This window comes from Pikeienuella piscinae, assembly GCF_011044155.1.
In the GTDB taxonomy this organism is placed as follows: domain Bacteria; phylum Pseudomonadota; class Alphaproteobacteria; order Rhodobacterales; family Rhodobacteraceae; genus Pikeienuella; species Pikeienuella piscinae.
In genome coordinates, this window is record NZ_CP049056.1 from 282404 (window position 1) to 339337 (window position 56934).

At 63.3% G+C, this 56934-nt stretch carries 55 protein-coding genes and 3 tRNA genes (2 of these 58 only partly in view); 46 read left to right on the top strand and 12 right to left on the bottom strand.

Annotated features, from left to right (window positions below; all coding sequences use genetic code 11):
• The 4 genes from G5B40_RS01325 to G5B40_RS01340 all read right to left on the bottom strand — a co-directional run.
• On the bottom strand, positions 1-9 hold the start of the coding sequence (locus G5B40_RS01325; protein ID WP_165094079.1) for a universal stress protein. It extends 402 nt beyond the left edge of the window; only the first 9 of its 411 coding nucleotides appear in the window; its start codon is at positions 7-9; its stop codon lies off the left edge, out of view.
• A 24-nt stretch (positions 10-33) separates the two neighbouring features.
• A complete protein-coding gene (locus G5B40_RS01330) occupies positions 34-873 on the bottom strand; it encodes a universal stress protein (protein WP_165094082.1) in 840 nt (279 codons plus the stop codon).
• A gap of 484 nt (positions 874-1357) precedes the next feature.
• The gene (locus tag G5B40_RS01335) at positions 1358-2008 is read right to left on the bottom strand and encodes a Crp/Fnr family transcriptional regulator (RefSeq protein ID WP_165094085.1); all 651 of its coding nucleotides are present in this window, start codon (positions 2006-2008) and stop codon (positions 1358-1360) included.
• 198 nt (positions 2009-2206) lie between these two features.
• A complete protein-coding gene (locus G5B40_RS01340) occupies positions 2207-2473 on the bottom strand; it encodes a response regulator transcription factor (protein WP_165094088.1) in 267 nt (88 codons plus the stop codon).
• Between the two features lie 439 nt (positions 2474-2912).
• On the opposite strand from G5B40_RS01340, the gene G5B40_RS01345 reads away from it, so the two are divergent.
• The 11 genes from G5B40_RS01345 to G5B40_RS01395 all read left to right on the top strand — a co-directional run bounded on the left by G5B40_RS01345 (position 2913) and on the right by G5B40_RS01395 (position 10450).
• Positions 2913-3530, top strand: coding sequence for an HdeD family acid-resistance protein (locus G5B40_RS01345; protein ID WP_165094090.1), 618 nt, complete (start codon positions 2913-2915; stop codon positions 3528-3530).
• A 101-nt stretch (positions 3531-3631) separates the two neighbouring features.
• Complete coding sequence (gene atpD, locus G5B40_RS01350) at positions 3632-5029, top strand: F0F1 ATP synthase subunit beta (protein WP_165094093.1); 1398 nt, start codon at positions 3632-3634, stop codon at positions 5027-5029.
• The gene (locus G5B40_RS01355) at positions 5026-5439 is read left to right on the top strand and encodes an ATPase (protein WP_165094096.1); all 414 of its coding nucleotides are present in this window, start codon (positions 5026-5028) and stop codon (positions 5437-5439) included. The genes atpD and G5B40_RS01355 overlap by 4 nt, the downstream gene beginning before the upstream one ends.
• A complete protein-coding gene (locus tag G5B40_RS01360; RefSeq protein ID WP_165094099.1) occupies positions 5436-5720 on the top strand; it encodes an AtpZ/AtpI family protein in 285 nt (94 codons plus the stop codon). The genes G5B40_RS01355 and G5B40_RS01360 overlap by 4 nt, the downstream gene beginning before the upstream one ends.
• Positions 5717-6010 (top strand): N-ATPase subunit AtpR, encoded by a 294-nt coding sequence (locus G5B40_RS01365; protein WP_165094102.1) that lies wholly within the window; start codon positions 5717-5719, stop codon positions 6008-6010. The genes G5B40_RS01360 and G5B40_RS01365 overlap by 4 nt, the downstream gene beginning before the upstream one ends.
• Positions 6010-6708, top strand: coding sequence for a F0F1 ATP synthase subunit A (locus G5B40_RS01370; protein WP_165094104.1), 699 nt, complete (start codon positions 6010-6012; stop codon positions 6706-6708). Before G5B40_RS01365 ends, G5B40_RS01370 begins: the two co-directional genes overlap by 1 nt.
• Positions 6705-6995, top strand: coding sequence for a F0F1 ATP synthase subunit C (locus G5B40_RS01375; RefSeq protein ID WP_165094107.1), 291 nt, complete (start codon positions 6705-6707; stop codon positions 6993-6995). The genes G5B40_RS01370 and G5B40_RS01375 overlap by 4 nt, the downstream gene beginning before the upstream one ends.
• 2 nt (positions 6996-6997) lie before the next feature.
• The gene (locus G5B40_RS01380) at positions 6998-7756 is read left to right on the top strand and encodes a F0F1 ATP synthase subunit B family protein (protein ID WP_165094109.1); all 759 of its coding nucleotides are present in this window, start codon (positions 6998-7000) and stop codon (positions 7754-7756) included.
• Positions 7746-9302, top strand: coding sequence for a F0F1 ATP synthase subunit alpha (locus tag G5B40_RS01385; protein ID WP_246209674.1), 1557 nt, complete (start codon positions 7746-7748; stop codon positions 9300-9302). The genes G5B40_RS01380 and G5B40_RS01385 overlap by 11 nt, the downstream gene beginning before the upstream one ends.
• On the top strand, positions 9286-10182 hold the full coding sequence (locus G5B40_RS01390) for a F0F1 ATP synthase subunit gamma (protein ID WP_165094115.1): 897 nt from the start codon (positions 9286-9288) through the stop codon (positions 10180-10182). Before G5B40_RS01385 ends, G5B40_RS01390 begins: the two co-directional genes overlap by 17 nt.
• Positions 10183-10276: 94 nt before the next feature.
• Positions 10277-10450, top strand: coding sequence for a hypothetical protein (locus tag G5B40_RS01395; protein ID WP_165094117.1), 174 nt, complete (start codon positions 10277-10279; stop codon positions 10448-10450).
• Positions 10451-10496: 46 nt separating this feature from the next.
• Here the strand turns inward: G5B40_RS01395 and G5B40_RS01400 are convergent, their stop codons facing one another.
• Genes G5B40_RS01400 through G5B40_RS01415 form a run of 4 tightly spaced genes read right to left on the bottom strand, consistent with a single transcriptional unit; the run spans position 10497 to position 15728 of the window.
• Positions 10497-11696, bottom strand: coding sequence for an acetate/propionate family kinase (locus tag G5B40_RS01400; RefSeq protein ID WP_165094120.1), 1200 nt, complete (start codon positions 11694-11696; stop codon positions 10497-10499).
• On the bottom strand, positions 11693-13087 hold the full coding sequence (locus G5B40_RS01405) for a bifunctional enoyl-CoA hydratase/phosphate acetyltransferase (RefSeq protein WP_165103107.1): 1395 nt from the start codon (positions 13085-13087) through the stop codon (positions 11693-11695). Before G5B40_RS01405 ends, G5B40_RS01400 begins: the two co-directional genes overlap by 4 nt.
• Before the next feature lie 17 nt (positions 13088-13104).
• Entirely contained in the window at positions 13105-13863 is a 759-nt protein-coding gene (gene fabI / locus G5B40_RS01410; RefSeq protein ID WP_211907448.1) for an enoyl-ACP reductase FabI, read from the bottom strand.
• A gap of 17 nt (positions 13864-13880) precedes the next feature.
• On the bottom strand, positions 13881-15728 hold the full coding sequence (locus tag G5B40_RS01415; protein WP_246209675.1) for a PHA/PHB synthase family protein: 1848 nt from the start codon (positions 15726-15728) through the stop codon (positions 13881-13883).
• 314 nt (positions 15729-16042) lie between these two features.
• Here G5B40_RS01415 and G5B40_RS01420 point away from each other — a divergent pair, with 314 nt between their 5' ends.
• From G5B40_RS01420 to G5B40_RS01430, 3 genes are read left to right on the top strand one after another with little or no spacing between them, the layout of a single operon-like run.
• Positions 16043-17029: an HlyD family secretion protein gene (locus G5B40_RS01420; protein WP_165094126.1), complete on the top strand. Its 987-nt coding sequence runs from the start codon at positions 16043-16045 to the stop codon at positions 17027-17029.
• Positions 17019-19763 (top strand): ribosome-associated ATPase/putative transporter RbbA, encoded by a 2745-nt coding sequence (gene rbbA / locus G5B40_RS01425; RefSeq protein ID WP_165094129.1) that lies wholly within the window; start codon positions 17019-17021, stop codon positions 19761-19763. The genes G5B40_RS01420 and rbbA overlap by 11 nt, the downstream gene beginning before the upstream one ends.
• A 3-nt stretch (positions 19764-19766) precedes the next feature.
• The gene (locus G5B40_RS01430) at positions 19767-20891 is read left to right on the top strand and encodes an ABC transporter permease (protein ID WP_165094132.1); all 1125 of its coding nucleotides are present in this window, start codon (positions 19767-19769) and stop codon (positions 20889-20891) included.
• Between the two features lie 339 nt (positions 20892-21230).
• Here the strand turns inward: G5B40_RS01430 and G5B40_RS01435 are convergent, their stop codons facing one another.
• Positions 21231-22850 carry a GMC family oxidoreductase gene (locus G5B40_RS01435; RefSeq protein ID WP_165094135.1) on the bottom strand — a complete coding sequence of 540 codons (1620 nt, stop codon included), beginning with the start codon at positions 22848-22850 and terminating at the stop codon, positions 21231-21233.
• Positions 22851-23009: 159 nt separating this feature from the next.
• Between G5B40_RS01435 and G5B40_RS01440 the strand changes: the two genes are divergently transcribed.
• A complete protein-coding gene (locus G5B40_RS01440) occupies positions 23010-23780 on the top strand; it encodes an IclR family transcriptional regulator (protein ID WP_165094137.1) in 771 nt (256 codons plus the stop codon).
• 58 nt (positions 23781-23838) lie between these two features.
• On the opposite strand, the gene G5B40_RS01445 is transcribed toward G5B40_RS01440, so the two are convergent.
• The 3 genes from G5B40_RS01445 to G5B40_RS01455 all read right to left on the bottom strand — a co-directional run bounded on the left by G5B40_RS01445 (position 23839) and on the right by G5B40_RS01455 (position 26891).
• Positions 23839-24951 carry a TRAP transporter substrate-binding protein gene (locus tag G5B40_RS01445; RefSeq protein WP_165094140.1) on the bottom strand — a complete coding sequence of 371 codons (1113 nt, stop codon included), beginning with the start codon at positions 24949-24951 and terminating at the stop codon, positions 23839-23841.
• Between the two features lie 63 nt (positions 24952-25014).
• On the bottom strand, positions 25015-26331 hold the full coding sequence (locus tag G5B40_RS01450) for a TRAP transporter large permease (RefSeq protein ID WP_165094142.1): 1317 nt from the start codon (positions 26329-26331) through the stop codon (positions 25015-25017).
• Positions 26328-26891 (bottom strand): TRAP transporter small permease subunit, encoded by a 564-nt coding sequence (locus tag G5B40_RS01455; RefSeq protein ID WP_165094145.1) that lies wholly within the window; start codon positions 26889-26891, stop codon positions 26328-26330. The genes G5B40_RS01450 and G5B40_RS01455 overlap by 4 nt, the downstream gene beginning before the upstream one ends.
• A 796-nt stretch (positions 26892-27687) precedes the next feature.
• Here G5B40_RS01455 and G5B40_RS01460 point away from each other — a divergent pair.
• The 31 genes from G5B40_RS01460 to G5B40_RS01615 form a co-directional block, all read left to right on the top strand.
• A tRNA-Leu gene (locus tag G5B40_RS01460) sits at positions 27688-27772 on the top strand.
• A 42-nt stretch (positions 27773-27814) separates the two neighbouring features.
• Entirely contained in the window at positions 27815-29146 is a 1332-nt protein-coding gene (tig, locus tag G5B40_RS01465; RefSeq protein ID WP_165094147.1) for a trigger factor, read from the top strand.
• A 215-nt stretch (positions 29147-29361) separates the two neighbouring features.
• Entirely contained in the window at positions 29362-29808 is a 447-nt protein-coding gene (locus G5B40_RS01470) for a group I truncated hemoglobin (protein WP_165094150.1), read from the top strand.
• Positions 29809-30002: 194 nt separating this feature from the next.
• A complete protein-coding gene (locus G5B40_RS01475) occupies positions 30003-30632 on the top strand; it encodes an ATP-dependent Clp protease proteolytic subunit (protein ID WP_165094152.1) in 630 nt (209 codons plus the stop codon).
• Positions 30633-30838: 206 nt separating this feature from the next.
• The gene (clpX, locus tag G5B40_RS01480) at positions 30839-32110 is read left to right on the top strand and encodes an ATP-dependent Clp protease ATP-binding subunit ClpX (RefSeq protein WP_165094155.1); all 1272 of its coding nucleotides are present in this window, start codon (positions 30839-30841) and stop codon (positions 32108-32110) included.
• 146 nt (positions 32111-32256) lie between these two features.
• Positions 32257-34668: an endopeptidase La gene (gene lon, locus G5B40_RS01485; protein ID WP_165094157.1), complete on the top strand. Its 2412-nt coding sequence runs from the start codon at positions 32257-32259 to the stop codon at positions 34666-34668.
• A 289-nt stretch (positions 34669-34957) separates the two neighbouring features.
• Positions 34958-35033: transfer RNA gene (locus tag G5B40_RS01490), tRNA-Val, on the top strand.
• A 664-nt stretch (positions 35034-35697) separates the two neighbouring features.
• Positions 35698-36036, top strand: a complete 339-nt coding sequence (locus tag G5B40_RS01495; protein WP_165094160.1) for a hypothetical protein — start codon at positions 35698-35700, stop codon at positions 36034-36036.
• Position 36037: 1 nt separating this feature from the next.
• A complete protein-coding gene (locus G5B40_RS01500) occupies positions 36038-37246 on the top strand; it encodes an HlyD family secretion protein (RefSeq protein WP_165094162.1) in 1209 nt (402 codons plus the stop codon).
• 662 nt (positions 37247-37908) lie between these two features.
• Positions 37909-37985: transfer RNA gene (locus G5B40_RS01510), tRNA-Asp, on the top strand.
• Between the two features lie 193 nt (positions 37986-38178).
• Entirely contained in the window at positions 38179-38544 is a 366-nt protein-coding gene (locus G5B40_RS01515) for an NADH-quinone oxidoreductase subunit A (protein WP_165094165.1), read from the top strand.
• A 122-nt stretch (positions 38545-38666) separates the two neighbouring features.
• Positions 38667-39194: a NuoB/complex I 20 kDa subunit family protein gene (locus tag G5B40_RS01520; protein WP_165103113.1), complete on the top strand. Its 528-nt coding sequence runs from the start codon at positions 38667-38669 to the stop codon at positions 39192-39194.
• Positions 39195-39203: 9 nt separating this feature from the next.
• Positions 39204-39809 carry an NADH-quinone oxidoreductase subunit C gene (locus G5B40_RS01525; RefSeq protein ID WP_165094168.1) on the top strand — a complete coding sequence of 202 codons (606 nt, stop codon included), beginning with the start codon at positions 39204-39206 and terminating at the stop codon, positions 39807-39809.
• Positions 39809-41014 (top strand): NADH-quinone oxidoreductase subunit D, encoded by a 1206-nt coding sequence (locus G5B40_RS01530; protein WP_165094170.1) that lies wholly within the window; start codon positions 39809-39811, stop codon positions 41012-41014. Before G5B40_RS01525 ends, G5B40_RS01530 begins: the two co-directional genes overlap by 1 nt.
• The gene (locus G5B40_RS01535; RefSeq protein WP_165094173.1) at positions 41011-41307 is read left to right on the top strand and encodes a hypothetical protein; all 297 of its coding nucleotides are present in this window, start codon (positions 41011-41013) and stop codon (positions 41305-41307) included. Before G5B40_RS01530 ends, G5B40_RS01535 begins: the two co-directional genes overlap by 4 nt.
• Positions 41307-42365, top strand: a complete 1059-nt coding sequence (nuoE, locus tag G5B40_RS01540) for an NADH-quinone oxidoreductase subunit NuoE (RefSeq protein WP_165094175.1) — start codon at positions 41307-41309, stop codon at positions 42363-42365. The genes G5B40_RS01535 and nuoE overlap by 1 nt, the downstream gene beginning before the upstream one ends.
• An 18-nt stretch (positions 42366-42383) precedes the next feature.
• Positions 42384-42851 (top strand): hypothetical protein, encoded by a 468-nt coding sequence (locus tag G5B40_RS01545; RefSeq protein ID WP_165094178.1) that lies wholly within the window; start codon positions 42384-42386, stop codon positions 42849-42851.
• A 55-nt stretch (positions 42852-42906) separates the two neighbouring features.
• The gene (gene nuoF / locus G5B40_RS01550) at positions 42907-44202 is read left to right on the top strand and encodes an NADH-quinone oxidoreductase subunit NuoF (RefSeq protein WP_165094180.1); all 1296 of its coding nucleotides are present in this window, start codon (positions 42907-42909) and stop codon (positions 44200-44202) included.
• 10 nt (positions 44203-44212) lie between these two features.
• Positions 44213-44383, top strand: coding sequence for a hypothetical protein (locus G5B40_RS01555; RefSeq protein ID WP_165094183.1), 171 nt, complete (start codon positions 44213-44215; stop codon positions 44381-44383).
• Positions 44380-46401, top strand: coding sequence for an NADH-quinone oxidoreductase subunit NuoG (gene nuoG / locus G5B40_RS01560; RefSeq protein WP_165094186.1), 2022 nt, complete (start codon positions 44380-44382; stop codon positions 46399-46401). Before G5B40_RS01555 ends, nuoG begins: the two co-directional genes overlap by 4 nt.
• A complete protein-coding gene (locus G5B40_RS01565; RefSeq protein ID WP_165094188.1) occupies positions 46398-46820 on the top strand; it encodes a hypothetical protein in 423 nt (140 codons plus the stop codon). Before nuoG ends, G5B40_RS01565 begins: the two co-directional genes overlap by 4 nt.
• Entirely contained in the window at positions 46820-47848 is a 1029-nt protein-coding gene (nuoH, locus tag G5B40_RS01570; RefSeq protein ID WP_165094191.1) for an NADH-quinone oxidoreductase subunit NuoH, read from the top strand. The genes G5B40_RS01565 and nuoH overlap by 1 nt, the downstream gene beginning before the upstream one ends.
• 134 nt (positions 47849-47982) lie before the next feature.
• Positions 47983-48474, top strand: a complete 492-nt coding sequence (gene nuoI / locus G5B40_RS01575; RefSeq protein ID WP_165094194.1) for an NADH-quinone oxidoreductase subunit NuoI — start codon at positions 47983-47985, stop codon at positions 48472-48474.
• 21 nt (positions 48475-48495) lie between these two features.
• On the top strand, positions 48496-49110 hold the full coding sequence (locus G5B40_RS01580) for an NADH-quinone oxidoreductase subunit J (protein WP_165094196.1): 615 nt from the start codon (positions 48496-48498) through the stop codon (positions 49108-49110).
• 3 nt (positions 49111-49113) lie between these two features.
• Positions 49114-49422: an NADH-quinone oxidoreductase subunit NuoK gene (gene nuoK / locus G5B40_RS01585; RefSeq protein ID WP_165094199.1), complete on the top strand. Its 309-nt coding sequence runs from the start codon at positions 49114-49116 to the stop codon at positions 49420-49422.
• A gap of 4 nt (positions 49423-49426) precedes the next feature.
• Positions 49427-51364: an NADH-quinone oxidoreductase subunit L gene (gene nuoL, locus G5B40_RS01590; protein ID WP_165094202.1), complete on the top strand. Its 1938-nt coding sequence runs from the start codon at positions 49427-49429 to the stop codon at positions 51362-51364.
• Between the two features lie 2 nt (positions 51365-51366).
• The gene (locus G5B40_RS01595) at positions 51367-52896 is read left to right on the top strand and encodes an NADH-quinone oxidoreductase subunit M (protein ID WP_165103116.1); all 1530 of its coding nucleotides are present in this window, start codon (positions 51367-51369) and stop codon (positions 52894-52896) included.
• Between the two features lie 7 nt (positions 52897-52903).
• Entirely contained in the window at positions 52904-54349 is a 1446-nt protein-coding gene (gene nuoN / locus G5B40_RS01600) for an NADH-quinone oxidoreductase subunit NuoN (RefSeq protein WP_165094205.1), read from the top strand.
• Positions 54350-55105, top strand: coding sequence for a biotin--[acetyl-CoA-carboxylase] ligase (locus tag G5B40_RS01605; protein WP_165094208.1), 756 nt, complete (start codon positions 54350-54352; stop codon positions 55103-55105). It begins immediately after the preceding gene.
• Positions 55106-55118: 13 nt separating this feature from the next.
• On the top strand, positions 55119-55889 hold the full coding sequence (locus tag G5B40_RS01610; RefSeq protein WP_165094210.1) for a type III pantothenate kinase: 771 nt from the start codon (positions 55119-55121) through the stop codon (positions 55887-55889).
• A protein-coding gene (locus tag G5B40_RS01615; protein WP_165094213.1) for a ribonuclease J crosses the window boundary here: on the top strand, positions 55890-56934 show its 5' portion. It continues 632 nt past the right edge of the window; 1045 of the gene's 1677 nt are visible here — the first part of the coding sequence; it begins with the start codon at positions 55890-55892; the stop codon falls past the right edge of the window.

The following is a 56934-nucleotide window of genomic DNA, read 5'->3' on the forward strand; positions in this document are numbered from 1 at the left end:
GGAATACATCGCAGGCTCCCTTGCGGTTCGCGATCAGGAAGAAAAGAGGACCGGGACGGTCATGCTCTCGAGCAGCTTCGTCGTCGTCGCGCCGATTACGAAATCGTAGATGCGCGAATGGCCGAAAGCCCCCGTAACGATCAGATCCGCGCCACGTTCAAAGGCTTCGTTGAGCAGGATATCGCCGATAGCCATACCCTCCGTGATGCGCTCGGCCACTTCGGCGCGAACGCCATGCCGGTCATAAACAAGCGCCAGTTCGCGGGCGGTCGCCATCGCGTGGTTCTGCTCGTCCGCGGCGCGCGCTGTCACGATCGCCGCGGCGCCATCCGGCGCGATCAGCGGGAGCGCGTCATGAGCGGCGCGCGCCGCCTCACGGGTCGCGCTCCAGCCTACTAGGACTTTCGATCCGACGGTTTTCATTTCTCCAAGATAGGGGATCACCAGGACCGGGCGCCCAGACTTGCGGATTGTGCGCTCCAGCATGACCTCGCCCCCGGAATACGCGTCGGTGGAATTCTCCTGCGCCATGATCACCAGGTCGGCGGTCCGGGCCTGTTCGATGATCTGGTCGGACGCGGTTACGGTCCGGGTCTGAACGAAACGCCATTCGCTGACGAAGTCCTCACCCTCCGTCGCCGCCTTGAATATCTTCTCGATCTTCTCGGCGCGTTCGGATTGGGCGGCCTCCAGGTGCTCGATTTCAGCCAGCGGCGGGACCATGACATAGTCCGCATGGATCGCGACCGCCTCCACCACATGGACCCCGACAAGATGCGCGCCGTGTCGGCGGGCAAGCTCCACGGCCGGGCCGACGAGTCGTTGCGCCGCTTCCGGCGTATTCATTGAAAGAAGTATGGTTTTCGGCGGCATATCGGATGCACCTTTTCCGCTGGCGGTTGGTTGACGAGAACATCTCTAGCCCGCCGTGCGCCTGATCGTTTTGACGAGCGTCAATACGGTGCTTCAGCAACCGACCGATTGACCTTGGTGAGCGCGACACGCCGCGCCGCGCCGATCCGCTTCGTTGTGTTGATCGCCGTCATGCTCGATCGCGAGCATTGGCGCGGGCGGATCGGCTGGACATGCCCTCACGGCGATGCCGGCCGCCCGCCATCGGGTCGAATAGATCGTCGGATGCCGAGCGAACATGTTGAAGAAGGCTTCGACGCCGATGCCATCTCGCGGAGAAGGCGTCATCCGCGTCGGCCATGAGGAATCGCCGCATCCGCCGTCCCATGACGCCGCGCTCCCAAAAAGGGCGAGGCCGCCAGTTCGAACTGCGGTAAAGCGCATCTGAGTCGGGCGTCTGCCGGAGGGGTTGCGAATTCTGAATGGCCGCGCGCTCGATAACGCCTCACGCCGCAATTTTCGACTGCTGCGCCACGAGCCGATACTTTTCGGCGCCGCGCATTTCGATCACGCCGGCGCGCTTCAGGGAACCGAAAGCCCGGCTGACTGTCTCAAGCGAGAGACCGAGATAATCGCCGATCTCCTGGCGCGTCATCGGTAGGGTCAGGAAACCGTCGTCGGCGCGGCCGGCCGAGAAATTTCGAAGGAACCAACCCAAACGCTGTTCCGCCGACTCGAAAGCCAGAAATGTCAGGTGCCGCTCACGCTCCGCCGTGAGGTCGCCAACGCGCATGCGCAGATCTCGTCTGAGCGCCCGGCTGCCGTCTAGCGCGTTGTCGAACGCTTGCTTGGAAATCGAGCGGAGGATCACCGCATCGACAGCCTCGGCGGTATAATGCCAGTGATCGATATCGATTAGTCCGAAGATGTCGCCGGCCCGCGCAAAGCGGAATATCTGTCGCCGTCCCTGCTCGGTGAAGGAACAGGAGCGGACGGTGCCGGCGACGACCTGAAAGAGATGGGTAACCGGATCGCCTTCGACCACGATCGCGTGGCCGGGCGCATGTCGCTGGAGGTTTTTCGCACCGCTGAAGAGGTCCGAAAGGGTCGAGGGGTCGGACTCTTGGCGCAAAACCGGAAAGGGTGCATGACGCATCGTTTCTCTCCTTAAGGTCTGTCCACCGAATACGCGACGATAGAACAGTTTATTAACCTCAGCCGATAGTCAGGAGATTCCCGTATGAGGGGTATCCCCTATAAGCCCGATCCGCGCGTACAGCGGTTTCGGGATCATGGCCGACCTTCATCGCCGACCGAGCCAGATGCGGGATGTTCGTCGCGCAGGTCTGCTCCATCACAGCGCCCAATGGTTCTGGACCGTCTTCGCGCCGCGGCCGAGTCGGTGCGCGGCGGCCTTGCAGGAATGTCCGGCGACCGCCTCGACAATCACGCCCATCTCGCACGGCGTCAGGCCATCGAATCGGCGGCGAAAGAACAATTGCTCGGGACCGGCGACGCTCACCGCCCTCATCGCGGCGCCGATCCGCGTGAGCAGCTTGGAGCCGTCATGGGGTTTCTCGGGAAAGCCTATCGCACCGGCGCGAAGCGAATCGACGGCCATCCCCGTAGCGTCACGCCCAGTGGCGATGATCAACCGCGTTGTCGAGGGCTAAGGGCGCGCCGCCGTATCGCGCCGCGCGAAGAACGCAGCTTTCAGCGCGGCGGATCGTCAGGCGGCTCCCGCCGATAGCACCCTCGGCGCAGGGCGTGCCGCGCCGGGGTCACGAGGCGCGGCTCTCGTGCGGCGATGGCCGGTCTCGCGGCGAAATACCCGGAACGGCTTTTGACCGAGGTCAATGCGACGATCGCTTCTGGCGACGATACGGGCTGAAAGCGGGGCGACGTTCGTGCGCGGGTCCTGCGGAGGCGACTGCCGAAAAGAGGACGAGACATGAGCGCCTCACTCGACTTTCAACCTATGGATGGCGGCCCGCCTTCGCTTTCGAGGCGCGCAGAGGCGGGAGCGCGTGAGCGGACCGCAATTGCAAAGGATACGAGGAATGAATGAGCTGACAGGATATCCGAACCGCGGCTGGTGGCTGTTCCTGCTGCGCGGGATCGTCGCCATCGCATTCGGCGTCGCCGCTTTCGTCTGGCCGACACTGACATTGACCGTCCTGATCGCTTTGTTCGGCGCCTACGTGTTTGTCGATGGCGCATTCGGCCTGGCGCACGCGATCCGCAGCCGCGGCTGGCTGCCGCACTGGTGGCTTGGGGCGCTGGAAGGCGCGCTGGGCGTCGTCTTGGGGCTGCTGGCGTTCCTCGCTCCCGGGGTTACGGCGTTCGTCCTGCTGATGATCATCGCGACATGGGCGATCATCGGCGGCGCCCTCAGGATTGCGCTGGCGATCTGGATGCGCCGTGAAATTCGGGGGGAATGGTTCCTGATCGTGAGCGGCGCGCTCTCGATCCTGTTCGGTGTACTGTTGTTTGTCGTTCCGGAAGCCGGAATCCTTTCGGTGATCTGGCTGATCGGATTCTACGCGATCCTGTTTGGCGGGCTCATCGTCGGGCTGGCGTTGCGGTTGCGCCGTGAAACCGTGGGGTTGGCCCGGATGGCGTCGCCAATGTCTCTGGGGGCGGGTCGGCCCATCGAATCCGGTGGGAAAGGCGTATGAAACGTCTGCGGAACATGGTGGCGGCGATCACCGCCGACAACTTCGTTCGCATCATGGCGGCGCGGCGCCCGTTCGATAAGGGCAGGGCGGAGGGCTGAGCCATGGCCGACGCTCCTGACAAGGCCATGGCTGAAGGTCGCGTCGTCGCGGCGCGCGGCGGCATCGTCGACGTGGTGTTTCCCGGTGTGTCTCCGGGCGACGGGCCGCATATCGACGATCTGCTCTATGCGGGCGACGTGGCCTTGCAGGTCATGTCGTTCGTCGAAGGCGGCGCGGCGCGATGCATTGCGTTGGCTTCCGCGCGCGGGATCGGGCTGGGCGCGGTCGTGCGCGCGACAGGCGGCCCCGTCATGGCGCCGGTCGGCGAGGCGGTGCTGGGCCGGATGCTTGACGTGTTCGGCGCGCCGATCGACGGCTTGCCGCCACCCGTCGCCGAAGAACGCCGGTCGATCCACCGGGCGCCGCCGCGCCTGTCCGACCGGGTGACGCGCGCCGAAGTGCTTGAGACCGGAATCAAGGCGATCGACTTGCTGGCGCCCATCGAGCGGGGCGGCAAGACTGGCCTGTTCGGCGGCGCGGGCGTCGGCAAGACCGTGCTGCTGAGCGAACTGATCCACAACACGGTCGAACATCACCACGGCGTCAGCCTGTTCTGCGGAATCGGCGAACGCTCGCGTGAGGCTGAGGAGCTTTGGCGCGAGATGGGCGAGGCCGGCGTGCGCGACCGGATGGTGATGCTGTTCGGCCAGATGAACGAAAGCCCCGGCGTCCGGTTCCTTGTCGGCAAGACGGCGCTGACCATGGCCGAATGGTTCCGCGACGACCGCGAGCAGGACGTTTTGCTGCTGATCGACAACGTGTTCCGCAACGTGCAAGCGGGATCTGAGGTGTCGGGCCTGATGGGGCGAATGCCCAGCCGCGTCGGCTATCAGCCGACATTGGCGACCGAACTGGCGACGTTGCAGGAGCGTATCGCCTCCACCAGACGCGGCGCGATCACGTCGATCCAGGCGGTCTATGTTCCCGCCGACGATTTCACCGATCCCGCGGCGGCGCATATCTTCTCGCATCTCTCCGCGTCGGTCGTGTTGTCGCGCAAGCGGGCGAGCGAGGGGCTTTATCCTGCGGTCGATCCGTTGGCTTCGTCTTCGGTCATGCTGACCCCCGGCGTCGTGGGCCAGCGCCACTACGACATCGCGCGAGCGGTGCGCAGGACGTTGGCGGAATACGAGGACCTGCGCGACATCATCGCCATGCTCGGAATCGAGGAACTGTCCGCCCACGATCGCGCCGTCGTCGCCCGCGCGCGGCGGCTGGAGCGGTTCCTGACCCAGCCCTTCGCCACGGTCAGCGCCTCGACGGGCGAGGGCGGCGAACTGGTGCCGCTGGAGGGGACTCTGGCGGGTTGCGAAACGATCCTGGGCCAGACCAGCTTCGAGCGACCGGAGAGCGACTACTACATGATCGGCGCGCTGCCCGATGCGGAGGCGGCCGCATGAGCTTGGCGGCGGAGATGCAGGTGAATGTCCGGGTGCCCGGCGGCACGCTGTTCGAAGGGGCTGCGGCGCGCCTGAACGCAGTGGCGGAAAACGGTGCGTTCGGAATCCTGCCCAACCACGTCGATTTCGTCACAGCGTTGGCGCCTTCGGTTCTGCTGATCACGCAGCCCGACGGGACCGAGCGGATTTTTGGCGTCGACGAAGGGCTGCTGGTCAAGACCGGCCATACCGTCGACGTCGCAGTGCGGCGCGGGGTCGAAAGCTCCGACCTGGCGACGCTGCGCCAGACCGTCCGCGAGGCCTTCGAAGCGGTCGAGGACGACGAGCGCGTCGCCCGGTCCGCTCTATCGCGACTGGAGGCGGACATGGTGCGCCGCTTCGCCGGGTTGCGACAGGCTCCGCAACCATGACGGACCGGAACCGCAAGCAGGTCGACGAGATCGGCCACAGCGCGGCGCGCAAGAAGACCGCGCGCGACAATCCGGGGCCCAGTCCTCTGCGCGGGGTCGCGGTATTTGGAACGATCGGCTGGGCGATCGCCGTTCCGACGGTCGCCGGGGCGTTTCTGGGCCTTTGGCTGGACCGGACGCGGCCGCAGGATTTTTCATGGACCATCGCGCTGATTCTCGGCGGCGTCGTGATCGGCGTCGCCATCGCATGGGCCTGGATCGACAGGGAGAAGAGCGAATGATGACGCCAGTCTTGGATTTCGGCCTGTTCGGGTTAGGTCTGCTGGCCGGGGCGATGGCCGCCGCGCTGTTCTTCGCTGGGCTTGCGTGGGGGATGCGGCTGGCGCTGCGCGCCGCGCGTCCCGTTTCGGTCCTGCTGGCGAGCGCGGCGTTGCGCATCGCGCTGCTGCTCGGCGTGGGCTGGTGGGTGGCCGCGCAGGGTATGGCGGCGGGCGTCGGCTTCGCTCTCGCGTTCCTCGCGATGCGGCTGGCGCTGCTGGCGACGTTGCGCGCCGGCGACGAGGTGACGTGATGGAGCTGACGCCCGACGACACAATCGTCCTTACGGTTGGCGGCTTCGCTCTGAACGCCACGATCCTCTTTACCTGGATCGTCATGGCGATCCTGACAGCCGTTTCGGTCCTGATCACCCGGAACCTGCGCCCCGATGTGCCCCCGGACCGCTGGCGCACCACGCTCGAAGCTATCGTGCTGACCATTCAAAGCCAGATTGATGAGATCAGCGCGCGACCCGATCGCCGGTTGCTCTATTTCGCAGGCACGCTGTTCCTGTTCATCGTGACGTCCAACCTGCTGATGATCGTGCCCGGTTGGCGTTCGCCCACGGCATCGCTGTCCACGACAGCTGCGTTGGCGTTGGCGGTGCTGGTGGCGGCGCCGCTTTTCGGGATCAGCAGCCGCGGCCTCGGCGGCTATCTGCACAGCTATGTGGAGCCGAACGTGATCATGCTGCCTTTCAACATCATCGGCGAGTTCTCGCGCGGGGTATCGCTGGCGATCCGGCTCTACGGCAATGTGATGAGCGGTGCGGTGATCGCCGCGATCCTGCTGGGCGTCGCGCCGTTCTTCTTTCCGGTGGTGATGGACATGCTGGGCCTGCTGACCGGCGTCGTCCAAGCCTACATTTTCGCGATTCTAGCCATTGTCTACATCTCTTCGGCCACCACGCCGCCCGACAGCTCATCCCTCCCCGCACAGGAGCAGACATGACCGATCTCGCCATCATCGCCGCAATCTCGATCTTCACCGCCGGTCTGACGGTTTCCTTCGGCGCACTCGGCCCGGCCTTGGGCGAAGGGCGTGCCGCGGCCTCCGCGCTGTCGTCCATCGCGCAGCAGCCGGACGCCGCCTCGTCCCTGTCGCGCACGCTGTTCGTCAGCCTCGCGATGATCGAATCCACCGCCATCTACTGCTTCGTGGTGGCGATGATCCTGCTTTTCGCCAATCCGTTTTGGAACGCGGCTCTGGAGTCTGCGGGGCAGGGCGCGGGCGGCTGAAAATGTCGATCGACAGCATCACCGTCGCGGCCCAGCTGATCAACTTTCTGGTTCTGGTGTGGCTGCTGAAACGGTTCCTCTATCGCCCGATCCTGGACGGGATCGACGCGCGTGAACGCCAGATCGCCGAACGTATGTCCGAGGCTGCGCGCGTGTGCGAGTCGGCTGAAAAGGCTGCGGCCGAACACCGGGCGGAAATCCAGCGCCTGAAGGCGGCGCGTGAGGAAGCATTGGAACAGGCCCATCGCGAAGCGAAGGCCGAGCGTGACGCCATGCTGTCGGCCGCGCGCGCGCGACTGACGAGCGAACAGGAGGCCCGTGAGGCCGAGCGCGAGCAGGAGGCCCGCCGCTACACCGAACGGCTGCACCGCAAGGGGGCGGCGGCGCTGGTCGCCCTGACGCGCAAGGCGCTCGGCGATTTGTCGGACGAGACGCTGGAAGAGCGCGTCGTCGCTCGCACCGTCTCGCGCCTCGCGCGTATGGCGGGCGATCTGAAGGCGGCGGCGGGCGACAGCCGCGAGGCGGTCGTGACGACCAGCGGGACGCTGCCTGAGGAACTGCGCGCGCGGATCAACGAAGCGGTCGTCGGCGCGCTGCCCGGAACGCAGGTGCGCTATGCGACCGAGCCGGGGCGATCGGCCGGCCTGTCGCTGCGGCTGGGAGGGGCGCAGCTCGGCTGGACCGTGGACGACTATGTCGATGGCTTGCAAGCCATTCTGGACGACGCCGGAGCACGAAAGGGGCGCGCCGGTGCCGCATGATTCTCTCCGCGACGGCACAGACGATCTGCTTCAGGCGGTGCTCGACGCCCCTGCGCCCAAACCGCACCTGAGCGAGATTGGAACGGTCGCCGAGATCGGCGATGGCATCGCCATCGTCACCGGCCTTGCGCGCGCGCTGGTGGACGAGGTTCTGGACTTCGGCGGCGGGCTGTCCGGCATCGTCTTTGATCTTGAGCAGGACCGTCTTGGCGTCGTGCTGCTGGGCCCGTCGGAAGCGGTCGCGCCGGGGGCCGACGTGCGCCGGACGGGCCGGGTGGTCAGCGTCCCGGTTGGCTCCCGGCTGCTAGGCCGGGTCGTGGATGGTCTCGGGCGGCCACGGGACGATCGCGGGCCGATCGGCTCCGATCTTTTCCGCCCCATCGAGGTCGACGCGCCTGGCATTCTCGATCGAAGGCCTGTGACGCGTCCGCTGGCGACGGGGCTCAAGGCCATCGACGCCGCCGTGCCCGTGGGCATGGGGCAGCGAGAACTGATCGTCGGCGACCGGCAGACCGGCAAGACCTCCATCGCCATCGACGCCATCCTGAACCAGAAGGACACCGGCGTCTTGTGCATCTATTGCGCCATTGGCCAGCGCGGCGACGCCGTCGCCAAGGTTATCGGCGCGTTGCGCGACGGCGGCGTGATGGAAAACACCATCGTCATGTCTGCGGGCGACGAGGAGACGCCGGGCCAGGCCTATGTCGCGCCCTATGCCGCCATGTCCATGGCCGAGGCGCTGGCCGCCGACGGGCGCGACGTGTTGATCGTGCTGGATGACCTGACGCGCCACGCCCATTCCTATCGTGAACTGTCGCTCTTGCTGCGCCGTCCGCCGGGACGAGAGGCGTTTCCGGGCGACATCTTTTATGTCCACGCCAGGCTGCTGGAACGCGCGGGGCAGTTCGGGCCGGGCGCCGGAGGCGGCTCCATCACCGCGCTTCCGGTGGTCGAGACGCAGGCGGCGAACCTTTCCGCCTATATCCCGACGAACCTGATTTCGATCACCGACGGACAGATTTACCTGTCGCCCCGGCTGGTGCGGAAGAACCAGTTTCCGGCTGTCGATCTGGGCGTGTCGGTCAGCCGCGTCGGCGGCAAAGCGCAGGCCCCTGCGCTACGCGAAGTGGCGGGCAACCTGCGCGTGACCCTGTCGCAATTCGAGGAGTTGGAGGAATTCGCCCGCTTTGGCACGCGGCTGGACGATGAGACGCGCGCGCGTCTGTCGCGCGGCGCCGCCGTGCGCGCCGCTCTGCGCCAGCCTGAACGCGAACCCATGCCCGCCAGCGATCAACTCGCAGTCCTGATCGCGGCGATGGAGGGGCTGTTCGACGGCATGGACGAACCGGCGCTGGCGGCGGCGACCGGCGCCATCCGCGCCGCGCTTCGCGACGATGGGGATGCGGCGCGCGAAATGATCGCGTCCGGTCGGCGGCTGGACGACCAGGACCGCGCGCGCATCGTCGACCTAGCGCGCGCGGCGATCGGGGAACGCGGCCAGATGAATGCCGAAGGGAGGGAGGATCCTCATGGTTCAGACGCTTGAGCGCCTCACTCGTCGCACTGATACGATGCAGAGCATTCGCGGTATCGTGCGCACGATGAAAACGATGTCCGCGATCAACGCGGCCCCCTATGAACAGGCCGCGCGGGCCATCGACGCCTGGCGCGACACCGTTCTGGGTGGGCTGCACGCCTTCCTGCATCTGAACGGCCCGCTGGCGCAGGACACGCCTCCGGATGACCGGTCCATCCTGGTCGTGATGGGGTCCGATCACGGGCTTTGCGGCGCCTATAACGAGGTTCTGGCGATGGAGGCCCGACGTCATGTCGCGCCGGGTGAGACGGTCCGGGTTCTTTGCGTCGGAGCGCAGATGGAGGATGCGCTGCGCGGCGAGAAGATGGCGCCCGAAGTGACGCTTCTGCCGCCGGCAAACGCCGACGGTCTGAACCGGCTGGCGGGCGAACTGGTCACGCGGCTGGAGCGCATGCGCGGAGACGACCGCGTCACGCTGATCTACACGCAGCGCGCCGCCCATGGTCGTCAGGCGCCGGTTGCCCTGCCGCTGCTACCGCTGGACGAGGGGATGCTGGAGGAACTGGCGGCGCGGCCCTGGACCTCACGCAGTTTGCCGCAATTCTCTATGGCTGCGCCGGCCCTGCTGGCGGCGCTGGTCCGCAACCTCCTCTACGCGACCGTCCACCGCGCCGCGGCCGAGGCCCTGATGACCGAGAACGCGGCGCGTCTGGCGCGGATGCAGCAGGCCGAACAGTCGGTGGACGAACGGTTGGAGGATCTGCGGTCGGAAACTCGCTCGGTTCGCCAGAGCGAGATCACAACCGAGCTTCTGGACGTGATCGTCGGATTCGAGGCTCTCCGGGCCCGTAACCGTAGCGAGGCGCGGCGCGTCGCCGGGGCGGACTGATCGTCAGGAGAAGGTCGACCGTCAGGCGGACATACCGTGCGATTCCGCCCGGCTCGGGTGGCGTGGCGCAAGGGTCGAGCGCGCCGATGGCGGCATGATCCTCACCATGCGCCTGCAAAGCAATTCGGGTCAGTTCGCGCAATTCTTCCTTGATCGCCATGAACTGGAAATAGCGCGAATTGTCGGAGTGACGCCCGAATCCGGCTTGCAGCGGATGCCGGTCGTCAGCGGTCGCCGGACGGATCAGAGTTTGCGGCGCCGTTCCTGAATTTCGATTCCGACGAACCCCTCGATCTATTCTGCCCGTAATGGCCTCAAGCGCATGCGCCGCCTTGCTCCAGCGCATGCGCGACCGACCGGGCGATCACGCCTTCCTCGTCGGTGTCGATTCTCAGCAAGGCGACGTGGCTATCGTTCGAATGAAATGCTGTCTCGCCGCGCTTGTTCGCCTCCGCGTCAAGCGCGGCGCCAAGCCATTTCGCGCCTTCGGCGATGCGGGATCGGATTCCAGCGGAATTCTCTCCGATCCCAGCGGTGAACACCAGCGCGTCGAGCCCGCCAAGCACCGCTGCAAGAGAGCCAATCTCGCGGATCGCGCGGTAACAGAAGAGATCGATCGCCTCGCGGGCGTTCGGGTCCGAACTCGCCTCCAGCACGCGCATGTCATTGCTGACGCCGGACACGCCGAGCAGCCCGGATTCGCGATAGAGCATGTGGTGAACGTCAGCCGCCGCCATCCCTTTCTGCTCGATCAGGTGAAGCACCACCCCGGCGTCGAGCGATCCGCAGCGGCGGCCCATCATCAGCCCGTCGAGCGCGGTGAACCCCATGGTGGTGGCGACGCTCCTGCGGCCGTTCATGGCGCACATGCTGGCGCCGTTGCCCAGGTGCGCGACAATCACCCGTCCATTGGCGCGTTCGCCCAGATAGACCGGCAGCACGTCGGCTATGTGCTCGTAGGAAAGGCCGTGAAACCCGTAGCGAATCACGCCTTCGTCGCTGAGACGCCGCGGCAGGGCGAAAAGTTGCGCCAGCCGGGGCTGATTGTGATGAAAGCTGGTGTCGAAACAGGCGACCTGCGGAAGCTCCGGCGCGATATGCGACACCGCATCAACCGCAGCGAGATTATGAGGTTGATGCAGGGGCGCGAGCGGGACGAGATCTTCGAGTTTTCGCCGCACGGTTTCGTCTATTCTGATCGGGCCTTCGAATGTCGGCCCGCCGTGGACGATGCGGTGGCCCACGGCGACAGGTCGGTACATGACGTATTCGCCGCGCAGCCGTTGCAGAAGCTGGGTGATGAGCCATTCATGGGTGGCGTCGGCCGGAATGGCGTTCAGCGGTTCGGTCACGACAAGCGCATGTTCGCCCATTCTGGCCGATAGGACGGGCGCCGATCCGATGCCGGTCACCTCACCTCTCAGCAACGGCTTTCGCGCGCCCGCTTCGGCGGGATAAAGAGCGAACTTCAGGCTCGACGAGCCCGAGTTCGCGGTCACGATGACGTCTGTCATGGCGCATCCAGGTTCTTGCGTCGGATGTAAAGTTGCGCCAGCGCCGCCGAGGTGAGGCGCGCAAGAACGTCATCCGCGCGGCTTGTCAGCATGATCGGCGCCCGCGCGCCGAGAACGAGCCCCGCCGCGTCTGCGCCTGCGAGATAGAGCAACTGCTTGGCGATCATGTTTCCCGCCTCCAGATCGGGGGCGACGAGAATGTCGGCGTCGCCCGCGACGGCGGAGACGATTCCCTTCGTCATGGCCGCCATGCGCGAGACGGCGTTATCGAAGGCGAGCGGCCCGTCGAGCTGGCCGCCGGTGATCTGCCCGCGCTCTGCCATCTTGCAGAGCCCGGCCGCGTCCACGGTCGAACTGATCTTGGCGTTGACCGTCTCGACCGCCGAGAGAAGAGCGACTTTCGGCGTCTCCACGCCAAGCGCGCGGACGAGATCGATGGCGTTCTGAACGATGTCGCGCTTGGCGTCGAGGTCGGGATATATGTTGATCGCGGCGTCGGTGACGAATAGCGGTTTGGGATAGGTCGGCACGTCAAGCGCATAGACATGGCTCATGCGCCGCTCGGTGCGCAATCCGGTTTCGCGATTGACCACGGCGCGCATGACCTCGTCCGTGTGCAGCTTGCCTTTCATGAGGGCTTCGGCCCGACCTGCGCGCACCATCGCCACGGCCTCTGCGGCCGCCGCGTGGCTATGCGGCGTATCGACGATTTCCACTGAACCAAGGTCGATTTCAGCTTCCGCCGCCGCCGCGTGAATCTTGGCCTCCGGCCCGACCAGGATCGGCCGGATCAGGTCTTGCGCGGCCGCCTCCAGCGCACCTGTTAGCGACAGCTCATCGCAGGGGTGGATTACGGCGGTAACAACAGGTTCGAGTTCGCGGGTCGCCTCTATAAGCCGCCGGTAGCGTTCGCCGCGTTCGTGGAGATGCACTTCGGGCAGCGCGGTGCGAGGGCGGCGGATCTTCTCCGTTGGGGCGATCACCTCGGCCTCGCCCTTGATGACCGTCTCGCCATCGGCGTTGAGGCAAACACAATCGAGGATCAGGCGCTTCTTGACGGCGTCCTTGGCGCGCACGGTGACTCGTGCGGTGATCGTGTCGCCCGGACTTACCGGATGCCGGAAGTTCAGCGACTGGTTGAGATAGATCGTTCCCGGCCCCGGCAGTTCGGTGCCGAGCACCGCCGAGATCAGCGAGCCGCCCCACATGCCGTGAGCGATCACTTCGTGGAACATGTCTGTTCGGGCGTAATCCTCATCGAGATGAGCGGGGTTGATATCCCCCGATACGATGGCGAACAGATCGATGTCTTGCGGCGTCAGAGTGCGGGTGATCTCCGCCGAGTCGCCCAGGGAGATCTCATCGAAGGTTCTGTTCTCGACATATTGCATCTCGTTCACAACGCGCCTCATGACATGACGTGGTAGCCGCCATCGACATAGGCGACGTTCCCTGTGACGGAGCGGGCATGATCCGAGGCGAGACAGACCGCCACGGCGCCGACCTCCTCGATCGTGACGAGCCTGCCGGTTGGCGCACGCTCCCTCGCCTCGTCGATCAGCGCGTCGAAATGGGCGATCCCCGAGGCGGCGCGCGTCTTGAGTGGCCCCGGCGAGAGAGCGTTGACGCGGATCCCCTTGCGCCCGAGTTCCGCCGCGAGGTTCTCCGCGGTGGCCTGCAGGGCGGCCTTCACCGGCCCCATGATGTTGTAGTGATCCACCACCTTCTCCGCGCCGTAATAGCTGACGGTCAGAAAACAGCCGCCCTGTTTCATCAGCGGCTCGGCCAGCTGCGCCATGCGAATGAAGGAATGGACGGAGACATCCATCGCTTCGGCGAAACCTTCGCGTGAGCAGTCCGCAACGCGGCCGTGAAGGTCGTCCTTCGGGCACCACGCGATCGAATGCAGCAGGAAATCCAACGAGCCCCATTCGCGCCCGATTCGTGAGAACAGGCTTTCCAGCGCGCCATCCTCGGTCACGTCGAGCGGTTCGAGGATCGCGGCGCCGACCGCCCGCGCGACCGGCTCGACATAGGGTTTCGCGGTGTCGTTCAAATAGGTGAGCGCGAGGTCCGCGCCTGCCTCGTGGAACGCCTTGGCGCAACCCGCCGCGATGGAGTGTTCGTTGGCCACGCCGACGACGAGGCCTTTCTTTCCTTGAAGCAAATCCATGACGCGCACTCTCAGTTCTGAAGAACGTAGGCGCCGGGGGCGTCGCAGATCGGCGCGTATCGCTCCGATCCCAGCGACGGCGGGGATACCGGCTTTCCCGAATGCGAGCCGAGCCATTCGCCCCACTCCCGCCACCAGGAGCCGTCTTTCATCTCCGCCTTCTCCGCCCAGGTCTCCGCGTCGAGATAGGGATCGCCGTGAAGGGTTTTCGCTACGCGGTAATGCCGGCGCGGATGACCGGGTTCCGACACGATCCCGGCGTTGTGACCGCCGCTGGTGAGCGCGAAAGTCACATCCGTGTCGGTCAGCAGGTGGATCTTGTGGACCGAACGCCATGGCGCGACATGGTCCGTCTCGGTTCCGACCGAGAAGATCGGCGCGCGGATGTCGGTCAGCGCCACCGGGCGATCGGCGACCTCGTACTTTCCGGTCGCCAGTTCGTTTTCGAGAAACAGCTTGTGCAGATACTCCGAGTGCATCCGGTACGGCATCCTCGTCGCATCGCTGTTCCACGCCATCAGGTCGTTCATCGGGTGGCGTTCGCCCATGAGGTATACGCGCAGAATCTGTGACCAGATCAGATCGTTCGAACGCAGAATCTGAAAGGCGCCCGCCATCTGCTTGGCGTCGAGATAGCCCTTCTCCCACATCATGTCCTCGAGGAAGGCGACCTGGCTCTCGTTGGTGAAGAGCATGATTTCTCCCGCCTCGGTGAAATCGGCTTGCGCCGCCAGCAGCGAAATCGAGGCGAGGCGGTCGTCGCCGTCGCGAGCCATCGCGGCGGCGGCGATGGTCAGAAGCGTCCCGCCGAGGCAGTAGCCCGTGGCGTGAATCTTATTCGACCCGGAAATGTCCTCCACGGCGTCAAGCGCCGCCATCACGCCGAGTTCACGGTAATCCTCCATACCGAGATCCCGATCCCGGTTGTCGGGGTTCTTCCACGAGATCATGAAAACCGTGAAACCCTGATCGGTGAGCCAGCGCACCAGCGAGTTTTGCTCGCTCAGATCGAGGATGTAGTATTTCATGATCCACGCGGGAACGATCAGAACCGGCTCCGGCCTGACTTTCTCGGTTGTGGGCGCATACTGGAGCAGCTCGATCAGGCGGTTGCGGTAGACCACCCGCCCAGGCGTCGTGGCGAGATTTTCACCGACCCGGAACGCCTCGGCTCCGGCGGGCGGGCGTTGCGCGACGACACGCTCGTAGTCCTCGATGAAATTCAGAAAGCCGCGATAGAGGTTCTTCCCGCCCTCGTTGACGGTCCTTTCGATCAGTTCGGGGTTTGTCGGCAGGAAGTTGGATGGCGCAAACATGTCGAGGACTTGCCGCGCCGCGAAAGAGACCGCGTTTTCATGTTGACGCGTCACGCCGGGAATGCCGGTCGTCGCCTTATGCCACCATTGCTGGTTCAACAGGAAGTTCTGGTAGATCAGATTGAACGGCGGTTTGTTCCAGGCGTCAGCGCGGAATCGCCGATCCTGAGGGAGTGGTTCGATGCAAGCCGGGGCGTCGTCCTGCGAGGTGGCGCACCGCATCGCGTACTGGCGGAGACGAGATTGTTTGCGGACGGCTTCCTCAACGAGATGCATCTGCTTGCCGGGCGACATCGCCAGATGAACCGCCCAATCGGCCCAGGAGCCCATCAGAGCCGCTGGAGACAGACCGAGGGTGAGGCGGGCCAGCCCGGCGTGCGTGGCGCGATCGATCATTTCCGCGACCTGCGATCCCTCATGGAAATCGGCGACCGTGGCGCCCGCCGGGCGCGCCGTCGGCGCAGCCTGACTTGCAGGCTGACTTGAATGGGGCCGCGCCTGACTGACTTCGGACCCAGCTTTCTTGCGCATCGCGGTAGCCATAGCATTCTCCACAAAATTGGGCCGTCGGCGGCTTCTGCACTTACTTAACGTCTGGCTTCGCAGTCGCAATAGACCGGCTTTTGCATGGCAACATTGATCGAGATCAATGCGAATCAAGGATTGCGGTGGGATTGAGAAGTTCCGAATGTTGCACTGCAGTATGGAGTGATCGGGGCTCGAGTCGCGCTCGGGGCGGTTTGGGTAGCCAGGCCGATGGCTGCGAAAGAACCGACGCCGATGAGGATGTGAAAGTGACGCTCGACGACAACAACGATAGCGCCGCCTGAATCAGCCGGATCGTGACAGGAGAAATCATGTCGATGAGAAGATGGATGCTTGCCGGCGCGCTGGTCGCTGTGATCGGCGGGGGCGCGTGGTGCTGGCTCGACAGCCGGTCCAACCCTCTCCCCGACGGAATCGTCAGCTCGAACGGGCGAACCGAGGCGCAGCGGATCGATGTCGCCAGCAAGTTCGCCGGACGGCTGCAGGAGATCCTGGTCGCCGAAGGCGGCCTCGCCGAAGCGGGTCAGATCATTGCGCGAATGGATTCCAAGGAGATCGCCGCTCAGATTCGCGAAGCCAAGGCGGGCGTTCGACAGGCTGAGCACGCGTTGATCGAGGCGAAGGCGCTCCTGGCTCAAAGGCGGAGCGAACTGAGATTCGCCGAGCAGGAACTTGCGCGAACGGAAACGCTGAACGCGCGCGGCTACGAGACGACGGAGAAGCTGGATCTGCGCCGGTCGGAAGTGGCGACCGCAAACGCCGCCGTCGCTTCGGCCGAGGCCGGGATTGCACGGGCGCAAGCCTCTATCGAAGCGAACGAGGCCACGGTCGATCGTCTTCGCGCCGATCTGGTCGAGTACGAGCTGAAGGCGCCAAGATCGGGACGCGTTCAGTATCGCCTCGCCGAGCCGGGCGAAGTGCTTGCGGCCGGCGGGCTGGTCGTGACGCTGCTCGACCTCACCGATGTCTATATGACGGTCTACCTGCCCACGAGCGCCGCCGGACGCTTGCGTTACGGGGCCGAGGCGCGACTGATTTTCGACGCGGCCCCGGAATATGTCGTCCCGGCCTCGGTCTCCTTCGTCGCGAGCGAGGCGCAGTTCACGCCAAAATATGTCGAGACGGAAAGCGAGCGCGAGAAGCTGTTGTTCCGGGTCAAGGTCAAGATTCCGGAAGACGTGCTGCGCGATTATCAGGAGATCATAAAAACGGGCGTGCCAGGCATGGCCTATGTGCGGGTCGACCCGATGGTCGACTGGCCTGTCGAGCTCGCGGTGCGCCTGCCCGATGCCGATTGATCCCGGCTTTGCCGCGAGCCTGACCGGCGTAACACATCGTTACGGCGCGACAACGGCGCTCGACGACGTTTCGATCTCCGCGAAGGAAGGGCGGATGATCGGGCTGATCGGACCGGACGGGGTCGGCAAATCGACGCTGCTGGGGCTTGTCGCGGGCGTTCGGCGCGTCCAGTCTGGAGACGTGCGCGCCCTGAATGGCGACATGAGCGACGCCGCGCATCGGGCGGCGGTCTGCGACCGCATCGCCTATATGCCGCAAGGATTGGGCCGGAATCTCTATCCGACGCTCTCGGTCTACGAGAATATCGACTTCTTCGGGCGCCTGTTCGGGCAGTCAGCGGCGGAGCGGAAGGGGCGCATAGCCGAGCTCCTGCGGAGCACGGGGCTTGAGCCGTTTCCAGACCGCCCGGCCGGCAAGCTGTCGGGAGGCATGAAGCAGAAACTCTCCCTGTGTTGCTCGCTGATCCACGATCCGGACCTCCTGATCCTCGACGAGCCGACAACCGGCGTCGATCCCTTGTCTCGCAAGCAGTTCTGGGAGCTTATCGCCCAGATCCGGAAGCGGCGCCCGGGGATGACCGTCATCACAGCAACGGCCTACATGTCGGAGGCGGAAGGCTTCGAAGAACTGGTTGCGATGGATGACGGTCGGATTCTCGCCACCGGGTCGCCGGATGATCTGAAGGCCAGGACAGGCGGGGCGACGCTTGAGGACGCCTTCGTGACCCTTCTGCCGGAAGAACGGCGTAAAGGGCATCATCAGATCATGCTGCCGCCTCGCCAGGCTTCCGAAGGCCCTCCAGCGATCGAAGCCGACGGGCTGAGCATGCGGTTCGGCGACTTCACCGCCGTGGACAACGTGAGCTTCCGCATCGAACGCGGCGAGATCTTCGGTTTTCTCGGGTCCAACGGCTGCGGCAAGACCACAGTCATGAAAATGCTGACCGGCCTGTTGAAGCCATCGGAGGGCGACGCGAAGCTCTTTGGCGAAACAGTCGAGAGCGGCGATCTGCGAATACGCCGACGAGTTGGCTACATGTCGCAATCGTTCTCGCTCTATTCCGAACTGACGGTGCGCCAGAACCTCGATCTGCACGCCGATCTCTTCCAGATGCCCCGCTCGGAGCGGGAGCGACGGATCGAGGATCTGATGTCGCGCTTCGATCTGGCGGGAGTGGCGAACGCGCGGCCCGGCAGCCTCGCGCTCGGACTGCGCCAGCGGCTGCAACTCGCCGTCGCCGTTCTGCACAAACCCGAGATGCTGATCCTTGACGAGCCGACCAGCGGCGTCGACCCGATCGCGCGTGACGGTTTTTGGGAGTTGTTGATCGAAATTTCGCGCGAAGACGGCGTCACGATCTTCATCTCGACCCATTTCATGAACGAGGCGGAGCGCTGCGACCGCATCTCGCTGATGCATGCCGGAAAGGTCCTCGCCGCCGGTCAGCCGACGGAGTTGCAGGCTGCACGCGGCGCCGAAACCCTCGAAGAGGCCTTCATCGAATATCTTGCAGAAGCGGCGGGGGAGGGCGCGCGTCAGACTGAGGCTGAAGCCACGGCGCCCGATGACGCGCCAGGCGACATTACGCCATCCCGTACGTACAGGTGGATTTCGCCCAACCTCGTCTGGGCCTTCGCGCGGCGGGAATCCATTGAACTCGTCCGAGATCCGATCAGGCTGCTTTTCGCCCTGCTTGGGCCCGTCGTGATGATGCTGGCGATGGGATATGGAATTTCGTTTGATGTCGAAAAACTGACATTCGCCGCGTTGGATCGGGACCGCACGCAGGAAAGCCGGACGTTTCTGCGGCAGTTGTCCGGTTCACGCTACTTCAGCGAACAGCCCGAGATCGTCAATCTGGCCGATCTTGACAGACGGATGGTCGCAGGCGAATTCAGCCTCGCCGTGATCATCCCGCCAGATTTCGGTCGGGATCTTCTGGCCGGGCGTTCGCCTGATGTTTCCGTCTGGCTCGACGGCTCCAACACCACGCGGGCCGAAACCGGCCGTGGTTACGTCCAGGGCGCTTTCCTCTCTTTTCTGACCGAGTTCGGCGTCACCGAAACCGGCGACGCGCTCTCTCTCTACCCAGCGAGCATCGAGCCCAGGTTTCGCTACAACCAGGCATTCAAATCGGCGTATGCGATCCCGCCCGGCGTTCTGATGATGCTGTTGATCATGATCCCGACGATGCTGACGGCTCTCGGGGTGGTGCGTGAGAAAGAGATGGGCTCCATCACCAACCTCTACGCCGCTCCGGTGAGAAAGATCGAGTTCCTGCTCGGCAAGCAATTGCCCTATATCGGCGTCGGGATGTTGAGCTTCGCGAGCCTCGTTGCGATCATGATGACGGTGTTCGGACTGAGGATCGAAAGCGGTCTGCTGGCGCTCGTGCTCGGCGCGCTGCTCTACACGGCGGCCGCCACGGCCTTCGGTCTCGTGGTCTCGACATTTGTCAGGTCCCAGATCGCGGCGATTTTTGCGAGCGCGATCATAGTGATGATCCCGACCATCAACTTCTCTGGGATGATGTATCCCGTGGCGACTTTGGAAAGCGGCTCCCGCCTGATCGGCGAGGCCTTCCCGCCGCTCTACTTTCAGCAGATCAGCGCAGGCGTCTTCAACAAGGGTCTCGCCATAGGCGATCTCTACTTGAACCACGTCATACTCGCCGGGTTCTGCCTCCTGTTTCTGACTGTCGCCAACACCCTTCTCGTCAAGCAGGAGGCGTGAGCGATGCGTTCAGCGAGCAACATCCTGCGCCTTGGCGTCAAGGAACTTTACAGCCTCGCGCGTGATCCGGTGCTGCTGCTACTGATCGTCTATACGTTCACCGTCGCGATTTATTCGGTGGCGCATGGCGTGCAGACTGAAGTGAAAAATGCGGCGATCGCGGTCGTGGACGAAGACCGGTCGGCTCTTTCGGAGCGCATTCGCGGCGCCTTCCTGCAACCCTATTTTCAGCCCGCGGCGCTGATCGGCCTCAATGAGGTCGACCCGGCGATGGACGAAGGGCGCTACTCTTTCGTGCTCGATATACCGCCCAATTTCCAGGCTGACGTTCAGGCCGGAAACTCCCCGACGGTGCAACTTCAGGTTGATGCGACCGCGATGACGCTTGCCGGCAATGGAGCAAGATACATCCAGTACATCGTTCAGACCGAGCTTATCAAATTCCTGAGCCGCTCGGAGACTGAGGTCGAGTTGCCGGCGACGCTCGTCACGCGCGCGAGGTTCAACCCGAACCTCGATTCGAGCTGGTTCATGGCGGTGATGCAGATCGTCAGCAACGTGACGATCCTGGCGATCATCCTCTCAGGCGCCGCCGTTATTCGCGAGCGTGAGCATGGCACCCTCGAACATCTGCTGGTCATGCCGGTGACGCCGGGCGAGATCATGGCCGCCAAGGTCTGGGCCAATGGCGCGGTGATCGTTCTGGCGTCGGTCCTGTCGCTCCACCTCGTGGTGCAGGGCCTGCTGGGCGTGCTGATCAGCGGGTCTATCGGGCTCTTCGCGTTCGGCGCCGGCGTCTATCTGTTCGCGGTCGCTTCGCTCGGCGTCATGCTGTCGACGGTCGCCACGACCATGCCGCAATTCGGACTCCTGTCGATCCCCGTCTTTCTCGTGCTGAACCTGCTTTCCGGCGGCGTGACGCCACTGGAAAGCATGCCCGAGACCCTACAATCCATAATGCAGGCTTCGCCGACCACTCACTTCGTCAAATTCTCGCAGGCGGTGCTATATCGCGGCGCTGGTCTCTCCGTGGTTTGGCCCCAGATTCTCATGGTCGCCGGGATTGGATTGGTGTTCTTCACCTGCGCTCTGCTGCGCTTTCGCAAGACTATTTCCATGTCGCATTAATGGTCCGCTCCCGGTCCACGCTTCTGGATATGTACCGCCGATTGCAAGGCGACGAGCAAAGGCCTCTGCCGTTGCCTCCGCAGTGAGCCGCAACCGGCTGAGTGGGCCACGCGACCATCCAGCCTTGGCGCAACAGGTTCGGCCAGATATTTGTCGCCGAGATCAGGTGCAAACAGCGCCGACCGGATGCGGGCGTTCTCTAAATAGTTCCCGCGCCTCAGTGGGCATCAGTGACGTCTAATGGACAGAGAATTTGCCGTCCTTGCGCCGGGAGATGCGCGAAGCCCGCCGGGGCCCTATCAGAGAGTTTCCGAGCCGTGTTGCATGCCTCGCAGAGGCTCAGCGCCGGGCTGCGCCGGCGCGGCGGTCCTCGACGAGCATGTCGCTGACTTTTTCCCCGATCATTATGGCCGGCGCGTTGGTGTTGCCGGAGACGATCTCCGGCATGATCGAGCAGTCGGCGACGCGCAGTCCCGTCACGCCCCGCACGCGGAGTCGCGCGTCGGTCACGGCCCCTTCGTCCGAGCCCATGCGGCAGGTGCCTGCGGGATGGTAGATCGTGGTCGCGCTGTTTCGCGCCCAGTCGAGAAGGGCGGCGTCGCTTTCGACCGCCGCGCCCGGGCGGAATTCCTCCGAGATGTGCGCCTTGAGCGGCGCCTCTCTGGCGATATCCCGCGCCATCCGGATTCCCGCGACGATGGTGCGGCGGTCGGTTTCGGTCGCCAGGTAGTTCGGCCGGATCGTGGGGTGCGCCGTCGCTGAGGGCGACCTGAGACGGATCTCGCCACGGCTTTCGGGCCGCAGCTGACAGACGGAGACGGTGAAGGCGGAGAAGGGATGCACGCCCTCGCCGGGGCTGTCGGCTGACCACGGCTGGATGTGGAACTGGATGTCGGGTGTGGCGAGGTGATCCGCTGTTTTCAGAAAACCGAAAGCGAGGCTGGCCGCCATCGTCATCGGACCCGATCGGAAGAGGGCGTATCGAAGGGCGATGCGCGCCTTGTTGGCGAGGCTCCGCACCTCGTCGTTGAGCGTTGGCGAATTGCATTTCAGGACCAGCCGCGCCTGCAGATGGTCCTGGAGGTTCCTGCCGACATCCGCACAATCGCGGATCACGGGAATCCCGTGTTCCTGAAGGTGCGCGCCTTCGCCGACGCCCGAGAGCATCAGAAGCTGCGGCGAGCCGATCGCGCCGCTGGCGAGGATCACCTCGGCGTGCGCCCGCGCCCGGTGGAGCCGCCCGCCCGCGTCGCGCCAGACGACGGCGGTGGCGCGGCCGTCCTCTATCTCGACTTTCTCGGCCTGTGCGCGTGTGACGATGCGCAGGTTCTCACGCCCGCGCGCGGGGCGCAGGTAGGCCGTGGCGGCGCTGCAGCGCCGTCCGTTCCGCACGGTGAGCTGGAAATAGCCGACCCCTTCCTGCGTCTCCCCATTGCAGTCCGGGTTGAACTTGTGGCCGGCCGCCTGCGCGGCCGCGACCCATTCGTCGCAGATCGCGCGAGAAATCCGCGGGTCGCTGACGGAGAGCGGGCCGCCGGCGCCGTGATGCTCGTCGGCGCCGCGCTCCTGATCCTCGGCCCGCTTGAACAGCGGCAGCACCTCCGGCCACGCCCATCCGCGCGCGCCCATTTGCGCCCAACGGTCGTAATCCTCCGGCTGGCCGCGAACATAGAGCAGGCCGTTGAGCGATGAGGAGCCGCCCAGCACCTTGCCGCGCGGCCAGTCGAGTTGACGGCCGTTAAGACCGGGGTCCGGCTCTGTTCTGTAGCGCCAGTCGAAGGCGGGGTTGTTCATCGTCTTGAAATAGCCGACCGGGATATGGATCCACGGGCTCCGGTCAGGCCCTCCCGCCTCCAGCAGCGCGACCCTGACAGAAGGGTCGGCGCTGAGACGGTTCGCGACCACGCAGCCGGCAGAGCCCGCCCCAACGATGACGTAGTCCGCTTCGATATCCGCCACATCGCTCTCCAGCTTGCCTGGACCGTAATAGTGTGGTCATAACTGAGACTTCAAGTTTCAATTATCGGCAATATGACGGTGGATGCACTGCGGCGGAGAAATTGGCCTCGCCCGGAGGCCGACGCGACGCGGAGCATCGAAGAGCCGGGCGGGAGCGCCATGAAAGAAAGCGCGGAAACGGGCGGCAACATCCCCACGAACCTGCGGCTGCTGCTGGTCGCGGAGGAGATCGTCCGCGCTCCCGGGCCGGTCACTCCGACTGAGGTCAATCAGACGCTCGGCCTGCCGAAGCCCACGATTCACAGGCTTTTCGCGACGCTTGAGGAGGGCGGGTTCATCCGCCGGGATATCGACGGACGGCGTTATACGCCGGGCAGGCGCCTCCGGCGCATGGCCGCGGGGGTGCTGTCGGGAGAGCGCCTGCGCGCCGCGCGCTTCGCGATCCTGACACGGCTGGCGCGGGAGATCGGCGAGACCTGCAATATCGCCGCGCCCGACCGCGATGCGATGCTCTATATCGATAGGGTGGAGACGGCGTGGCCGCTGAGGATCCAGCTTCAAGTCGGCGCGCGCGTGCCGCTCTACTGCACCGCGAGCGGAAAGATGTTCCTGTCGACCCTCTCGGATCGGCATCTGCGCGGCTATCTCGCCTCTTCCAAGCGCGCCGCGCGCACCAGACGGAGCCTGATCGAGGCCGACGCGCTTATGGCCGAACTGATGCTGATCCGGCGGCGGGGTCATGCGCTCGACAACGAGGAGTTCATGGAGGGCATGGTCGCCGCCGCGGTTCCGGTGAAGGACAAGGAAGGTCGTCTGATGTCGACCCTCTCTTTCCATGCTCCGGTTCAGCGCGTGGCGTTCACCGAGGTCGAGACGCATCTTTCCCTCCTTCACGCCGCCGCGCGGGAACTGGCCGAGCTGGTCAGCTAGGACCGCCGCTCCCCGGCGTGGAGAGGCCCGCGTCGCCGGGGCGCGGGCCTCTCTCCGATCACTTGTTGGCTTCGCGCACTTTCTCGGCGCCGTTCACGACCGCGCCATAGAGCTTCTGGACGCGGGAGTGGTACGGATAGACGAGCTCTGCGAAGTCGGCCTGCGATTTGTAGACCTTCGCGAAGAACTCGTCGTCATTGATGTATTCCTGAACGACCTCGTTCTGCGCGTCGATGAAGAGCTGGTAATACTCGTCCGGCGTGTCGAGCATCTCAATGCCTTCCTTTTCGTACTCCTTCACCGCCAGCGCGTTCTCGTAAAGATTCGCCGATTGTGTGGTCTGGGCGTTGGCGATGATCGCGGTCTCGATGATGGCCTGCAGATCGGCCGGAAGGCCATCCCAGAAATCCTTGCAGATCATCAACTCACCCACATCCGTTTGCTGATGCAGGCCCTGCAGGTAGTAGTATTTCCAGATCTTGCTGAGGCCGAGATTGCGGTCGTCGGCCGGCCCGATCCATTCCGCCGCGTCGATCGTGCCGCGCTGCGCGGAGGGCACGATTTCGCCCCCGGGCATGGCGACGGCCGGGACCCCCATCTTGTTATAGGTCTTGCCGGCGATGCCCGGCGGCGAGCGGTACTTGATGGAGCGGAATTCATCCATGTTCTTGAATGGCTTGGAGAACCAACCCAGCGGGTCCGGGCCCATCGGTTGCATCAAGAACGGAACGACGCCGATGCCCATGATGTCCTGCGTCAGTTCGCGGTAGAGCTCCTTCCCTTCGCCATTGTAATACCAGGACATCAGGCTCTGCTGGTCCATGCCGGTGCTGGCCGGCACGTTGGAGAACAGAACGTAGGACGGGTTCTTGCCTGACCAGTAATGCGGCCAGGCGTAGCCCGCCTCCACGACGCAATTGCCGACCGCGTCGAGAATTTCGAAGGCGGCGACCTCGGCCCCGTCGGGAAGCACCTTGATTTCGAGGCGACCGCCGGACATCGCCGCGGCCTGGTCGGCGAAATCCTGCACCAGCTTGAAATAGAGGCTGGAGTTCGGCACCGCCGTCTGGATGTTCATCTGGAACTTGTCCTGTGCGAGGGTCGCCCCCGCTGTAAGCGCCAGCGCGGCTGCAAACGCGCCGCCCGCCGCCGTCCTGATCGGATGTCTCATGATCTTTCCTCCTCCGTTCTTGTTTTCAGTCATGTATGCCCGCCGCTGCGTGCCGCCCCCTGCTTAGCCAAGCACCCGGGGCAGCCACAGGACGATGTCCGGGAACAGCACCAGAAGCAGCACCACCATCAGTTGCAGCGCCACAAAATGGGTCATTCCCAGATAGATGTCGCCCATCTTCCATTGCGGGACGACGCCCTTGAGGAAATAGGCGGATAGCGCCATCGGCGGGGTCAGCCACGAGGTCTGCAGCGTCACCGCCACCAGGATGGAGAACCAGAGCGGATCGTACCCCATCTCCACCATGGTCGGCAGGAAAATCGGCACGATGACAAGGACGATCGGTATCCATTCCAACGGCGAGCCGAGAACGAAGACGATCGCCAGGATGATGAGCAACATCACCGTTGGCGAGAAAGGCAGGCTGAGGAGGTACTCCGTCAGCAGATTGCCGCTGCCGAGGCGTGAAAAGACTGCGCCGAAGAAATTCGCCGCGCCGAGCAGGAACATGATCATCGCCGACATGGTGAGCGTGCTGTAGACGCAGTGCTTGAACGCCGCCCAGGTCATCTTCCGGTAGAGCAGCGCCAGCACCAGCGAGGCGAGCGCGCCGCTGGCGGCGGCGTCGGTCGGCGTCGCGATACCCGCAATGATGACGCCGAGCGTAAAGGCGATGACGATCACCACGGGAATGACGCCGAGGAGCAATTCCAGCAGCTTGCCGCCGATGTTGGTCTCGGCAATCTCCGCATCGCTCAGCGCTGGACCGAGCGCCGGGTTCATATAGCTCCGGATCAGCGTGTACAGGATATAGATCACCGCCAGCAGCACGCCTGGAATGATCGCCGCGGTGAAGAGGTCCGAGACCGGCACGCCGACGACCGGGCCCATGACGATGAGCAGGATCGAGGGTGGAATCAGGATGCCGAGCGTACCGCCGGCGGCGATGGCGCCGGCCGAGAGGCGGATGTTGTAGCCCGATTTCTCCATGATCGGCGCCGCCATCACCCCGAGGACGGTGACCGAGGCGCCGACGATGCCTGTCGCCGCGGCGAAAACCGTCGCGACGATCAGCACCACCACATAGAGCGAGCCGCGCACCCGGCCGAGCAACAGCCGCAGCGCCTTGAACATGCGTTCCATCAGCCCGGATTGCTCCAGGATGAACCCCATGAACAGGAAGAGTGGGATCGCCGCCAGCGTGGTGTTTCGCATCAACGAGAAGAACTGGTACTGCATCAGCGAGATGACGCGATCGCCCATGCCGAGCCAGCCGAAGACAAGCGAGATGAAGATGAAGGTGAAGGCCATCGGATAACCGGTGAGGATTCCGATGAAGACGAGGCCGAGCGAGATGAGCCCAAGGACGGGTTCGCTCATGCCTTCAGGCTTTCATCTCTGGCGCGGAAATGGCGGTTGGTGACAATGGTGTAGCCGCTCTTTATCAATTCCGAGAGTCCCTGAATGAGAAGCAGCGCTCCGGTCACCGGCATGACCGTCTTGAGCGGATAGATGATCGGCATCATCGGGCTGGTCGGGATCCGCTCGCCGCGCTGCCATGACGTCAGCGCGTAGTCGAACGTCGCCATCGTGAAGAAATACATCGCTGGAAAGAAAAGGAAGACGATGAAGACCGCATCGATCGTCCCCTGCCAGCGCGGCGACAGGACGTTGAACAGAAAATCGGCGCGGACGTGGCTATCCTGCCCAAGCGTATAGGCGGCGCCGAGCATGAAGAGCGCCCCGTAGAGCATGAAGGTGGCGTCATAGGCCCACATGGTCGGCTGGTTGAAGCCGAAGCGGGACACGACCTCGTAAACGAGCGCGCCGACCATCGGCACAATCAGCCAGGCCGCCGCCTTGCCGACGATCAACGCCGGCATGTCGAGCCAATGAGTGACGCCGCGAATGCGGTTTTCCTGGCTGTCGGTCAACTCCATTCGCCACCGCCCGGTCTGGCGTGGCCTTCGGCGTCGGAGCCGGCGCTTGGCCCGCTCATGGCGAACCTCCCTTCATTATTGAGACTTATAATCTCACTAGAACGCCCATTAGTGAGATTCGCAACATCGATCTGCGCCGGAAGCGGTTCGCGGCGTTGCTGTCAGCGGGTCGTGACTCCGGAATGCTCCGTGGGCGAAGGAGCAGAGAGGGTGCCTTTTTTTGCCTGACCTTCGCTCCCGAAGACCTTGACTCGGGCTGCCAGACGCCGGCTGGAACTCAATGTGTTCCGGCCAAGGCGCGGTTCGCCCGAGAGAAGACGCCATGTCGGGCGCCACGGTTTCGTGTCCGGGTGAATCGGTTCGCGTCATGCCTGCCAATGTTGCGTCGCGCCCGTCGCAGGGATTGGCGTCGCGCGGAATGCAGGGACGGTGCAATTTCCACGATATTCTACGCTCAGCGTCAGGTTTCGCAGTCGTCAGTCACGCAGCAGGTTGTCGGTGAACCCGGTCATGGCGCTGGCGCCGGCGGTTACGCGGCCGGCGGCTTCCGGCCGCCGCCCCTGCTCGGAGAGGCGTGGGCGGCCGCGGGCATGGACGCCGTCTCTCTTCGACTTCAGATCTGCTCATCGCGTCGCCATAGCGTCGAAGCGGCGGATTTGCGGATCGCTGGGCGGGAACGCCCGTTCCGGCGCATTTTGTCCTCGCGCCGCCGAAATCCCTCTGTTATGGAAGCGCCGGATTTTCAGAGGCGGCGTTGCGGCCCGGCGCTCCGCCGGTTGCTGCGCCGCATCGGCGGGCGGGCGTGGTGGAACTGGCAGACACGCGAGATTTAGGTTCTCGTGCCGCAAGGCGTGGGGGTTCAAGTCCCTCCGCCCGCACCACTTTCCGCGCCGCCCCATGTCGTACGAGATGATGAGGACGAAATGCAGGTGACCGAAACGTTGGCCGAAGGCCTGAAGCGCGAATACGCGATGACCCTGGCCGCCTCCGACCTGGCGGAGAAGATGGACGCCAAGATCGACGCCGTGCGCGCCGATTTCCAGATGAAAGGCTTCCGCAAGGGCAAGGCGCCCAAGCCGCTGCTGAAAAAGATGTTCGGCAAGAACCTGATGGGCGAAGTGGTGGACGAGGCTGTGAACGAAGCGATGCGATCGCATTTCGACAGCTCTGGCGACACGCCTTCGCAGCAGCCTGAAGTCTCCATCACCAACGAGCGGTTCGACGAGGGCGACGATCTGAACGTCACCGTCAAGTATGAGCGCCTCCCAGATGTGCCGGATGCGGAGTTCGGCGAGATCAAGTTGACGCGGTTGATCGCGACCGTTGGCGATGCGGAAGTCGACGAGGCGGTGGCGAAGCTCGCGGAGCAGTCGCAGAGCTTCAGCCCGCGTGAAGAGGGCGCGAAGGCCGAGGATGGCGACCAGGTCACGTTCGATTTTCTCGGCAAGGTCGATGGCGAGCCGTTCGAGGGCGGCGCTGCGGAGGATTATCCGTTGGTGCTGGGCTCCGGCCAGTTCATCCCCGGCTTCGAGGAGCAGCTGGCCGGCGTCGTAGCCGGCGAGGAAAAAGCCGTCGAGGTCACCTTCCCGGCGGAATATGGCGTTGAGGCGCTGGCGGGAAAACCGGCGGTCTTCGAGTGCAAGATCAAGGAGGTCGCGGCGCCGGCTCCGGCCGAGATCAACGACGAGATGGCGAAGAAATTCGGGCTGGATGATCTCGCCGCGCTCCGGGCCCAGATGAAGGAACGGCTTGAGGCCGAATACAAGGGCGCCGCGCGCCAGCTTCTGAAGCGGGAGCTTCTGGACGCGCTGGACGATGCGGTGAGTTTCGAGCTGCCCGAGGGGTTGGTGACGGCGGAGGCGAACGCCATCGCCCATCAACTCTGGCATGAGGAAAACCCCGACCACAAGGGTCACGATCACCCGGAGATCGAACCGACCGACGAGCACAAGACTATCGCCGAGCGGCGTGTTCGTCTCGGGCTTCTCCTCGCGGAGGTCGGCAAGAAGGCCGAAATCGAGGTCAGCGAGGGTGAGCTCAATCAGGCGATCTTCCGCCAGGCCCAGCAGATGCCGGGGCAGGAAAAGGCGTTCTTCGATTATGTCCGGCAGAACCCGCAGATGCTGCAGCAGATGCGCGCGCCGATCTTCGAGGACAAGGTTGTCGATTATATCGTCGAGCTTGCCGATGTGACAGAGAAAGAGGTCACCAAGGCCGAGCTTGAGGCGGCGATCGAGGCGCTCGACGACGAGTAAGCCGCTGCCGACGGCCGCGCTGCCCTGTCCCAGTCCCCGCGCGCCGCGATAAGGCGCGCGGGGATTTCGCTTTTCTGGCGAATTCCGCGCCCACAATGAAACTTTTCCGTGCTACTCTTCGAAATGCTATCGCGGCCGCTCCGGCCGCTGCCACCAAGCTTGTTATCGCCAGGGAAGGACAGATGATGCGGATTGCGACACAACGGGGCTTTTGGATGAAGCCGGCGCTCGCGGGCGGCGTGCTCGCGGCGGCGCTGCTGCTCACAGCATGTGACAAAGACATGATGATGGAGCCGGAGGCTGCTTCGCCCTCGCTCTATCAGCGACTCGGCGAGAAGCCGGCGATCACCGCTGTGGTCGACCAGTTCGTCGCCAACGTCGCGGCGGACGCGCGCATCAATCAATATTTTGCCGGCGCCGACATCCCGCGTCTGAAGGCGATGCTCGTGGATCAGATTTGCGAGGCGTCGGGTGGTCCCTGCGTCTACAAGGGCGGCGACATGAAGTCGGTTCATGACGGCATGGGTGTGACCGATGAAGCCTTCAACGCGCTCGTCGGCGATCTTGTCGCCGCGCTCGATCAGTTCAACGTGCCCGAGCAGGAGCAGAGCGAGCTTCTCGCCGTGCTTGGCGGCATGAAGGGCGATATCGTCGAAAGCTGACGGCGCCGCGGCGCGGCCCCGGCGCGCGGATTCGCGCGCCGGATGAATAGACCTGTCCCCCTCCTGGCGCGAGGGTGACGGGGCCGGTTCTTGCGTGAATATTCCGCAAGTTTGAGCGATCCCGTGGCCGGCTTCTTGAAGCGCCGGATGCGAGCCCATAAGACAGGGGGCGAGATCCATCGAAAGGCCCCCCGATGAACGACCCGATCGAGACCTACATGAACACCCTCGTCCCGATGGTGGTCGAGCAGACCGCCCGCGGCGAACGGGCCTACGATATCTTTTCGCGGCTCCTGAAGGAGCGGATCATCTTCGTCTCTGGCCCGGTTCACGACGGAATGTCGACGCTGATCGTCGCGCAGCTTCTTTTCCTTGAAGCGGAGAATCCGAAAAAGGAAATTTCGATGTATATCAACAGTCCGGGCGGGGTGGTGACCTCCGGGCTCTCGATCTACGATACGATGCAATATATCCGCCCGAAGGTTTCGACGCTCTGCGTCGGGCAGGCGGCGTCGATGGGCTCGCTCCTGCTTGCGGCCGGGGAGAAAGACATGCGCTTCACCCTGCCGAACAGCCGGATCATGGTTCATCAGCCCTCCGGCGGCTTTCAGGGTCAGGCTTCCGACATCCAGATCCACGCCAAGGAGGTCCTGGAGCTGAAAGAGCGGCTCAACAACATCTACGTGAAGCACTGCGGCCAAGACTACGCGACCGTCGAAAAGGCGCTGGATCGCGATAATTTCATGACGGCGGAAAAGGCGAAGGACTGGGGGCTGGTGGACCAGATCGTCGATCAGCGCGACGCGCCGGACGCCAAGGCCTGAGCCGAGCCGGGGCGACCCCGTCCGGCGAGGCGCCGCTGCGCAGACGGAACGTGACAATGCGCATGGTCCACGCCCTTGCTTCGGGTTTCAGGACCATGCACAACATGAGACATACGGGATTCGACGATGCGATCATTGACGCGATCTTTCGCAAAGTCCCGGCGGATACGATCTGACGCCCCGATATTCGGGGCCGGGAGAGCCGAATGAGCAAATCCGGAGGGACCGAGTCCAAGAACACGCTGTACTGTTCCTTCTGCGGCAAGAGCCAGCATGAGGTCAGGAAGCTGATCGCTGGGCCGACCGTCTTCATCTGCGATGAATGTGTCGAGCTCTGCATGGACATCATCCGTGAAGAGACCAAGTCGGGCCTCGTGAAATCCGCCGACGGCGTGCCGACGCCGCAGGATATCTGCGAGGTTCTGGACGATTATGTGATTGGTCAGAGCCGGGCGAAGCGGGTTCTCTCCGTCGCCGTCCACAACCATTACAAGCGCCTCAATCATTCGGCGAAATCGGGCGATGTCGAACTGGCGAAATCGAACATCCTGCTGATTGGCCCCACGGGCTGCGGCAAGACGCTGCTGGCGCAGACGCTTGCGCGGATTCTCGATGTGCCGTTCACCATGGCGGACGCGACGACGCTGACCGAAGCCGGCTATGTCGGCGAGGATGTCGAGAACATCATCCTCAAGCTGTTGCAGAGCGCCGACTACAATGTCGAGCGCGCGCAGCGCGGCATCGTCTATATCGACGAAGTCGACAAGATCAGCCGCAAGTCGGACAACCCCTCGATCACGCGGGACGTGTCGGGCGAGGGCGTCCAGCAGGCGCTGCTGAAGATCATGGAGGGCACCGTGGCCTCCGTGCCGCCGCAGGGCGGACGCAAGCATCCGCAGCAGGAGTTCCTGCAAGTCGACACCACGAATATTCTTTTCATCTGCGGCGGCGCCTTCGCCGGGCTCGACAAGATCATCGCGCAGCGGGGCAGGGGCTCCGCCATGGGATTCGGCGCCGACGTTAAGATTTCCGAGGACCGCAAGACCGGCGAGCTTCTGACCGAACTGGAGCCCGAGGATCTGTTGAAGTTTGGCCTGATCCCGGAATTCGTCGGCCGCCTGCCGGTGATCGCGACACTCGAAGATCTGGACGAAGAGGCGCTCGTCACCATTCTGTCCAAGCCGAAGAATGCGCTGGTGAAGCAGTATCAGCGGTTGTTCGAGATGGAGAGTTCGAAGCTGACCTTCACCGATGAGGCGCTGGCCGCCGTCGCGCGCAAGGCGATCGAGCGCAAGACCGGCGCGAGGGGACTGCGTTCGATCCTGGAGAACGTGCTTCTCGACACCATGTTCGATCTTCCCGCGCTTGACGGCGTGGCCGAGGTCGTGGTGAACGAAGAGGTGATCGACAAGGGCGCGCACCCCCTCATGATCTACGCGGAGAAAAAGCGCGGGGACGCGTCGGCGAGCGCATCCTGACAGGCTTTCGCGGTGGTCTGAGCGCCTGCGCTTCGCTTGAAATCCACGCCGGCACGGTCCATTTCTAAAGCGACCCTGATAATGAGGGAGCTTGCACGACGCCGCCTGCGGGTCACGCAAGCTCGCCGTAACGAAAGAGCAGTTTCATGACCGAACCGAAGACCGCGGTGACGACGCTTCCCGTTTTGCCGCTTCGCGACATTGTCGTCTTTCCGCATATGATCGTTCCGCTTTTCGTCGGCCGCGAAAAATCCGTGCGGGCGCTCGAAGCCGTGATGAAGGATGACAGGTCGATTCTCCTCGCCTCGCAGCGAGACCCTTCGGAGGACGAACCCGGCGCTGACGAGATTTACGAAATCGGGTCGGTCGCAAATGTGCTTCAGCTTCTGAAACTTCCCGATGGCACCGTGAAGGTGCTGGTCGAAGGCAAGGCGCGCGCCCGTATCGAGGAGTTCACCGAGCGCGAGGAGTATTTCGAAGCGAAGGCGAGTGTGCTGGAGGAGAGTATCGGCGACCAGGACGCGGTCGACGCGCTTAGCCGCAACATCGCCGCCGAGTTCGAGAAATACGTCAAGCTGAACAAGAACGTGCCGCAGGAGGCGGTAAGCACCGTCGGCCAGATCGAGGAGCCGGCGAAGCTCGCCGACACGATCGCCGGGCATCTCGGCGTGAAGCTCTCCGAGAAACAGGCGTTGCTCGAGATCACCGATGTCGCCAAGCGGCTGGAGCGGATCTACGGGCTGATGCAGGGCGAGATCTCGGTGCTGCAGGTCGAGCGCAAGATCAAGACCCGCGTCAAGTCCCAGATGGAGAAGACGCAGCGCGAATACTACCTGAATGAGCAGATGAAGGCCATTCAGCGCGAGTTGGGCGATGGCGAGGATGGGCGCGACGACGCAAGCGAGTATCTGGAGCGGATCGAGGCGACCAAGCTCTCGAAGGAAGCCCACGAAAAGGCCATGGCCGAGCTGAAAAAGCTCAAGCAGATGAGCCCGATGTCGGCCGAGGCGACCGTGGTGCGGAACTATCTCGACTGGATGCTTTCGATCCCGTGGGGGAAGAAAAGCCGGGTCAAGAAGGACCTCGCCAGGGCTGAGAAGATCCTCGATGACGATCATTACGGCCTCGAGAAGGTGAAGGAGCGGATGATCGAGTATCTCGCCGTCCAGCAACGCTCCGCCAAGCTGAAGGGCCCGATCCTTTGCCTCGTCGGCCCGCCTGGCGTCGGCAAGACGTCGCTCGGCAAGTCGGTCGCGCGGGCGACCGGGCGCGAGTTCATCCGCATCTCGCTCGGCGGCGTCCGGGACGAGGCGGAGATTCGTGGCCATCGGCGGACCTATATCGGCTCGATGCCCGGCAAGATCATCCAGTCGATGAAGAAGGCCAAGACGACCAACCCGCTTATCCTTCTCGACGAGATCGACAAGATGGGACAGGATTTCCGAGGCGATCCCGCCTCCGCGATGTTGGAGGTTCTGGACCCCGAGCAGAACTCCACCTTCGTCGACCACTATCTGGAGGTCGAATACGATCTCTCGAACGTGATGTTCCTGACCACGGCGAACACCTACAACATGCCGCGCCCGCTCCTGGACCGGATGGAGGTCATCCCGCTCGCCGGTTACACCGAGGACGAGAAGGTGGAAATCGCCAAGCGACATCTCCTCGAAAAGCAGATGAAGGGCCACGGCCTGAAGAAGGGCGAGTTCACGCTGACCGACGAGGCGTTGATCGAGATCGTTCGCACCTATACCCGCGAGGCCGGCGTGCGGAATCTCGAGCGTGAGATCGCCAAGCTTTGCAGGAAAGCTGTGACCTACATCGTGAAGGGAACTTACGACAAGGTCGTGGTGACGCCCGATATGCTCGAAGACATGCTCGGTGTCAGACGCTTCAAATTCGGTCTCGCCGAGAAGGAGGATCAGGTCGGTGTCGTCACCGGGCTGGCCTGGACCGAGGTTGGCGGCGATCTGCTGTCGATAGAGGCGCTGAAACTACCGGGCAAGGGCCGGATGAAGACTACTGGCAAGCTTGGCGATGTGATGAAGGAATCGATCGACGCTGCGTCCTCCTATGTCCGCAGCCAGGCGGTCAGTTATGGCGTGAAGCCGCCTGAGTTCGAGAAAATGGACATCCATGTCCACGTGCCGGAGGGCGCGACGCCGAAGGACGGTCCGTCGGCCGGTGTCGGCATGGTCACCTCCATCGTCTCGATGCTGACCGGCATTCCGGTGCGCCGCGACGTCGCGATGACCGGCGAGGTGACTCTGCGCGGCAACGTGCTGCCGATCGGCGGCCTGAAGGAGAAGTTGCTCGCCGCGCTGCGTGGTGGTGTGACGACCGTGCTGATCCCGAAGGACAACGTGAAAGATCTCCGCGACATCCCTGACAACGTTAAGAACGGGCTGGAGATTATCCCGGCGGAGACGGTGTCGGAGGTTCTGAAGGTCGCGCTCACCCGCGCGCCCGAGCCGATCGAGTGGGACGAAGTCGCCGAAGCCGCGGCGATGGCGACGAACGACGCGTCCTCGGAAGGCGGTAGCGTCGCCGCTCATTGAAAGACCGCCGCCCCCGACGCGTAATCGGCGCCGGGGGCGGTTCACTTTCGCCGCGCGATCCGCATACGATGGCGACTATCGGGTACAGCGCCGGAACTGGATTGATCGTCGTATATCCGTGGTTTCCGACACGACTCATCGGTTCCTGTAAATCCGGATCATTCTCTCCAGGAGAAGGCGAATAGCGCCGTCCCCGATTCCCCTCCCCGTCGCGGGGACGGGATTGCGAAAATGCGAGAATGCGTTAAAGGGAGCGAACGGGCGCGCGCAGCGCCCGGTCCGGTTTCCCGGGCGGTTAGCTCAGCTGGTAGAGCGCTTCGTTTACACCGAAGATGTCGGCGGTTCGAACCCGTCACCGCCCACCAAGCCCACTTGAATATTATTGACATTCTGCGAAGCGTTCCACGGTTCACTGGATCTGCCCAGGTCCAAAGCCTCAGCCGCATCCTCAAGGTGTTCAGGCTTGCGCCGAGCGTAATCCTGTTCGGTGATCTGCGTGTTCGAATGACCGAGGAACTGGCTGACTTCTGAAATTGGGTGCCAGGCCGTCAGCTTCTTCACGGCGGCGGTGTGGCGTATCCGGTTGATGTTTGCGCTCGCCAATCCGTGATCGGGTCGAGTCGAAGCGCGCCGAATTGGGGGAGAACTGCCTTTCCCGCCCATCCCATCGTCGCCGCTTTCGAATTGGCCCCTGATGAGCGATGTAGCATTCCCTAATGTCGCTGACTGTCTTTCCGCGAGGGCGTGCGGTCTCACTGAGTTGGCGGTCGCGGGCTTCGGCTTCCGTTCAGGTGCGCACCTCAAGCTGACAACGCCTTTGACCTCCTGCCGCGGCCCGCTAGACGCAGTCGAGTCTCTTCCTCCGGGTCGTCTGCTGCAGTGATCACTGTCGAAGAAATGCGAACCGCGATGATTCGCGCTTTTTCAATTTCCCAGAGTATATTAAGAATTACTGAGCAGGTTCAGTTATTTGAGTGAGGGTATCCGATTCTCACTTAGTCTTGTAGAAGTCGCACGATTGGAGCCAACATGAACAACACCGAGACTCATGCCGCGACTCTGGATCCGGCGCCGCTGTCGTGGACGGCGCCCGGAACAGGCGATTCCTTCGCGATCTACGGGCTGATCACGCTCCTTCTGATCGTCTTTCTGGTGATCTATCTCTACGCGGTCTTCGACCGATATGCTGAAGGCAAGGGCGAAGCGAGCCCTCTGCGCACGACCGTCCCGACCATGCTGTCAGTCGGGTTGGCCTACGACCTGTTGCCGCCGCTCGAAGGCGTCAATTTCCTTCTGCCGTTGTCGCTGATCGCCGCTGCCCTGACACGGGATATTGTCCTCTGGACGACAGAGAGTAGAGGGCGCTGACATGATCGAACTCATTCTGACCAGTTTCCCGCTTCTGATCCGTATCGCCTACCTTCGGTTCCGCCGCAAAGCGATAACGGTCTACAACGTCTATCGCGCCGTCTTCGTCTGGTTTCTGCTGTTTCTCGCCCTCGTCTTCACCATCGAGTATTATCACCCCGACAGCGATTCCGGCATCGTGCCGTTCCGGATCGTTCCTGTCGTGGCCGAGAAGGGCGGAACCGTCACCAGTCTGCATGTGTCGGCGGGCCAACAGGTCAAACCAGGCGATTTGCTCTTTACGGTCGAAGATTCAAGTGAGGTTGCGGCCGTCGCCGTCGCAGGTAGCGTGGTCGACGAGGCCGAGCAGCAAGTCGCCGTGGCCAAATCGCAATTGCAGGAAGCCCAGGCCGCGGTTTCTACCGCACAGGCGAAGTTGGATGAGGCCAACATCCAACTCTCCAACCAGCAAAAGCTGCGCGATGAGAAATCGCCGGCCTTTGCGCTGGATCGCTATCTTCGCGCGCAGGACGAACAAAAGGAGCGCGCCGCCGACGTTTCCGAGGCTCAGGCTCGGCTGGCCACCGCCGAGCTGCAGGCGGACAAACTGGCGCCAGCGGAACTCGGAACCGCAAAGGCATCGCTCCAGCAGGCCCAGGTCGAACTGGACAAGACCCGGATCAGCGCAGCCGTCGCAGGCCGGATCGAACAATTGACGCTGAATGTTGGCGACCGTGCAGCGCAGGTTGCCCTCAATCCCGCAATGGTCATCGTGCCGGACCGGATGGAGGATGATCCGGCTGAGGTCGTCGCCGGATTCACCCAGGTCAATCGCTCGGTTCTGCATGTCGGCATGCCCGCCGAGGTCGCTTGCCAGAGCAACATCAACAATGGAATGACCAATTCAGTCCTTCCCGCCCGGGTCGTGCGCATTCAGGACTCGATCGCAACGGGGCAGGTCGTGCCGACCGGAAAGCTCATCCAGCCATCCGATCGCGGTGGAAATGGTGATGTGGTGGTGCATCTGAGACTTGAGCACCCCGAACAGCAAGACCTGCTTGTCGACGGCAGCAGGTGCCTGGTTCAGGCCTATACGACGCGCATATCCGGGAGCCTCGCCGGGACGACGATGGGAGGTATCATCGAGGCGTGGGCAATTGAAAAAGCGATCATCATGCGAATGAAGGTCTGGGTCATGCTTGCTGCCGGCGCAGGCCTTGGTGGGGGATAGGCATTTCGCGGGCGGACGGTGCCCAATTGGAAGGCGCGGCCGAAGGACGACGGCCATTTTCCTCCTTGTCCACCAATGCTGATCGCAATGGCGGCGCTCAAATCTCGCTACCCTCACCCGCGGGATTAGCGGCTGGAACCGAGCGACGGCGAGCGGCGCATGGTGTAGCGCGGCATCAAGGCGGCGAGATCTCCGGTCACCAAAAGCCTCGACTTCAAGGCGACCCCAAAGCTCAACAAGATGCAGGTGCTCGAGCGCCCGATGCGAATGGATCGACCGGAGCGAGAACGTCACCGCGCTTGTCATACCCCTCCTTTCTGTGCGCGATCCTCACTCACGCTTTCTGGTACGAGCCACCGTCGTATCGACGGATCATGGCCAAACACGAGGTGGTCGCTGGTTCACTGAACTTGTGTCGGCCGGAACAGGTTAAGAGAACGCCCATTTGGTTTTATATACAAATTATTCCCTTCAAATGATTACAGTAGTTTGTGAGTAGTCCGCTTCGTCTGAACCGAAGATGTCGGTGGCGCGAGCCCCTCACCGCCCGCCAGCGCCGTGCGCGATTTCGTGGTGAATCCGCGCCGTCGGCGCTTGACGCGCCCGCGCCTGCTCTCTAATAGGCACTCACCTCCGGCGGATGTTTCCGTCGGGCGGGGCGAGCGGTTGTAGCTCAGTTGGTTAGAGTGCCGGCCTGTCACGCCGGAGGTCGCGGGTTCGAGCCCCGTCAACCGCGCCATCGCCCCGTCTCTCCGACAGTTCGAATAGTGGGCCGGATGCCTGGCCTTTGCAGCGGCGCCCCGTCGGCTGCGAGGAAGCTTGAATTGTCGCGATGGCGCTCCGTGGCTTTGTTGACCCCCCGTCCTCGCGAGAGTAGACACTGCCGTGGATGCGCTGCACTGCAAGATAGCGTCGGAGGCGAACGATTCATCATGGACGAACTCTTGCGTGAATACCTGCCGATTCTAGTGTTTCTCGGCCTTGCGGTCGGGCTCGGGCTGGTGCTGATGCTCGCGGCGCTGGTTCTGGCGGTGCGCCGGCCGGACGCGGAGAAAATCTCCGCCTATGAATGCGGTTTCAACGCTTTCGATGATGCGCGCATGAAGTTCGACGTGCGATTCTATCTGGTGGCGATCCTCTTCATCATCTTCGACCTGGAGGTCGCCTTCCTCTTTCCTTGGGCGACCAGCTTCCAGGATGTCGGCGTGTTTGGGTTCTGGTCCATGCTTGTCTTTCTCGGCGTCTTGACCGTCGGGTTCGCCTATGAATGGAAGAAAGGGGCGCTGGAATGGCAGTGAGCGGCAAGCCTGCGACCGGGGCGGTCGTGAGACCGCAGGGCGCGGAGGTCGCGCATCCGGACGCGCAGAGCGTCGCCGCCGGTGGCGGCGTCATCGTTCCGGCTTCGACGCCGGCGCAACATATGGCGCCGGGCGCGGCGAGCGCCGGAGCGGACAAGGACGTGCTCGCCGGACATATCTCGACCGAGTTGTCAGACAAGGGGTATCTGCTCACCTCGGCGGAAGATCTTGTGAACTGGGCGCGCACCGGTTCGCTCTTCTGGATGACCTTCGGCCTCGCCTGCTGCGCCGTGGAGATGATGCATACCTCGATGCCGCGCTATGATGTCGAGCGGTTCGGCTTCGCCCCGCGCGCCAGCCCGCGTCAGTCCGATGTGATGATCGTTGCGGGCACGTTGACGAACAAGATGGCCCCGGCGCTCCGCAAGGTCTACGACCAGATGCCTGAGCCGCGTTACGTGATCTCCATGGGGTCCTGCGCCAATGGCGGCGGCTATTACCACTACAGCTATTCCGTCGTCAGGGGATGCGACCGGGTCGTGCCCGTGGACATCTACGTGCCTGGCTGTCCGCCAACGGCGGAGGCGCTGCTTTATGGCATCCTTCAGCTGCAGAAGAAAATTCGCCGCACCGGGACCATCGTGCGCTAGGAGAGAGAGATGAGCGAAGCTCTCGTTGAGCTCAGCGAACTGATCGAAGCGGCGAAGGGCGATCTTGTCTCTTCGAGCGCGATCGAGAATGACGAACTGACGCTGGAGACGACGCCAGGAGCGATTGTCGAACTTCTGAAATATCTGAAGAGCAACGGCGCCTGCCAGTTCACTACTCTGGTCGATCTTTCCGGGGTGGACTATCCGGGCCGCGAAAAGCGGTTCGATATCGTCTATCACCTGCTCTCCATGCGCCAGAATCAGCGCATCCGGATTCGGCTCGCCGTCGGCGAGACTGAATTCGTTCCGTCATGCGTTGAGATCTATCCGTCCGCCGACTGGTACGAGCGGGAGGTTTTCGACATGTACGGAGTGATGTTCTCCGGTCATCCCGACCTGCGCCGCATCCTCACCGACTACGGGTTTCGCGGGCATCCCTTGCGCAAGGACTTCCCGACCACAGGCTATGTCGAAGTGCGCTACGACGAAGAGCAGAAGCGCGTCGTCTATGAGCCGGTGTCATTGGTTCAGGACTATCGGCTCTTCGATTTCATGAGCCCGTGGGAAGGCGCCGAGTACATCCTGCCAGGCGACGAGAAGAAGGAGGCGTCGTAATGGACGGCGACGTCATGACCGCGGAGCAGCGCATCCGCAATTTCAACATCAACTTCGGGCCGCAGCACCCTGCGGCGCATGGCGTTCTTCGGTTGGTTCTGGAACTGGACGGCGAGATTGTCGACCGGGTGGACCCGCATATCGGCCTCCTGCATCGCGGCACCGAGAAGCTGATGGAGAGCCGCACCTATCTGCAGAATCTGCCATATTTCGATCGGCTCGATTACGTCGCTCCAATGAACCAGGAGCATGCCTGGTGCCTCGCCATCGAGAAGCTGACGAAGGTCGAGGTCCCGCGTCGCGGCTCGCTGATCCGGATTCTCTATTCCGAAATCGGGCGCATTCTCAATCACCTGCTCAATGTCACCACGCAGGCGATGGATGTCGGCGCGCTGACCCCCCCGCTCTGGGGCTTCGAAGAGCGTGAGAAATTGATGGTGTTCTATGAGCGGGCCTGCGGCGCGCGGCTGCATTCCGCCTATTTCCGCCCTGGCGGCGTTCACTTGGACCTGACGCCGGAACTCTGCGACGACATCTGGCAGTGGACGGAGGAATTTCCGCAGGTTCTGGACGACATCGAACTCTTGCTGACCGAGAATCGCATTTTCAAGCAGCGCAATGTCGATATCGGCGTCGTCAGTATCGAGGATGCGCAGGCGCTCGGGTTTTCTGGCGTGATGGTGCGCGGGTCCGGCTGGTCATGGGATCTGCGCCGCGCGCAGCCTTATGAGCTCTACAGCGAATTTGATTTCATGATCCCGGTGGGGAAGAATGGCGATTGCTTCGACCGCTATCTCTGCCGCATCGAAGAGATGCGCGAGAGCACAAAGATCATCCGCCAGGCGCTTGAGAAGATGGATCAATGCAAGGGTGAGCCTGTTGTAACCCGAGATGGCAAGATCGCGCCGCCGAGGCGCGCCGAGATGAAGCGTTCGATGGAGGCGCTCATCCATCACTTCAAGCTCTATACCGAAGGTTTCCATGTGCCGGAGGGCGAGGTTTACGCCTGCGTCGAGGCGCCCAAAGGCGAGTTCGGCGTCTATCTGGTTTCTGACGGCGGCAACAAGCCCTACAGGGCCAAGCTGCGCGCGCCGGGCTTTCCGCATCTCGCGGCTATGGACCATATCTGCAAAGGCCATCAGCTTGCGGATGTGAGCGCTATTCTCGGGTCGTTGGACGTGGTTTTCGGGGAGATCGACAGGTGAAAGTCCAGAAACTCGCCGTCGCGATGCTGTTCGCCGCTGTCGTCGTCCCCGGGACGGCGCTCGCGCAGGATCGCGGTTTTGAGCCGGAGCGTCGCGCGCTCTTCATTTCGATACTCGAGAACAATGGGTGCAAGTTCCACAATCTCGCGCCTGATCCGACGACCATGAAGCAGATTGAGGCGAATGATTTCCTGCGCGATGAGCTCCGCGCCATCGTGTTCGATATTCTCGAGTCCGGCGACGGTGTTCGAGAGGGTGAGTTGCTTGTCCTTCAGACCGACGAGTGCGTCTGATGCTGCGTCGGCTTCACCACACTCAGCCCGAGAGCTTTGCGTTCACGCCCGAGAATCAGAAGTGGGCCGAGGCGCAGATCGCCAAATACCCGGAAGGGCGGCAAGCCTCCGCCGTTATTCCGATCTTGTGGCGCGCGCAGGAGCAGGAAGGCTGGATCACCCGACCGATCATCGAGACCGTGGCGAAAATGCTCGGGATGGCCGATATCCGGGTGCTTGAGGTCGTGACCTTCTATTTCATGTTCCAGATGCAGCCGGTCGGCTCTGTCGCTCATTTTCAGGTTTGCGGCACGCTTTCGTGCTTGATTTGCGGCGCGGAGGATCTGATCGCGGTCTGCCGTGAGAAGATCGCGCCGAATCCGCATGAACTGTCCGCTGACGGGAAGTTTTCTTGGGAGGAGGTCGAGTGCCTCGGTGCCTGCTCGAATGCGCCGATGGCGCAGATCGGGAAGGATTACTACGAGGATCTGACGGCGGAGCGCTTCGCGGAAATCATCGACGAGTTCGCGGCCGGGAAAGTCCCGACACCCGGTCCGCAGAACGGGCGCTATGCGTCGGAGCCAATCACCGGGTTGACCTCTCTGAAGATACCGGAAGCGGAGCGTGTCGCGGAGAACGCGTCAAGAGAACTGGCGCGTGTTCTCGGCGACACCAATATGCGGATCACCGACGGGCGCGGAACTGGCCGGCCCAGTGGCGGGAACCCGGACGCCGCGCCCGAAAGCGCGCCGCGCAGGGCCGCGGAGGAAGCGAAACCCGCCTCCGAGCCGACCGAGCCAAAGGCGCCGCAAGAAGCGATGGCGGATGCCGCGGCGCCCGGAGACGGGCCGGAACTGCTGAAGGCCGCGCGCGAAGGGCATGCCGATGACTTGAAGAGAATCAAGGGAGTAGGGCCGAAGCTTGAGACACTCTTGAACCAGATCGGCGTCTTTCATTTCGATCAGATCGCCGCCTGGACAGACAACGACGTCGCCTGGATTGATGGACAGTTGAATTTCAAGGGTCGGGTCGAGCGTGAAGGCTGGATCGAGCAGGCCCGAAAGCTGGCTGCCGAATAGGCGCAAGAGGAGAGTGACGTGAGCACTGGAATCTGCAGACCGGTCTGCTATGCGGCTGCGGTCGTGATCGCCGCCGTGCTCGCGTCGCTCATCTCCGGCGCGGTGTTCTCGCTTTGGGGCATCGTTCTTTTCGTTCTGATCGGCGCGGGGGTCGGGCATTTCTTGCCGAAACTGGCTTGCGGGGGCGGCGATCGCGCGACAGCGCCGGCGCGCCCTGCGGCCCCGGTGACCGACCTGCAGTCGGCGGCGACGCCGGAGAGGGCTCCGAGCGCGCCAGAGCCGGTTGGGCCGACCGTTGCGGCGCCCGCGGCGCCGGGCGCTCACTGGTCGACGGGCGTGGCGGCGGATAGCGGGCGAAAGGGTGTCGGCGGCGGGCAATCGGGCTTGAAACCCTCGACCCTGCTGACGGAAGAGGCGACTTTGCGCGATGGCGTCGGCGCCTGGCGTTACAGCGCGCCGGCGGTCCTCGCCGGAGTGAAGGCATGAAGGCGCCGGCCGCGGGTTCATCACCCCTGCCGATGCGTGCGCGAGGAAAGACCTGATGCTGGACGACAAGGACCGGATATTCACCAATCTTTATGGGATGCATGACCGCTCCCTCAAGGGCGCGCGCGCGCGCGGGCACTGGGACGGAACTGCGGAGATCATAAAGCGTGGCCGCGATGAGATCATTGCGGTAATGAAGGCCTCTGGTCTGCGCGGGCGCGGCGGAGCGGGATTCCCGACCGGGTTGAAGTGGTCGTTCATGCCGAAGGAATCCGATGGCAGGCCGGCCTATCTTGTGGTCAACGCCGACGAGTCCGAGCCCGGCACCTGCAAGGACCGGGAGATCATGCGCCATGATCCCCACACTCTGATTGAAGGATGCCTGATCGCCAGTTTCGCAATGGGTGCGCATGCCTGCTATGTTTATCTGCGCGGCGAATACATCCGTGAGAGGGAAGCGCTGCAGGCGGCGATCGACGAATGTTACGATGCCGGCCTTCTGGGGCCGAACGCGGCCAAATCCGGCTGGGATTTCGACATCTACCTTCACCACGGCGCCGGCGCCTATATCTGCGGCGAGGAGACGGCGCTTCTGGAGAGCCTCGAGGGCAAGAAGGGCATGCCGCGGCTGAAGCCGCCTTTCCCCGCCAATACCGGCCTCTATGGCTGCCCGACCACGGTGAATAACGTGGAGTCCATTGCGGTTGCGCCCACGATCCTTCGGCGCGGGGCCGACTGGTTCGCGGGGTTCGGGCGGCCGAATAACACCGGCACGAAGATCTTCGCGATTTCCGGCCACGTGAACGCGCCCTGCGTCGTCGAAGAGGAGATGTCGATCACGCTTCGCGAACTGCTCGATCGGCATTGCGGAGGCGTGCGTGGCGGATGGGACAACTTGAAGGCCGTGATTCCGGGCGGCTCGTCGGTGCCGTTGCTGCCCGCGAGCCTGTGTGAAGACGCGATCATGGACTTTGACTGGCTGCGTGATCAGAAATCCGGCCTCGGCACGGCGGCGGTGATGGTGATGGATCAGTCGGTGGACGTGATCAAGGCGATCTGGCGGCTCTCGGCCTTCTATAAGCACGAGAGTTGCGGACAATGCACGCCCTGCCGTGAAGGCACCGGCTGGATGATGCGGGTGATGCAGCGGCTGGTGACTGGCGACGCGGAGATCGAGGAGATCGACATGCTCCTCGAAGTCACCACGCAGGTCGAAGGTCACACGATCTGCGCGCTCGGCGACGCCGCCGCCTGGCCGATCCAGGGCCTGATCCGTCACTTCCGGGGCGAGATTGAGGACCGGATCAAGGCGAAGCAGCGCGGCCGCGTCAGCGCGATGGCGGCGGGGTAGGGCGATGTGCATGGGCGACAACCCATATCAGCTGCGCCTGATGATGCGCGAAAGCGCGGAGCGGACGGCGGGCGTCGAAGCGGTGGATTTCATGCCCGCGCGGGGCGCGCTGGCGCGGCTTATGCGGGCGCTGAAGGATTTGACCGCCGGCGCGCCGGCGGCGAGCGAGGTTAATCGATGAGCGATCTTCGTAAACTCAAGGTCGACGGGATCGAGATGGAGGTCGATGGGGCGATGACGCTCCTTCAGGCCTGCGAGGAGGCGGGGAAAGAGATTCCGCGCTTCTGCTACCATGAACGCCTTTCGATTGCCGGCAATTGCCGGATGTGTCTGATCGAGGTCAAGGGCGGGCCGCCCAAGCCCGTCGCGTCCTGCGCGATGCAGGTCCGCGACATGCGCCCGGGCCCGGACGGCGAGCCGCCGGAGGTTTTCACCAACACGCCGATGGTGAAGAAGGCGCGTGAAGGGGTGATGGAGTTCCTGCTTATCAACCACCCGCTGGACTGCCCGATCTGTGATCAGGGCGGGGAGTGCGACCTTCAGGATCAGGCGATGGCTTACGGCGTCGATTTCTCCCGCTTCCGGGAGCCGAAGCGCTCCGTCGCCGATCCCGATCTCGGCCCGCTCGTCGGCACGCAGATGACGCGCTGCATCTCCTGCACCCGCTGCGTGCGCTATACGACCGAGGTCGCGGGCATCACGCAGATGGGCCAGACCGGACGGGGCGAAGACGCCGAGATCACGACCTATCTCGAGGCGGCGCTCGAGAGCGAAATGCAGGGCAATGTCGTCGATCTCTGCCCGGTCGGCGCGCTCACCAACAAGCCCTACGCCTTCAACGCCCGGCCTTGGGAGCTGACCAAGACCGAAAGTATCGACGTGATGGACGCGCTCGGCTCCAACATTCGCGTCGATACGCGCGGCCGCGAAGTGATGCGCATTCTGCCGCGGAACCATGACGACGTGAACGAGGAGTGGATCGCGGACAAGACGCGTCATATCTGTGACGGGCTGCGCCGGCAGCGGCTCGACAAGCCCTATATCCGCGAGAACGGCAGGCTCCGCCCGGCAGGATGGGGCGAGGCGCTCGCAAAAGCCGCCGAAGCGATGAAGGGCGGAAAGCTCGCCGCGCTCGCCGGCGACCTGGCGCCGGTCGAGGCGATCTGGAGCCTGAAAGGGCTGGTCGAAGGGCTGGGCGGGTCGGCCGAATGCCGCACCGACGGCGCGGCGCTGCCGATCGGAAACCGCTCCGGTTATGTCGGCTCCGCATCGATCGCGGATATCGACAGCGCCGAGATGATTTTGCTCGTCGGGACCAATCCGCGGATCGAGGCGCCGGTGCTGAATGCGCGTATCCGCAAGGCCTGGATCAATGGCGCGGAGGTCGCGCTGATCGGAAAGGCGGTCGATCTGACCTATGAATACTACCATGCGGGGGCCGGGCCGGAGACCCTGAGCCAGATGATCGCCGATGGCGTCTCGGACGAGACCAAGGCGAAAAAGACCCTGGTCATCGTCGGGCAGGGTGCGCTCGCGCGTGCGGATGGCGCGGCGGTGCTCGGCGCGGCGATGAAGATGGCGGATGTATCCGGCTCCGGGCTCCTCGTGCTTCACACCGCCGCTTCGCGGGTCGGGGCGATGGATGTCGGTTTCGCCGTCGAGGGAGGGATGGAGGCGGCGCTGGCTGACGCCGAGGTCGTGTATAATCTTGGGGCCGATGAAGTCGACGCGCCGGATGCCGCCTTCGTCATCTATCAGGGCAGCCATGGCGACCGCGGCGCGCATCGGGCCGATGTGATCCTGCCCGGGGCCGCTTATACCGAGCAGTCGGGGCTTTTCGTGAACACCGAAGGCCGCGTGCAGATGGCGTATCGCGCCGGCTTCCCGCCCGGCGAAGCGAAGGAGGACTGGGCGATTCTGCGAGCGCTTTCCGCGGAGCTTGGCGCGACACAGCGTTGGAACAACCTCGCCGCGCTCCGCTCGGCGCTCTTTGAGGCGCATCCGCATTTCGCGCGGATCGACGCGATCGAGCCTTGCGACTGGACGCCGGTTCCGACGGGGGAGATGGACGGCGCCCCGCTCGAGACGCCGATCCGAGACCATTATCTCACCAACCCGATCGCGCGCGCTTCAGCGATCATGGCCGAACTCTCGCGCTTGGCGAAGCAACGGGCGGCGACGCGGATGGCGGCGGAATGATCCGCGCCGCCTTCTTCTCCGCCCTGACGGCGGCGGCGCTCGCCGGTTGCGCCGCGCCGCGGGCCGAGGCGCCCGCGCCGACGCCGCCCGTCGCGCCGGGGCTGACCGTGACCGACGCCGCCGCGGGCGTCATCCGGGTGGCGGGTTCGGCCGTCGACGAGGACGCGCTGGCGGCGCATCACTGCGCCGCGGCGAAACATGCGCGGGCCGCGGGCGCGGGCGCGCTCGAATGGGTCGGAGGCGTCGCCAAACGGGACGCGATCGGCGACGGCGTGGACGCGGATCTCGTTTATCAGACGATGGCGACCGCCGGCGCGCCGGTGAAAGGCGCGCCGCCGGCGGAGGGCCGCGCGGCGGCGGTCGAAGACTGGCTCATCTACTGCGATGAAGCGGGCGTTGCACGGGAAGGCGAAGCGTAATGGATTTTTTCGACACCCAGGCGGGCATTTTCCTGATCATCCTGGCGCAATGCCTTGTAGTGACGGTCTCATTGCTCGTCAGCCTCGCGTTTCTTCTCTACATGGACCGCAAGGTCTGGGCGGCGGTGCAGCTTCGGCGCGGCCCGAACGTCGTCGGGCCGTTCGGACTCTTGCAGAGCTTCGCGGACTTCCTGAAATTCATCATGAAGGAAATTGTCGTCCCGGCGGGCGCGGACAAGGTGGTGTTCCTGTTGGCGCCGCTCGCGACCTTCGTGCTGGCGGCGATCGGCTGGGCGGTAATCCCCTTCGCCGACGGCTGGGTGATCTCGGACCTCAATGTCGGCATCCTCTACATCTTCGCGATCTCTTCGCTCGGCGTATACGGCGTCATCATGGGTGGTTGGGCGTCGAACTCGAAATATCCTTTTCTCGGCGGGCTGCGCTCTGCGGCGCAGATGGTCTCCTATGAGGTCTCGATCGGCTTCATCATCGTCGGAGTGCTGATCTCGACCGGTTCGCTGAACCTTTCGGAGATCGTCCGTGCGCAGGATGGCGGGCTCGGTTTCCTGAACTGGTACTGGTTGCCGCATCTGCCGATGGTGGTGCTCTTCTTCGTCTCGGCGCTGGCGGAGACGAACCGGCCGCCTTTCGATCTGCCCGAGGCGGAATCGGAACTCGTCGCCGGTTATCAGGTGGAGTATTCCTCCACGCCTTATCTCCTGTTCATGATCGGGGAGTACATGAACATCGTGCTGATGTGCGCGATGACGACGATCCTTTTCTTCGGAGGCTGGCTTTCACCGGTTCCGTTCCTGCCGGACGGCGTTCTGTGGTTCGTCCTCAAGGTGGTGTTCTTCTTCTTCATGTTCGCGATGGTGAAGGCGATCGTGCCGCGCTATCGCTACGATCAGCTGATGCGGATCGGCTGGAAGGTGTTCCTGCCGCTTTCGCTCGGCTGGATCGTGCTGGTCGCGGGATTCGCGCAGTTCGGCGTGCCGGGCTACGCTCGCTGGGCCGTGGGGGGCTGAGGCGTGCGGTTCATTTACCCCTCCTTCATGACGAACGAGAATCCCGCGGAGCGGGTTTACCTTTGCGATGAGATGCGCGAGACAGCGGGCGCGCGGCGGGTTCGCGCTGTGCAGCCCGAACCGATGGAGGCGTCATGAGCATCCCGTTCGACAGGGCGTTCTGGTATTTTCTGCTGACCGACATCTTCATCGGCTTCAAGGTGGGCTTCAAGTACTTCCTGAAGCCCAAGGCGACGCTGAACTATCCCTTTGAGAAAGGGGCGCTTTCGCCGCGTTTCCGGGGCGAGCACGCGCTGCGGCGTTATCCGAACGGTGAAGAGCGCTGCATCGCCTGCAAGCTCTGCGAAGCGATCTGCCCGGCACAGGCCATCACCATCGAGGCGGAGCCGCGCGCGGACGGTTCGCGGCGCACCACGAAATACGACATCGACATGACGAAATGCATCTATTGCGGCTTCTGCCAGGAGGCCTGCCCAGTGGACGCCATCGTCGAGGGCCCGAATTTCGAGTTCGCCACCGAGACGCGGGAGGAGCTTTTCTACAACAAGGAGAAGCTTCTGGAGAATGGCGACCGTTGGGAGCGCGAGATTGCGCGGAATATCGAACTTGACGCGGCTTATCGCTGACGCGAGCGAGAGGGGACCATCATGGCGCTGACCGCCATCGCATTCTACGTCTTCGCCACGGTCACCGTGGCCGCCGGGCTTCTGGTCACGCTGGCGCGCAACCCGGTGCACTCGGTGTTGTGGCTCATCCTCGCGTTCTTCTCCACGGCTGGCCTGTTCGTTCTGATGGGCGCGGAGTTCATCGCAATGGTGATGGTCTTCGTCTATGTCGGCGCGGTCGCGGTGCTTTTCCTCTTCGTGGTGATGATGCTGGATGTTGATTTCGCCGAGCTGAAGAAGGGAGTGGCGGATTTTCTGCCTCTCGGGGTGATGATCGGCGTCGTTCTTCTGGTGGAACTCGGCCTCGTGATCGGTCAATGGCTGATCGCGCCGCAAGCTCCGGTGCAACGAATGGCGGAGACGCCGGCCTCCGATCAGGTGGAGAACACCGTCGCGCTCGGTCGTCTGATCTATACCGATTACGTCTATCTCTTCCAGGCCGCCGGGCTGGTCCTCTTCGTGGCGATGATCGGCGCCATCGTGCTGACGATGCGCCATCGCGAAGAGGTCAAGCGCCAAGACGTAACCGGACAGATGTGGCGGCGGCGCGAAGAGGCGGTTGAACTGCGCGATGTGAAACCGGGGCAGGGGATCTAGGCGATGGAGATCGGACTTTCAAACTACCTGACCGTCGCGGCGATCCTGTTCGTCACCGGCATTTTCGGGATTTTTCTCAACCGCAAGAACATCATCATCATCCTGATGTCGATCGAGCTGATGTTGTTGGCGGTCAACATCAACCTGGTGGCGTTTTCGGCGCATCTTGGCGATCTGGTTGGCCAGATCTTCGCGCTCTTCGTGCTGACCGTCGCGGCCGCGGAGGCAGCGATCGGGCTCGCCATCCTTGTCTGCTTCTTCCGCAATCGCGGCTCGATCGCGGTCGAAGACGTCAACGTGATGAAGGGCTGAGCCGTTGTTCCAGATCATACTCTTCGCTCCGCTGCTCGGCGCGCTGGTCGCAGGGCTTTTCGGTCGCGCGATCGGCGAGAAGATGGCGATGGCGATACCGACAGCGCTTCTGTTTCTCACCGCTCTGCTCTCATGGATCGTGTTTTTCACGCATACCGGCGAGGCGGGTGCGACGTTCCCGCTCTTTCGCTGGTTCGATTCCGGCGCGCTCGTCGCCGACTGGGCGATCCGAGTCGATACGCTGACGTGCGTGATGCTGGTCGTCGTCACCACGGTTTCATCGCTCGTTCACCTCTATTCCATCGGCTACATGGAGGAGGATCGCTCCAAGGCGCGGTTTTTCGCCTATCTCAGCTTCTTCACCTTCGCGATGCTGATGCTGGTGACCTCGGACAATCTTCTCCAGATGTTCTTCGGCTGGGAGGGGGTGGGTGTCGCCTCCTATTTCCTGATCGGATTCTGGCATCACAAGCCCTCCGCGAACGCGGCGGCGATCAAGGCTTTCATCGTCAACCGGGTGGGTGATTTTGGCTTCTTGCTTGGGATTTTCGGCCTGTTCTTCATGGTCGACAGTATCGCCTTCGACGACGTGTTCGCCGCGGCGCCGGTGCTCGCTGAGAGCACGATCGGTTTCGTCGGCATGGACCTCAATGCGGCGGAACTGCTCTGCTTCCTGCTTTTCATCGGCGCGATGGGGAAATCGGCGCAGTTCCTGCTTCACACCTGGCTGCCGGACGCGATGGAGGGGCCGACGCCAGTCTCGGCGCTGATCCACGCCGCGACCATGGTTACGGCGGGCGTGTTTCTCGTCTGCCGGATGTCGCCGCTGATGGAATTCGCGCCGAGCACGCTGATCTTCATCACCGTGATCGGCGCCACGACGGCGTTCTTCGCCGCGACCGTCGGATTGGTGCAGACCGATATCAAGCGAGTGATCGCCTATTCGACCTGCTCGCAGCTCGGCTACATGTTCGCGGCGGCCGGGGTCGGCGCGTATGAGGCGGCGATGTTCCACCTCTTCACCCACGCCTTCTTCAAGGCGCTGCTTTTCCTCGGCGCCGGTTCGGTTATCCATGCGATGCATCACGAGCAGGACATGCGCCATTACGGTGGGCTGCGGAAGAAGATCCCGCTCACCTACTGGATGATGATGGCCGGCACGCTTGCGATCACCGGTGTCGGTATTCCGCTGACCGGGATCGGTTTCGCCGGGTTCCTTTCCAAGGACGCGATAATCGAGAGCGTCTTCGCGGGCGAGGGTATGAGCTATGCGTTCGTGCTGCTTGTCGTCGCGGCGGCGATGACGTCGTTCTATTCATGGCGACTGATCTTCCTCACCTTCTTTGGCGAAACACGCGCGGACGCGCATACCTACGATCACGCGCATGAGAGCCCGAACGTGATGATGATCCCGCTCTATGTGCTTGCATTCGGCGCAGTCGTCGCGGGCATGGTGTTCTACGGTGACTTCTTCGGCCATCACGAGAATGAGTTCTGGGCTGGCGCGATCTTCTCGGGCGAGCACAATCACGTCGTCCATGACGCGCACGGGGTCTCCTGGCTGGTAAAGGCCTCGCCCTTCTTCGCCATGCTGATCGGCTTCGTCATCGCTTATGTCATGTATATCCTCAGACCCGGTTCCGCCGAGGCGCTGGCTCGCCAGCAGAGGCCGCTCTACCTCTTCCTTCTCAACAAGTGGTATTTCGACGAGATCTACGATTTCATCTTCGTGCGGTTCGCGAAGTGGCTCGGGCGCTTTCTCTGGAGGCGCGGTGACGGCAACGTGATCGACGGGGCCGTCAATGGGTTGGCGCTTGGGGTGGTGCCGTTCTTCACCGGGCTCGCGGGGCGGGCGCAATCTGGCTTCGTCTTCCATTACGCCTTCGCGATGATCCTCGGAATCTGCGCGATCATCACCTGGTATACGGTCGTCGGAGGCTGATGATGCTGCCCTATCTCTCCATCATCACCTTCCTGCCGCTCATTGGCGCGCTGATCATCCTGTTGTTGGTGAAGGGCGACAGCGGGCAGGCGGTGCAGAACGCGCGCTGGACGGCGATCTTCACAACCGTGTTCACTTTCGTTCTGTCGCTGCCGGTCCTGATCGGCTTCGATCCGACCGACACCGGCTTTCAATTCGTTGAGGAGCGCGCCTGGCTAGGCGCGTTGGCCTATCGGGTCGGCGTGGACGGCATCTCGATCGGCTTCGTGATGCTGACGACATTCCTGATGCCGCTGGTGATAGCGGCCTCCTGGAAAGTCGAGACGCGGGTGAAGGAGTACATGATCGCCTTCCTCGTGCTGGAGACGCTGATGATCGGCGTATTCGTCTCGCTGGATATGATCCTCTTTTACTTGTTCTTCGAGGGCGGGCTCATTCCGATGTTTCTCATCATCGGAATATGGGGCGGCAAGGACAGGGTTTACGCCTCCTTCAAGTTCTTTCTTTACACGCTCCTCGGCTCACTACTGATGTTGATCGCGATGATAGCGATGTATTGGGACGCGGGAACCACGGATATCAAGGAGCTGTTGATTCACAGCTTCGACTCCGCGCCGATCGAGATACTCGGCTGGAACATACTCGGTGGTTTCCAGACGCTGCTATGGCTCGCCTTCTTCGCTTCGTTTGCGGTGAAGATGCCGATGTGGCCGGTGCACACCTGGCTGCCGGACGCGCATGTGCAGGCGCCGACCGCGGGGTCCGTCGTGCTGGCGTCGATCCTGTTGAAAATGGGCGGCTACGGCTTCCTGCGCTTCAGCCTGCCGATGTTCCCGGTGGCGTCCGAACTGATGGCTGATTTCGTATTCCTCCTCTCGGCTATCGCCATCGTCTATACGTCGCTGGTCGCGCTGATGCAGGAGGACATGAAGAAGCTGATCGCCTATTCCTCCGTCGCGCATATGGGTTTCGTCACGATGGGGATATTCGCGGCGAACCGGCAGGGGGTCGATGGCGCAATCTTCCAGATGATCAGCCACGGATTCATCTCCGGCGCGCTCTTTCTTTGCGTCGGAGTGATCTACGACCGGATGCACACGCGAGAAATCGCCGCCTATGGCGGACTTGTGGTCCGCATGCCGATCTACGCCGCCGTGTTCATGCTCTTCACCATGGGGAATGTCGGGCTGCCGGGCACTTCGGGTTTCGTCGGGGAATTCCTGACGCTGGTCGGGGTGTTCCAGGTCTCGACCTGGACCGCGTTCTTCGCGGCGACGGGCGTCATCCTCTCCGCCGCGTACGCGCTCTGGCTCTATCGGCGCATCGTCTTTGGCGAACTGATCAAGGAGAGTCTGAAGAATATCAAGGACCTAAGCCGGCGAGAAACGGCGATCTTTGCTCCGCTCGTGATCGGCACGATCGTCCTCGGCGTCTATCCCAGCCTCCTGACCGATCTTTTCGGCCATTCGGTCGACGCGCTTCTCGCGAATATCGACGCCGCGCGCGACAACTTCAACCTGGCCATGAAGTGAGACACTGATGACCGGCGCAGATTTCGACCTCGTCCTGCCGGAGATTATTCTGGCGCTCGGCTCCATGGGCCTTCTGATGTTCGGCACGTTCGGCGGCGGAGATGAGCGCGCCGGGACGGTCAACTGGTTGATGGCGGGCCTGATGACCCTGCTCGCCGCGATAATCGCGGTCGACCCGGGCTCCGGCGTCGCCTTTGGCGGCGCCTATGTGGCCGACGCGTTCTCAAATTTCGCCAAGGTGCTCATCCTGCTCTCGGCGGCGGTGGTGCTGGTGCTGTCGCGCGACTTTCTAGTGCGGCGCGGCCTGATGAAGTTCGAGTTTCCCGTGCTGATCGGCCTCGCGGTCACGGGCATGATGATGATGGTCTCGTCGGGCGATCTGATGAGCCTCTATATGGGGTTGGAGCTGCAATCGCTTGCGCTCTACGTCGTCGCCGCGTTTCGGCGGGACAGCCTGAAATCGACCGAGGCCGGGCTCAAGTATTTCGTTCTTGGCGCATTGTCCTCTGGTCTTCTGCTCTATGGGGCGTCCCTGGTCTATGGTTATACCGGCTCGACGAATTTCACGCGGATCGCCGCGGTGGTCGCGGCGGAGGAAGTTTCGCTCGGTCTGATCTTCGGTATTTCCTTTCTCGCCGCAGGCATGGCTTTCAAGATGTCCGCGGCGCCTTTCCACATGTGGACGCCGGACGTTTATGAGGGATCGCCCACCCCGGTCACCACGTTCTTCGCCACTTCGCCGAAGATCGCGGCCGGCGTGCTTTTCGCCCGCGTGATGTATGACGCCTTTGGCGATGCGACCGAGGCCTGGCGGCAGATTATCGTCTTCATCTCGCTCGTCTCGATGTTCTGGGGCGCATTTGCGGGGATCGGACAGACCGATATCAAGCGGCTCATGGCCTATTCCTCGATCGGCCATATGGGCTTCGCGTTGATCGGTCTCGCGGCCGGGACGGTAGACGGGGCGGAAGCGCTGCTGATCTACCTGGCGATCTACCTCATCATGACGCTTGGTGTATTTGCGTTCATCCTGTCGATGGAGCGTGGCGGGCGGCCCGTGACGCGGATCGACGATTTCTGCGGCCTCTCCAAAAATTCTCCGGGGCAGGCGATGGCGCTGGCGGCGCTCTTGTTCTCGCTGGCTGGAATTCCGCCGCTCGCCGGATTCTTTGGTAAGTATTTCGTCTTCGTCGCTGCGGTCGACGCCGGGCTTGCGCCGCTTGCGCTCGCCGGTGTGGTCGCCTCCGTGATCGGCGCGTTCTATTACCTACGGATCATCAAGTTGATGTATTTCGACGAAGTGGATCAGCCGCTCGACGGGCGGCTTCTGGCTTCGCATCGATTGACGCTTGGCTTCTGCGCGTTGGCGATGACGATCGGTTGGCTGCCGTTCATGGACGGGTTCGGGCTGATCGAGGCGAGCAGGGCCGCCGCCGAAGCGCTCGTCCGTTAGATGCGACCGGGCCTGGCCGTCGTATGGCCGCATGGCGTGGGACTCGTCGTTCTCGACGAGATCGACAGCACCAACGAGGAGGCCCGCCGTCGCGCTCTGGCGGGCGCCGAGACGCCGTTGTGGATCAGGGCCAGACGGCAGGTCGCCGGGCGCGGGCGTCAGGGCCGCGTCTGGACCGAAGGCGACGGTAATCTTTACGCGACGCTCCTGATGCGCCCTGGGATGCCGGCATCCGGGAGCGCGCTTCTCTCATTCGCCGCATGTATCGCCGTGGCCGAGTTCTTTGAGGCGCATGGTGGACGCGCGGCCTTGAAATGGCCGAACGATCCGCTCCTTGGCTGCGGCAAGGCCGCCGGCGTGCTGCTTGAGAGCGCGGGGCGCGCGGGAAAACTCGATTGGCTCGCCATTGGCGTCGGCGTCAATCTGGTCAGCGCGCCAGCCGCAGACGGCGCCAGTTCGCACCCGCCAACGAGTTTGCTCGAAGAGGCGGGGGTGCGGGTTTCAGCGGAGGACGCGCTCACATCGATCGCGGCCCGGCTCGCATACTGGGCTTCGCTCCTTGCTGCTGAAGGTTTCGCGCCGATCCGGGAAGCGTGGCTGGCGCGCGCCGCGCGACTCGGAGAGAGGATCGAGGCGCGGACCCCGCGCGAGAACGTCACCGGCGTATTCGAGGATGTGGACGTTGAGGGCGCGCTCGTGCTCGGAACCGCGAATGGCCGGCGGAGAATTCACGCCGCCGATATCTATTTCCGCTGACAGGAGCGCTTTCATGCTTCTCGCAATCGACGCCGGGAACACCAATACCGTCTTCGCGGTGTTCGATGGGGACCGCCTGCTTACCGCCATGCGATGCTCGACATACGGGCCGCGCACGTCAGACGAGTATTTCGTCTGGCTCAACAGGCTGATGGACCATCATGGCGTGCCGCTGGAGGCGATCACGGATGCGATCATCGCAACAGTCGTGCCGCAGACGCTTTTTAATCTGAAGCGCCTCTGCCGCGAGTTCTTCAAGTGTGAGCCGCTTGTCGTGGGTGAGCCGAACTGCGCGCTCGGCGTGAAGATCAAGGTCAAACGCGAGCGCGAGGTCGGCGCCGACCGACTGGTCAACACCGTCGGCGCATTCGACGCGTATGGGCCCAACCTGATCATCGTGGATTTCGGCACCGCGACGACATTCGACGTAGTGGATTTCGAGGGCGCCTATGCCGGTGGGCTGATCGTTCCGGGTGTGAATCTGTCTCTCAAGGCCCTACATGAGGCGGCGGCGAAGCTGCCGAATGTCGATATAGCGAAACCGCAGCAGGTGGTGGGGACCGATACCGAGAGCTGTATGCAATCGGGCGTCTACTGGGGCTATGTCAGCCTCATCGAAGGCGTGTGCAAACGGGTGTCTGAAGAAATTGGCGTACCGATGACGGTGATCGCGACGGGCGGTCTTTCCCCCTTGATGGCTGAGGGAACGCTGGCGATTGATCATGTGGACGGGGACCTGACTATGCGGGGGCTCGTCAAAATCTATAAGGAAAACAGACCCTAAATGATTGATAATGCGAATCTCGTCTATGTCGCTCTTGGCGGCGCGGGCGAAATCGGAATGAACATGTACCTCTATGGTCATGGTCCGGTGAAAGACCGGCGCTGGATCATGGTGGATTGCGGCGTATCTTTTGGAGACATGGACACGTCGCCGGGCGTCGATCTGGTTATGCCGGATATCAGATTCGTCGAGGAGATCGGAGACCGGCTCGAGGCGGTATTCATCACCCATGCGCACGAGGACCATATCGGCGCGCTCGGTCGGCTCTGGCCGAAAATTCGCGCACCCTTCGTCGCCGCGCCACTTTTCACCGCCGAGATCGCGCGGAGGAAGCTCTCTGAGGTCGGGCGCTCGCCGCAGGTGGTGAAGACCGCGAAATGGGACACGCCGATCGAGGCGGGGCCTTTCCGGGTCTCCTTCCTGCCGGTCACCCATTCGATTCCTGACCCGGCGATGCTGCTCATAGAGACCCCGGCGGGCCGGCTGGTTCACACCGGCGACTTTAAGATCGACCCCGACCCGGTGATCGGCCGGCCGACCGACATGGCGCGTCTGCGCGAGATCGGCGACGAAGGCCTGCTGGCGCTGATGTGCGATTCAACGAACATCTTCGAGGATGGTGAGGCCGGTGGCGAGCAGCCGCTCCGCCCGCATCTGAAGCGTCTGATCAAGAGCGCGAAGGGGGCCGTCGCCGCGACGACATTCGCCTCCAATGTCGCGCGCCTCAAGACGCTGGCGGAAGTCGCAACCGAGTGCGGGCGCTCCGTCGTCGTCGCCGGTCGCGCGATGCAAAGGATGATCGAGACCGCGGTCGAAACCGGCGCGTTGAAAGGCTTTCCGCCGATCGTCGGCGATGACAGGGCTCGCGATATTCCGGCCGAGAATCTCTTCTACCTGATTACGGGAAGCCAAGGCGAAGGCCGCGCCGCGCTCGCCCGCATCGCCACGGGCAGCCATCCAACCGTGAAGCTGAAAAGCGGTGATCTCGTCCTCTTTTCCTCGAAAACCATTCCGGGGAACGAGAAGGAGGTCTATCGGCTTTACA

Coding starts and splice junctions, on each gene's coding strand:
- nuoH (WP_165094191.1), top strand. CDS start 46,820: ATGGATTTTTTCGACACCCAGGCGGGCATTTTCCTGATCATCCTGGCG.
- G5B40_RS01335 (WP_165094085.1), bottom strand. CDS start 2,008: ATGCGTCATGCACCCTTTCCGGTTTTGCGCCAAGAGTCCGACCCCTCG.
- rbbA (WP_165094129.1), top strand. CDS start 17,019: ATGCCGATTGATCCCGGCTTTGCCGCGAGCCTGACCGGCGTAACACAT.
- G5B40_RS01390 (WP_165094115.1), top strand. CDS start 9,286: ATGGTTCAGACGCTTGAGCGCCTCACTCGTCGCACTGATACGATGCAG.
- G5B40_RS01555 (WP_165094183.1), top strand. CDS start 44,213: ATGGGCGACAACCCATATCAGCTGCGCCTGATGATGCGCGAAAGCGCG.
- G5B40_RS01520 (WP_165103113.1), top strand. CDS start 38,667: ATGGCGCCGGGCGCGGCGAGCGCCGGAGCGGACAAGGACGTGCTCGCC.
- nuoE (WP_165094175.1), top strand. CDS start 41,307: ATGCTGCGTCGGCTTCACCACACTCAGCCCGAGAGCTTTGCGTTCACG.
- atpD (WP_165094093.1), top strand. CDS start 3,632: ATGGCCGACGCTCCTGACAAGGCCATGGCTGAAGGTCGCGTCGTCGCG.
- G5B40_RS01355 (WP_165094096.1), top strand. CDS start 5,026: ATGAGCTTGGCGGCGGAGATGCAGGTGAATGTCCGGGTGCCCGGCGGC.
- nuoK (WP_165094199.1), top strand. CDS start 49,114: ATGGAGATCGGACTTTCAAACTACCTGACCGTCGCGGCGATCCTGTTC.
- G5B40_RS01330 (WP_165094082.1), bottom strand. CDS start 873: ATGCCGCCGAAAACCATACTTCTTTCAATGAATACGCCGGAAGCGGCG.
- G5B40_RS01610 (WP_165094210.1), top strand. CDS start 55,119: ATGCTTCTCGCAATCGACGCCGGGAACACCAATACCGTCTTCGCGGTG.
- G5B40_RS01340 (WP_165094088.1), bottom strand. CDS start 2,473: ATGGCCGTCGATTCGCTTCGCGCCGGTGCGATAGGCTTTCCCGAGAAA.
- G5B40_RS01605 (WP_165094208.1), top strand. CDS start 54,350: ATGCGACCGGGCCTGGCCGTCGTATGGCCGCATGGCGTGGGACTCGTC.
- nuoI (WP_165094194.1), top strand. CDS start 47,983: ATGAGCATCCCGTTCGACAGGGCGTTCTGGTATTTTCTGCTGACCGAC.
- nuoN (WP_165094205.1), top strand. CDS start 52,904: ATGACCGGCGCAGATTTCGACCTCGTCCTGCCGGAGATTATTCTGGCG.
- G5B40_RS01375 (WP_165094107.1), top strand. CDS start 6,705: ATGACCGATCTCGCCATCATCGCCGCAATCTCGATCTTCACCGCCGGT.
- G5B40_RS01370 (WP_165094104.1), top strand. CDS start 6,010: ATGGAGCTGACGCCCGACGACACAATCGTCCTTACGGTTGGCGGCTTC.
- G5B40_RS01455 (WP_165094145.1), bottom strand. CDS start 26,891: ATGGAGTTGACCGACAGCCAGGAAAACCGCATTCGCGGCGTCACTCAT.
- G5B40_RS01420 (WP_165094126.1), top strand. CDS start 16,043: ATGTCGATGAGAAGATGGATGCTTGCCGGCGCGCTGGTCGCTGTGATC.
- G5B40_RS01345 (WP_165094090.1), top strand. CDS start 2,913: ATGAATGAGCTGACAGGATATCCGAACCGCGGCTGGTGGCTGTTCCTG.
- G5B40_RS01525 (WP_165094168.1), top strand. CDS start 39,204: ATGAGCGAAGCTCTCGTTGAGCTCAGCGAACTGATCGAAGCGGCGAAG.
- G5B40_RS01495 (WP_165094160.1), top strand. CDS start 35,698: ATGAACAACACCGAGACTCATGCCGCGACTCTGGATCCGGCGCCGCTG.
- G5B40_RS01400 (WP_165094120.1), bottom strand. CDS start 11,696: ATGACAGACGTCATCGTGACCGCGAACTCGGGCTCGTCGAGCCTGAAG.
- clpX (WP_165094155.1), top strand. CDS start 30,839: ATGAGCAAATCCGGAGGGACCGAGTCCAAGAACACGCTGTACTGTTCC.
- G5B40_RS01500 (WP_165094162.1), top strand. CDS start 36,038: ATGATCGAACTCATTCTGACCAGTTTCCCGCTTCTGATCCGTATCGCC.
- G5B40_RS01470 (WP_165094150.1), top strand. CDS start 29,362: ATGAAGCCGGCGCTCGCGGGCGGCGTGCTCGCGGCGGCGCTGCTGCTC.
- G5B40_RS01360 (WP_165094099.1), top strand. CDS start 5,436: ATGACGGACCGGAACCGCAAGCAGGTCGACGAGATCGGCCACAGCGCG.
- lon (WP_165094157.1), top strand. CDS start 32,257: ATGACCGAACCGAAGACCGCGGTGACGACGCTTCCCGTTTTGCCGCTT.
- G5B40_RS01440 (WP_165094137.1), top strand. CDS start 23,010: ATGAAAGAAAGCGCGGAAACGGGCGGCAACATCCCCACGAACCTGCGG.
- G5B40_RS01430 (WP_165094132.1), top strand. CDS start 19,767: ATGCGTTCAGCGAGCAACATCCTGCGCCTTGGCGTCAAGGAACTTTAC.
- G5B40_RS01565 (WP_165094188.1), top strand. CDS start 46,398: ATGATCCGCGCCGCCTTCTTCTCCGCCCTGACGGCGGCGGCGCTCGCC.
- G5B40_RS01450 (WP_165094142.1), bottom strand. CDS start 26,331: ATGAGCGAACCCGTCCTTGGGCTCATCTCGCTCGGCCTCGTCTTCATC.
- G5B40_RS01530 (WP_165094170.1), top strand. CDS start 39,809: ATGGACGGCGACGTCATGACCGCGGAGCAGCGCATCCGCAATTTCAAC.
- G5B40_RS01515 (WP_165094165.1), top strand. CDS start 38,179: ATGGACGAACTCTTGCGTGAATACCTGCCGATTCTAGTGTTTCTCGGC.
- G5B40_RS01475 (WP_165094152.1), top strand. CDS start 30,003: ATGAACGACCCGATCGAGACCTACATGAACACCCTCGTCCCGATGGTG.
- G5B40_RS01395 (WP_165094117.1), top strand. CDS start 10,277: ATGATCCTCACCATGCGCCTGCAAAGCAATTCGGGTCAGTTCGCGCAA.
- G5B40_RS01445 (WP_165094140.1), bottom strand. CDS start 24,951: ATGAGACATCCGATCAGGACGGCGGCGGGCGGCGCGTTTGCAGCCGCG.
- tig (WP_165094147.1), top strand. CDS start 27,815: ATGCAGGTGACCGAAACGTTGGCCGAAGGCCTGAAGCGCGAATACGCG.
- G5B40_RS01380 (WP_165094109.1), top strand. CDS start 6,998: ATGTCGATCGACAGCATCACCGTCGCGGCCCAGCTGATCAACTTTCTG.
- G5B40_RS01365 (WP_165094102.1), top strand. CDS start 5,717: ATGATGACGCCAGTCTTGGATTTCGGCCTGTTCGGGTTAGGTCTGCTG.
- G5B40_RS01595 (WP_165103116.1), top strand. CDS start 51,367: ATGCTGCCCTATCTCTCCATCATCACCTTCCTGCCGCTCATTGGCGCG.
- G5B40_RS01405 (WP_165103107.1), bottom strand. CDS start 13,087: ATGCAATATGTCGAGAACAGAACCTTCGATGAGATCTCCCTGGGCGAC.
- G5B40_RS01415 (WP_246209675.1), bottom strand. CDS start 15,728: ATGGCTACCGCGATGCGCAAGAAAGCTGGGTCCGAAGTCAGTCAGGCG.
- nuoF (WP_165094180.1), top strand. CDS start 42,907: ATGCTGGACGACAAGGACCGGATATTCACCAATCTTTATGGGATGCAT.
- nuoG (WP_165094186.1), top strand. CDS start 44,380: ATGAGCGATCTTCGTAAACTCAAGGTCGACGGGATCGAGATGGAGGTC.
- G5B40_RS01580 (WP_165094196.1), top strand. CDS start 48,496: ATGGCGCTGACCGCCATCGCATTCTACGTCTTCGCCACGGTCACCGTG.